41 protein-coding genes, 3 riboswitches and 1 other annotated feature (1 of these 45 only partly in view) are annotated in these 57,671 nt (G+C 40.1%); of the genes, 30 read left to right on the top strand and 11 right to left on the bottom strand.

The features are described from left to right. Nucleotides 1-657, bottom strand: the 5' portion of a protein-coding gene (locus tag PTI45_RS22840; RefSeq protein ID WP_069329893.1) for a response regulator transcription factor. The gene continues 39 nt to the left of window position 1, outside the view; only the first 657 of its 696 coding nucleotides appear in the window; it begins with the start codon at nucleotides 655-657; its stop codon lies beyond the left edge, outside the window. A 359-nt stretch (nucleotides 658-1,016) separates the two neighbouring features. Here PTI45_RS22840 and PTI45_RS22835 point away from each other — a divergent pair, with 359 nt between their 5' ends. The 9 genes from PTI45_RS22835 to PTI45_RS22795 all read left to right on the top strand — a co-directional run bounded on the left by PTI45_RS22835 (nucleotide 1,017) and on the right by PTI45_RS22795 (nucleotide 13,649). After that, a complete protein-coding gene (locus PTI45_RS22835) occupies nucleotides 1,017-2,399 on the top strand; it encodes a sugar phosphate nucleotidyltransferase (RefSeq protein WP_069329892.1) in 1,383 nt (460 codons plus the stop codon). Nucleotides 2,400-2,431: 32 nt separating this feature from the next. Continuing rightward, nucleotides 2,432-5,227 carry a PAS domain-containing sensor histidine kinase gene (locus PTI45_RS22830; RefSeq protein ID WP_069329891.1) on the top strand — a complete coding sequence of 932 codons (2,796 nt, stop codon included), beginning with the start codon at nucleotides 2,432-2,434 and terminating at the stop codon, nucleotides 5,225-5,227. A 126-nt stretch (nucleotides 5,228-5,353) separates the two neighbouring features. Further along, nucleotides 5,354-6,145 carry an SDR family oxidoreductase gene (locus tag PTI45_RS22825; protein ID WP_069329890.1) on the top strand — a complete coding sequence of 264 codons (792 nt, stop codon included), beginning with the start codon at nucleotides 5,354-5,356 and terminating at the stop codon, nucleotides 6,143-6,145. 218 nt (nucleotides 6,146-6,363) lie between these two features. Further along, a riboswitch (glycine riboswitch) is annotated at nucleotides 6,364-6,474 on the top strand. Between the two features lie 3 nt (nucleotides 6,475-6,477). Next, nucleotides 6,478-6,556: riboswitch (glycine riboswitch) on the top strand. 76 nt (nucleotides 6,557-6,632) lie between these two features. Continuing rightward, the gene (sdaAB, locus tag PTI45_RS22820; protein WP_069329889.1) at nucleotides 6,633-7,298 is read left to right on the top strand and encodes an L-serine ammonia-lyase, iron-sulfur-dependent subunit beta; all 666 of its coding nucleotides are present in this window, start codon (nucleotides 6,633-6,635) and stop codon (nucleotides 7,296-7,298) included. A gap of 26 nt (nucleotides 7,299-7,324) precedes the next feature. Beyond that, the gene (sdaAA, locus tag PTI45_RS22815) at nucleotides 7,325-8,218 is read left to right on the top strand and encodes an L-serine ammonia-lyase, iron-sulfur-dependent, subunit alpha (protein ID WP_069329888.1); all 894 of its coding nucleotides are present in this window, start codon (nucleotides 7,325-7,327) and stop codon (nucleotides 8,216-8,218) included. A gap of 324 nt (nucleotides 8,219-8,542) precedes the next feature. After that, nucleotides 8,543-11,368, top strand: coding sequence for an S-layer homology domain-containing protein (locus PTI45_RS22810; protein WP_139129320.1), 2,826 nt, complete (start codon nucleotides 8,543-8,545; stop codon nucleotides 11,366-11,368). 142 nt (nucleotides 11,369-11,510) lie between these two features. Next, entirely contained in the window at nucleotides 11,511-12,284 is a 774-nt protein-coding gene (locus PTI45_RS22805; RefSeq protein ID WP_245703548.1) for an aminoglycoside adenylyltransferase domain-containing protein, read from the top strand. Between the two features lie 57 nt (nucleotides 12,285-12,341). After that, a complete protein-coding gene (locus PTI45_RS22800; RefSeq protein WP_069329887.1) occupies nucleotides 12,342-12,932 on the top strand; it encodes a nucleotidyltransferase family protein in 591 nt (196 codons plus the stop codon). A gap of 144 nt (nucleotides 12,933-13,076) precedes the next feature. After that, nucleotides 13,077-13,649 carry a GNAT family N-acetyltransferase gene (locus tag PTI45_RS22795; RefSeq protein ID WP_069329886.1) on the top strand — a complete coding sequence of 191 codons (573 nt, stop codon included), beginning with the start codon at nucleotides 13,077-13,079 and terminating at the stop codon, nucleotides 13,647-13,649. 105 nt (nucleotides 13,650-13,754) lie between these two features. Here the strand turns inward: PTI45_RS22795 and PTI45_RS22790 are convergent, their stop codons facing one another. The 3 genes from PTI45_RS22790 to PTI45_RS22780 all read right to left on the bottom strand — a co-directional run bounded on the left by PTI45_RS22790 (nucleotide 13,755) and on the right by PTI45_RS22780 (nucleotide 20,313). Further along, nucleotides 13,755-14,729 (bottom strand): ring-cleaving dioxygenase, encoded by a 975-nt coding sequence (locus PTI45_RS22790; protein ID WP_069329885.1) that lies wholly within the window; start codon nucleotides 14,727-14,729, stop codon nucleotides 13,755-13,757. A 235-nt stretch (nucleotides 14,730-14,964) separates the two neighbouring features. Next, complete coding sequence (locus PTI45_RS22785; protein ID WP_069329884.1) at nucleotides 14,965-17,643, bottom strand: right-handed parallel beta-helix repeat-containing protein; 2,679 nt, start codon at nucleotides 17,641-17,643, stop codon at nucleotides 14,965-14,967. Between the two features lie 360 nt (nucleotides 17,644-18,003). Further along, the gene (locus PTI45_RS22780) at nucleotides 18,004-20,313 is read right to left on the bottom strand and encodes a right-handed parallel beta-helix repeat-containing protein (protein WP_069329883.1); all 2,310 of its coding nucleotides are present in this window, start codon (nucleotides 20,311-20,313) and stop codon (nucleotides 18,004-18,006) included. Between the two features lie 260 nt (nucleotides 20,314-20,573). On the opposite strand from PTI45_RS22780, the gene PTI45_RS22775 reads away from it, so the two are divergent. Next, a complete protein-coding gene (locus PTI45_RS22775; protein WP_069329882.1) occupies nucleotides 20,574-20,942 on the top strand; it encodes a winged helix-turn-helix transcriptional regulator in 369 nt (122 codons plus the stop codon). Nucleotides 20,943-21,014: 72 nt separating this feature from the next. Here the strand turns inward: PTI45_RS22775 and PTI45_RS22770 are convergent, their stop codons facing one another. The 6 genes from PTI45_RS22770 to PTI45_RS22745 form a co-directional block, all read right to left on the bottom strand. Further along, a complete protein-coding gene (locus PTI45_RS22770; protein WP_069329881.1) occupies nucleotides 21,015-22,085 on the bottom strand; it encodes an SDR family oxidoreductase in 1,071 nt (356 codons plus the stop codon). 195 nt (nucleotides 22,086-22,280) lie between these two features. Next, the gene (locus PTI45_RS22765) at nucleotides 22,281-23,072 is read right to left on the bottom strand and encodes an SDR family oxidoreductase (protein WP_069329880.1); all 792 of its coding nucleotides are present in this window, start codon (nucleotides 23,070-23,072) and stop codon (nucleotides 22,281-22,283) included. Nucleotides 23,073-23,255: 183 nt separating this feature from the next. Continuing rightward, nucleotides 23,256-25,571, bottom strand: a complete 2,316-nt coding sequence (locus PTI45_RS22760) for a right-handed parallel beta-helix repeat-containing protein (protein WP_069329879.1) — start codon at nucleotides 25,569-25,571, stop codon at nucleotides 23,256-23,258. A 321-nt stretch (nucleotides 25,572-25,892) separates the two neighbouring features. Then, on the bottom strand, nucleotides 25,893-28,346 hold the full coding sequence (locus tag PTI45_RS22755) for a right-handed parallel beta-helix repeat-containing protein (RefSeq protein WP_069329878.1): 2,454 nt from the start codon (nucleotides 28,344-28,346) through the stop codon (nucleotides 25,893-25,895). A 546-nt stretch (nucleotides 28,347-28,892) separates the two neighbouring features. Next, a complete protein-coding gene (locus PTI45_RS22750; protein WP_069329877.1) occupies nucleotides 28,893-31,343 on the bottom strand; it encodes a right-handed parallel beta-helix repeat-containing protein in 2,451 nt (816 codons plus the stop codon). A 308-nt stretch (nucleotides 31,344-31,651) separates the two neighbouring features. Then, the gene (locus tag PTI45_RS22745) at nucleotides 31,652-32,725 is read right to left on the bottom strand and encodes a M42 family metallopeptidase (RefSeq protein WP_069329876.1); all 1,074 of its coding nucleotides are present in this window, start codon (nucleotides 32,723-32,725) and stop codon (nucleotides 31,652-31,654) included. Nucleotides 32,726-32,946: 221 nt separating this feature from the next. Here PTI45_RS22745 and PTI45_RS22740 point away from each other — a divergent pair, with 221 nt between their 5' ends. From PTI45_RS22740 to PTI45_RS22670, 15 genes are all read left to right on the top strand, one after another. Continuing rightward, the gene (locus tag PTI45_RS22740; RefSeq protein ID WP_069329875.1) at nucleotides 32,947-33,903 is read left to right on the top strand and encodes an AAA family ATPase; all 957 of its coding nucleotides are present in this window, start codon (nucleotides 32,947-32,949) and stop codon (nucleotides 33,901-33,903) included. A gap of 2 nt (nucleotides 33,904-33,905) precedes the next feature. After that, a complete protein-coding gene (locus PTI45_RS22735; RefSeq protein WP_069329874.1) occupies nucleotides 33,906-35,171 on the top strand; it encodes a DUF58 domain-containing protein in 1,266 nt (421 codons plus the stop codon). Further along, on the top strand, nucleotides 35,168-37,384 hold the full coding sequence (locus PTI45_RS22730; RefSeq protein WP_069329873.1) for a DUF4129 domain-containing transglutaminase family protein: 2,217 nt from the start codon (nucleotides 35,168-35,170) through the stop codon (nucleotides 37,382-37,384). Before PTI45_RS22735 ends, PTI45_RS22730 begins: the two co-directional genes overlap by 4 nt. A gap of 149 nt (nucleotides 37,385-37,533) precedes the next feature. Continuing rightward, a complete protein-coding gene (locus PTI45_RS22725) occupies nucleotides 37,534-38,061 on the top strand; it encodes a YqeG family HAD IIIA-type phosphatase (RefSeq protein ID WP_069329872.1) in 528 nt (175 codons plus the stop codon). Then, nucleotides 38,058-39,185, top strand: a complete 1,128-nt coding sequence (gene yqeH / locus PTI45_RS22720) for a ribosome biogenesis GTPase YqeH (RefSeq protein ID WP_069329871.1) — start codon at nucleotides 38,058-38,060, stop codon at nucleotides 39,183-39,185. Before PTI45_RS22725 ends, yqeH begins: the two co-directional genes overlap by 4 nt. Nucleotides 39,186-39,221: 36 nt before the next feature. Further along, a complete protein-coding gene (gene aroE / locus PTI45_RS22715) occupies nucleotides 39,222-40,097 on the top strand; it encodes a shikimate dehydrogenase (protein ID WP_069329870.1) in 876 nt (291 codons plus the stop codon). 18 nt (nucleotides 40,098-40,115) lie between these two features. Next, entirely contained in the window at nucleotides 40,116-40,412 is a 297-nt protein-coding gene (gene yhbY, locus PTI45_RS22710) for a ribosome assembly RNA-binding protein YhbY (protein WP_069329869.1), read from the top strand. Nucleotides 40,413-40,455: 43 nt separating this feature from the next. Further along, entirely contained in the window at nucleotides 40,456-41,049 is a 594-nt protein-coding gene (gene nadD / locus PTI45_RS22705; protein ID WP_069329868.1) for a nicotinate-nucleotide adenylyltransferase, read from the top strand. Then, nucleotides 41,030-41,614 carry a bis(5'-nucleosyl)-tetraphosphatase (symmetrical) YqeK gene (yqeK, locus tag PTI45_RS22700; protein ID WP_083243695.1) on the top strand — a complete coding sequence of 195 codons (585 nt, stop codon included), beginning with the start codon at nucleotides 41,030-41,032 and terminating at the stop codon, nucleotides 41,612-41,614. Before nadD ends, yqeK begins: the two co-directional genes overlap by 20 nt. Then, nucleotides 41,614-41,961 (top strand): ribosome silencing factor, encoded by a 348-nt coding sequence (gene rsfS / locus PTI45_RS22695; RefSeq protein WP_069329867.1) that lies wholly within the window; start codon nucleotides 41,614-41,616, stop codon nucleotides 41,959-41,961. The genes yqeK and rsfS overlap by 1 nt, the downstream gene beginning before the upstream one ends. Further along, nucleotides 41,958-42,881 carry a CvfB family protein gene (locus PTI45_RS22690; protein ID WP_069329866.1) on the top strand — a complete coding sequence of 308 codons (924 nt, stop codon included), beginning with the start codon at nucleotides 41,958-41,960 and terminating at the stop codon, nucleotides 42,879-42,881. Before rsfS ends, PTI45_RS22690 begins: the two co-directional genes overlap by 4 nt. Before the next feature lie 47 nt (nucleotides 42,882-42,928). After that, the gene (locus tag PTI45_RS22685; RefSeq protein WP_069329865.1) at nucleotides 42,929-43,723 is read left to right on the top strand and encodes a class I SAM-dependent DNA methyltransferase; all 795 of its coding nucleotides are present in this window, start codon (nucleotides 42,929-42,931) and stop codon (nucleotides 43,721-43,723) included. A 106-nt stretch (nucleotides 43,724-43,829) separates the two neighbouring features. Continuing rightward, a complete protein-coding gene (locus PTI45_RS22680) occupies nucleotides 43,830-44,927 on the top strand; it encodes a GGDEF domain-containing protein (RefSeq protein WP_175425256.1) in 1,098 nt (365 codons plus the stop codon). A 71-nt stretch (nucleotides 44,928-44,998) separates the two neighbouring features. Beyond that, nucleotides 44,999-46,435 (top strand): glycoside hydrolase family 1 protein, encoded by a 1,437-nt coding sequence (locus PTI45_RS22675; protein WP_069329864.1) that lies wholly within the window; start codon nucleotides 44,999-45,001, stop codon nucleotides 46,433-46,435. Nucleotides 46,436-46,585: 150 nt separating this feature from the next. Then, a complete protein-coding gene (locus PTI45_RS22670) occupies nucleotides 46,586-47,563 on the top strand; it encodes a LacI family DNA-binding transcriptional regulator (protein WP_069329863.1) in 978 nt (325 codons plus the stop codon). Nucleotides 47,564-47,597: 34 nt separating this feature from the next. Here the strand turns inward: PTI45_RS22670 and PTI45_RS22665 are convergent, their stop codons facing one another. Continuing rightward, nucleotides 47,598-49,649, bottom strand: coding sequence for a molybdopterin oxidoreductase family protein (locus PTI45_RS22665; RefSeq protein ID WP_069329862.1), 2,052 nt, complete (start codon nucleotides 49,647-49,649; stop codon nucleotides 47,598-47,600). Between the two features lie 222 nt (nucleotides 49,650-49,871). Continuing rightward, nucleotides 49,872-49,963: riboswitch (SAM riboswitch) on the top strand. Between the two features lie 244 nt (nucleotides 49,964-50,207). Here PTI45_RS22665 and PTI45_RS22660 point away from each other — a divergent pair. The 5 genes from PTI45_RS22660 to PTI45_RS24515 all read left to right on the top strand — a co-directional run bounded on the left by PTI45_RS22660 (nucleotide 50,208) and on the right by PTI45_RS24515 (nucleotide 57,653). Further along, nucleotides 50,208-51,236, top strand: a complete 1,029-nt coding sequence (locus tag PTI45_RS22660) for a 2-hydroxyacid dehydrogenase (protein WP_069329861.1) — start codon at nucleotides 50,208-50,210, stop codon at nucleotides 51,234-51,236. Further along, on the top strand, nucleotides 51,205-52,680 hold the full coding sequence (locus PTI45_RS22655; protein WP_139129318.1) for an FGGY-family carbohydrate kinase: 1,476 nt from the start codon (nucleotides 51,205-51,207) through the stop codon (nucleotides 52,678-52,680). The genes PTI45_RS22660 and PTI45_RS22655 overlap by 32 nt, the downstream gene beginning before the upstream one ends. A gap of 70 nt (nucleotides 52,681-52,750) precedes the next feature. Further along, a complete protein-coding gene (locus PTI45_RS22650) occupies nucleotides 52,751-54,004 on the top strand; it encodes an MFS transporter (RefSeq protein ID WP_069329906.1) in 1,254 nt (417 codons plus the stop codon). Nucleotides 54,005-54,061: 57 nt separating this feature from the next. Further along, nucleotides 54,062-54,343, top strand: a binding site (T-box leader). 115 nt (nucleotides 54,344-54,458) lie between these two features. Then, entirely contained in the window at nucleotides 54,459-56,900 is a 2,442-nt protein-coding gene (gene leuS, locus PTI45_RS22645) for a leucine--tRNA ligase (RefSeq protein ID WP_069329859.1), read from the top strand. Between the two features lie 69 nt (nucleotides 56,901-56,969). Further along, nucleotides 56,970-57,653, top strand: a complete 684-nt coding sequence (locus PTI45_RS24515) for a ComEA family DNA-binding protein (RefSeq protein ID WP_245703547.1) — start codon at nucleotides 56,970-56,972, stop codon at nucleotides 57,651-57,653. Nucleotides 57,654-57,671 lie beyond the last annotated feature (18 nt).

Genomic DNA, 57,671 nt, shown 5'->3' with positions numbered 1-57,671 from the left:
GATATGCTGAGGGTTTTTGGGATCGCGTTCTATCTTTTTGCGTAAGCTGGAAATATGTACATCAATGGTACGATCCAGATAAGCGCGATCTCCTCCTTTAATACGATCCATCAATTCATTGCGGGTAAATACTTTACCTGGATAATTATAAAGTTCTTTCATAATCGCAAATTCAATATGTGTCACTTCAACTTCTTGTTCTTCTACAAACAGACTGTGACGATAATCATTCACAGAAATACGACCTTTTTTGTCTTTCGAAACATTGACTTTAGGTTCATTAATAATGGTCGGGCCACTTCGACGTAATAAGGCTTTGATCCGAGCATCCAGCTCTTTGAGACTGAATGGTTTACACAAAAAGTCATCTGCACCATTATCCAGTGCTTTGATCCGTTCATTCAGCATCGTATTGGCAGATATCATCAATACAGGTACGGTAGATTGTTTGCGGATTTGACTGACTAATTCACTTCCATCCATATCAGGAAGCATAAGATCGGTTACGATAATATCGGGTTTGAAATGAAACAACTTTTGAATAGCGTCTTTGGAATCATGAATCATTTCGGTAAGGTAACCTTCTTCTTGAAGAAAAAATGCAATCATATCTGCCAGACTTTTCTCATCTTCAATAAGAAGAACTTTAATAGACATCGCTGTCACTCTCCTGTATGAAAAATAATAGGCTTGTTGAATATCTCCCTTTTCCTATTCTATAACATGTTTAATAGGACAATATTTAAATACCATGTATAGAATAATCAAGAACAGAATTTCAATAAAATAGTACTATTTCATTTTTGAATATAATGAAAGTAATCCAAATGTTAAAAAAATGCGAATCAATTAGCATGAAATTTTATACAGAAAAGAGAACTTTCTTAAAATATACATGAGAAAATGGAATAGGACTATAGTATCATTCGACTCTTTACATTTATTTTCGGCATAATCAGTTAAAATGAACAGTTTTTTAAGATTTACTACAATTTTTTTGGAAGAAGGTTTCATATATGCGCATGATATTGTTGTCCGGTGGGTCAGGTAAACGTCTGTGGCCTTTATCGAACGTTAATCGTCCCAAACAATTTCTTCCCGTTCTTCGCCATCAAGGTCAGCCTGAAAGTATGCTTCAGCGCATATGGCGACAATTACAAGATGCAGGGCTATCCGAGCAAGCTTATTTTTCGGCTAGCGGGCATCAAGCTGACTTGATTCGAGGACAAATTGGTATAAATGCTACCATTATCGAAGAACCTGCGCAAAGGGATACTTTTCCAGCAATCGCTTTAGCAGCTTCATATTTATATCATCATGCCGGTGCAAAACGTGATGAAATGATAGGAGTTATGCCAGTAGACGGTTATGCCGGTGATGAATTTTTTGAGCATTTGCGTAAGCTTCCATCTATCTTAGAGAATTCTGGTGATGACTTAGTTCTTATGGGTGCTTCTCCTACCGAGCCTTCAGACAAATACGGATATATTGTACCATTGTTGTCTGATATGGTGGATAAGGAATATTTTGGTGTTTGTTCATTTATAGAAAAACCAGATGTTATCACTGCCCAATCCTTAATACATAAAGGGGCATTGTGGAATTGCGGTGTATTCGCATTTCGCTTAGGATTTCTGCTAGATCATATGGATCATCAAGGATGGAACTCCAATTATAATGATTTACTAAGCAATTATTTGTCGTTACCAAAAACAAGCTTTGACGTAGCTGTTGTAGAAAAAACAAGTCATATATCAGTATTACCGTTTAATGGAGAATGGCGCGATCTGGGAACATGGGACTCTTTAATTCGTGAAATGGATTTTGATGTCACGGGTTCAGGATACATTTCTCCGTTATCTCATAAGACGCGAATTATCAACGAATTAGATATACCCGTGAGTGTATGGAATGTGCCAGGTATTATCGTGGTTGCCGGACCTGATGGCATATTAGTTACCGATCGGGAAGATGCAACAGGCATTAAAGATATGGTCGGGCAAGTAGAAATTGCCCCACGTTTTGAAGAACGATTCTGGGGAAAACAAACAATCCTTTCTCATCGTAAAGATGAAGGTGGACTTGAAACAGTGACTAAACGTGTAGTCATCACGTCAGGTAGATCGATTAGTTATCATGAACATAAGTTACGTAAAGAAGTATGGACTATTGTATCAGGTATAGGCAAGATTTGCCTTGATGGAGTCCTAACTATAGTATCTCCAGGTGATGTCATTGTCGTAGAGCCTGGGATAAGACATTATATTAGCGCTTCAGAAGGCGAACTGGAATTTATTGAGTCACAGATAGGGAAAGCTGTATCGGAGACTGACATTTTTAGATACGAATATCCTGGAGTGAATCCAGATCTTTTGTTATCAGAAGGTCTTTCGGGTTAACCTGCTGTCCGTGGTAGAAAGGACCGTTAGTCATGAAATACAGAATACTTCTTTGGTTCCGATCGCCTTGGATTGGAACAATCATCTTAACGATCTTGGGCATAGCAGGTAATTATTTTAAATGGGATTTATCTTTAAATTTACGATTTGCACTGGGCAGCGCAGCACTTTTGATTATTTTTCGTCTCTACGGATTACGATTTGCTGTGCCTGCTTTACTCGCTATAAATATACCTTTTGGATTTGGCGGGTCTTATCTTTTCATGACCGGCTTGTTTGGCTTGGAAATTTTGTTTTTATACTTTTATTTTAAGTGGTTTAATAAAGGTATTTTGTTTAAAGGCGATCTTTTATTCTGGGGATGTATCGGACTCCCTTTAGTATTCTTAATGTACCAGTACCGTCTTGATGAAATGGGAATCAAGATGATGACACTGGTTATTCTGGAACAAAGTTTTAACAGTATTATCAATTTATTGATCGCTTCGATTTTGTTAGAAAGTATTATAAGTCGTATCAAAATAGATATTAAGCCTACGTATACAATTTCGTTGGGGCGAATTATTTTTAAGTATTTAATTGCCTTTGTTATCTTTACGTCGTTGCTATTATTGACCGTTAGCAGTCATCAGCAATTTCAAGACATTCGAGGATTGTATTCTTCGTATTTGGAACGTTCTTCTTATATTTATAAGCAAGATATTGAAGGTAGTTTTTCGGATATGCGTACAGTCAAACCGTTAATGAATAAATATAAAAAAAATTTCTATATTGATTCTGTTCTGGTTAGTCCGTTAGGTTCGTCCATGTACAGCACACTAGATAATAAGACAACAAAACAACTCGTTCAAGATGGAAGTTATGAATCGTTGATGATTAAAGAAACAGCAGACGGAGCAAGAATTTTTCATCATTTTCCGTTAAATCGGTTAACCCTGATCGAGAGATGGCAGGAGTCGTACTTTGTTATGGATATTCCACTAAATCATAATTATCGATTACTTTTAAAATTGACAGCGGCGTTTTATTTAGAACGTATTTATATATTTTATATTCAGAGTATTATTACGATTCTGATCGTTATTGGTATTGCGATTTTGTTAGCACGACCGATTAGTCGCAAAATTACCAAACCTTTACTGGAATTAGCCAAAGCGTCTAACAATATTCCACGTAAATTGGTTAAAGATACGCCTATTGATTGGCCTAACAGCAATATTTCCGAATTTCATGCGTTGATCGAGAACTTCAAATTGGTATCGCTTGTGTTGGAGAATCAGTTTTTGCAAATTCAACGGGATAAAGAAAATCTAGAAATTCGTGTAGTCGAACGTACTTTTGATCTGGCTGAAAGTGAATCACAGAAAAGGGCTATTCTCAAATATGCGATTAACGGTATTATTTCAACTGATCATCAGATGAAAATTACAGAATTTAACCCTGCGGCAGAGCAGATGTTCAAGTACAGTCGTGAACAGGTCATTGGCAGGCCTTTATCAGATCTATTGGTTATCGACACAAGTCAGCAGGAAGACTCCAATCATTCTATTACAGCGATACGCTCGGATGATACGCCTTTTCAGGTGGAACTGACACGGAGTGAAATTTTGGCAGAAGAATCTTCTTTTCAGACTTTCTTTGTACATGATTTAACCCAGCAGGAAAAAGAACGTGCACAGCGCAATGAGCATGAACGTCAATTAGAAGCACTTAATGATCGCTTGCGAGAAGAGCAGGGTGTAGCTGAAAAGCAGAAAAGTATTACAGGGAATCTACTTGAATCGGTACAAGAAGGTATTGTGATGTGTGATTCGAAAGGAATCATTTCTTTTATCAATCCTACGATGTTATCGCTATTCAAAATCAAAGATTATACCGGCTACTCGGTACAGCAATTGTTACATCATATTGAAGATCAACTGATTGAAGGCACATCATCATGGATTGAAAAGTTAGAACAATTCTTAAATGGTGAACCTCATTGGAATCAAGGCGAGCTTGTATTGCTGAAAAATGAAAAGATTTTATCGCTTTATGTCACTCCAGTGACCGATACCGTCCAACAGATTGAACATGGTGTTATTCTTGTTTTTCGGGATCGTACAGAAGAAGAACAGGTCAAACAAATGCAAAATGAGTTAATTAGTGTCGTTTCTCATGAGTTGCGTACTCCTTTGTCAGCGATGATGGGATATATCGAAATGTTAATGATCTATCAGGATATGTCGATTGAGAAAAGACATACTTTTATAGAAACGATTCATCAAGAAGGGCAACGATTGTCTCATTTGTTAGATGATTTCCTCGATATTCAGCGTATCGAAGCAGATCATGCCGAATATCATATGACGTATATTCCTCTGTATGAACTGTTACAAGGAATCTGTCATCAATGGAATCCAGATTCGAGAGATCGTATTATTCTTCATCATGAAGGGGTTGATGAAGTCTTTATTACCGGTGATCATCATCGTTTAATTCAAGTTTTTCAGAATCTAATCAGCAATGCGCTTAAATATTCATCTGCTGAATCGCTTGTTCATATTGTGATCGAAGAATTACCTCATCAGATTCGTGTATCTATAGAAGATTCAGGAATAGGTATTCCTGTTGAAGATCAAGCTCGTATTTTCCAAAAATTTTTCCGAGCAAGTTCTGCGTCTGAACATCAAATCAAAGGAACGGGGCTTGGATTATATATTACGCAACGAATTGTTAACGATCATAAGGGTGAATTAAGTTTTGTATCGAGACCGAATGAAGGTTCTGTCTTTTCTGTTCTTTTACCGAAGCCCAAAAAGAATGATTCTGCACATTCTATCGAATAATACGTTATCATCTGTTTCATTGTTCTGTCTGCTAGGGTACTTACAATAGGAAAACAGATAACGTTGTGAGTATCAAAAAACAGTTATCTAGTACAAACACATTCTGAAATATGGAGGCTTATCCACATGGCAGAAACAAAATTAGTAGGTAAAGTAGCAGCAGTAACAGGTGGCGGATCAGGAATAGGTAAAGCATCAGCGATACGATTTGCAGCAGAAGGTGCTGTTGTATATATGTTAGATCGTACGCCTGAAAATGCAGAAGAAACCAAAGCCGAAATTGAAAAAGCTGGCGGAAAAGCATATGTGATTGAGTGCGATATTTCCAAACCAGAAATGATTGAAAGTGCTATGAAACAAGTAGTGGCTGAAGCAGGTCAATTGGATATTGTATTTGCGAATGCAGGAATCAATGGTAGCAAAGCCCCTATCGAAACATTAGAAATAGATGATTGGAATCAAACGGTAGAGATTAATTTACGAGGCACATTTGCAACTGTAAAATACGCTATCCCTCATTTGAAAGAAAAGGGCGGTAGTATTATTATTACAAGTTCAATCAATGGTAATCGTGTATTCTCTAATGTAGGATTCTCTGCATATGCTTCAACCAAAGCAGCGCAAGTAGCATTTATGAAAATGGCGGCGCTAGAACTTGCACGCTATAAAATCAGAGTTAATGCGGTCTGTCCGGGAGCGATCGATACCGAAATCGACGACAATACGTATCCAAGTGACGATCTAAAAGAAGTCGAAATTCCAATGGAATTCCCTGAAGGAGATCATCCGCTTAAAGGCGAACCTGGTAAAATCGAAGAAGTGGCTAATCTAGTGCTATTCTTGGCCTCTAGTGAAGCTTCACATGTAACCGGTACAGAGATATTTGTAGATGGCGCAGAATCGTTATTACGAGGATAGTTGTATCTACAAGTATAGATAGATAAATGATACTATGATAGTCCAATCAAAGTCCTTTTTCGAGCATATCGGGAAAGGACTTTGTTGTCTTTATGCACAAAAGTATCCTTTTTCAAATCAATCAATTGACAGTGTCAGGTGTGCTGAATTAAGCTAAAGGTATCGAACGTATTCACGTGATTTAACTAATAACGAACCATTCAAATAAATAACTGCACATGAAGATAGAGGGAGAGTCTGTGGATGTATGTGATCCACCACCGAAGGAGCAAGTTAATCATTTGGCGATGATTGATTAATCTCTCAGGTACCCGAACCGCTATCGGATGCAACTCTGGAGAGAGCATACCAGCCACCCAAGGAGTACAACCGATACGATTCGGTCCAAACTCTCAGGTAACGAGGACAGAGGAATAGGCCACGCGCGGGCTATTCCCTGTCTTTTTTTGTGCGCGCATATTTTGGTGATAAGGGAGAAGAGGAATTTATGCGTTTTAAAAATGTATTCAATATTATAGGGCCGGCGATGGTAGGACCGTCTAGTTCACATACAGCAGGAGCAGCTCGTCTAGGAAGAGCGGCTCGTCATTTTTTAGGAGTATGCCCTGAGCATGTAAAGATTGTTTTGTATGGTTCGTTTGCAGAAACGTACTGGGGACATGGTACAGATCTAGCACTTGTCGGTGGTCTGCTTGATTATGATACCGATGATGATCGCTTACCAGATGCAGCAGAAGAAGCCGATCGTCAAGGGATAACGATTTCTTTTGATAAAGGCACAGGCAATTATCCGCATCCTAACTTTGTGCGAATTATTGTACAGCATGGAACAGAAACAGCTGAAGTAGCAGGTGCTTCGATCGGTGGCGGAAATATTGAGATTCATGAATTAAATGGATTCGATGTACGAGGCTCTGGTCAGTATCCGATGCTTGCTGTAGAACACACGGATAGTAAAGGTGTACTGGCGGATATTACACGCACACTTAGTGATGCGGAACTCAATATTGGATTTATGGATGTGGATCGCAAAGCTCGTAGCGGTGAAGCGATGACTGTTATCGAATTGGATACTGCGCCTGATCCGCATGTGTTGAATCGTATTTTACAATTGCCTTATGTAACTCGTGCGGCTGTTATAGACTTGAAGTAAATGAAAGACAAAGGAGAGTATAGAATATGCAATTTCGCACGTTAAAAGATATTGTTCGGTTATGTGAAGAACGTTCACTCACGATTGCGGAACTGATGATTGAAGAACAAGTAAAAGAAACAGGGGTTAGTGAACCTGAAGTGATCCAGCAGATGGCAGATTATTATCAAGTGATGAAAGAAGCAGTACATCGCGGAATTACAGAAGACACCGTTTCACGAAGCGGTCTAACGGGCGGAGATGCACGCCGTGTGCATGATTATATGTTGAGTGGAGAAACTTCTTCAGGCAGTGATGCTACTCGTGCGATGGCGTATGCGCTAGCTGTATCTGAAGTCAATGCTTCGATGGGTCGTATTATTGCTACACCAACCGCAGGCTCATGTGGCATTATTCCTGGCGTATTTGTCAGTTCGCAAGAACGTTTTGGATGGGATGATGATCATATGGTTCTAGGACTATTTGCAGCAGGAGCGATCGGTTATGTGATTGCCAACAATTCTTCGATCTCAGGCGCAGAAGGTGGATGTCAGGCAGAAGTCGGTTCAGCAATTGGGATGGCAGCAGGAGCGATGGTCGAGATGCGTAACGGTACACCCGAGCAAGCTATGCATGCTGTAGGATTGGCTCTCAAAAATACATTGGGATTAATCTGTGATCCAGTAGCTGGACTTGTCGAAATTCCTTGTATTGTTCGTAATGGATTAGGTGCAGTGAATGCGTTAGCAGCGGCAGATATGGGACTTGCTGGAGTGCGTAGCGCTATTCCATCAGATGAGGTGGTCGATGTGATGTTACAAGTCGGACGTTCTATGCCAAGTGAACATCGTGAGACGGCCCGCGGAGGATTAGCACAGACACCAACCGGGCGCAAAATCACCGAAGAATTAAGACGCAGAAGACAAGAAAATAAAAATTAACTTCCTCGCATGAACTATTTGAAGTGAAATGAAGAAAGTCGTTTATAATAAAACGACTTTTTTCGATTTTTCTTCAAACCTTTCCTTAATATTCCGATAAATTGTTGTATAATTCGATATATACGTAAATAAATTAGTAGTATAGTTGCTCAACTTTTACCCTAGATTAGATGTATTTACTTAATTAGATGGGTCTAAAGTATGAATTTAATTTCAAATTATAGGTTCATAAGATGTGTTTGGAGGTGAATACAACGTTATAGCTTGTTTGAAGTAGAACAGGTTATAACTAATTATATGATATCCAAAGCGGGGTCAACACATATGAAGCAATATATAGCTTGTTTGTTGATTGTATTGCTGTTCTGTACGAATGCCACCGATATATCAGCGATGAGCAAAGAAGCCTTTATAGATATTAGACAATCTTATGCTGTTGATGCTATTACGTCATTGTCAGCACAAGGAGTCATTACAGGCTATCAGGATGGCAGCTTTCAGCCGAGACGCTCTATTTCTAGACAAGAATGGGCAAGTGTATTTGTTAAAAGCTTAAATTGGACATCAGAACCTGGAACGGTACTCCCTTTTACCGATGTATCACCTTGGGCAGTTCCTTATGTTAGTGCTTTATATCAGTATGATATTACCAAAGGAATCAGTGCTACCGAATTTGGTGTAAAGCAACCGATTAGTCGTCAAGATGTCGCTGTCTGGTATGCTCGTTATCTTGGCTTGACTGATCAGCAACAGGTGACGAATGTATCGACATTTGAAGATCAAGCCGATATTTCAGGTTATGCGAAATCTAGTGTGTGGTTAATGGAGCAATTAGGACTGATGCAAGGCAATGAGCAACATCATTTTGCGCCCAAGCAACCTGTACAACGTCAAGCGGCTATTTTGGTAGCCTATCGGGTACTGCAATCAGGGGATAACTTACAGGAGCGTGCACAGCAATTGTTAGCCAGCCGCTCTACAGAGGCAACTCCACCTGTACTGACTCCCGAGCGTCCACCTGTAATAATAGAAAAAGATCATTCTGAACCAACGTCTGGATCAAATTCTGTAGATAGTACGCCTGAACTGACAGGGAGCCGGGCAAATCCTAAAGACAAAGACCATGATCGCAACAACCCTAGGCCTGATCCAGAAGTGCCTGTGCCGCCCGTCGCACCTCCTGTGTTGCCTCCAGCGGAACCTTCATTTGTATTTGATCGGGTGAATATAGAAGCGCCTGTACTGTGGAATGATCCTGCAACATATAGTGCATATCGACTGTCGTTTTATTTCTGGTATCAGGGTCAGAAGATTGCTTTACCTGAACGGGTCTCATCCGATCTGACATACCAATTTGAAGATCCATTAAATATATTTGATACACAGGGCAAAATTATTCATCCTGAACATATTCCAGCCACAGGCGGATTAATTCCTGTTCAACTTCATATTGTCTCACCACAAGCGAAGCTTGATCTTAAGATCGAGACCATGATAATGGTGACAATCAAAGCACCACCAGTGACTCCACCTGTTGAAGAACCGGAATACAAGCCAGATTATGTGATTCGTTCTGTCTATCTGGACACATATACGTTAGATCAATCGGTATCGATTAAGCCAGATTCATGGCGTATACGGTATGTCCTCCAAGATGTATATGGTCAACCGATTGCTTCTGAACATTTACCAGCCGATCTTCATATTCGATTTGAAAATAATACGGGTATTATTGATGAGCAAGGACGGATTATCAATGTGCATAATATCCCACCGGTAGGTAGCACAATTCCTGTCCAAATCAGTGTGACATCACCTTCGACTAGCGTATATCTCCATAAAGAATTTGAGTTGAACGTAGTGGCTGGTGAGCGTAGAAAACAATATTTTGCAGTATCCGTGATGTTAGAAGGTGGATCAGGTTCATCAACTACCCTAGCTGAAATGCAGCAGATGCGGAGTATGCTTGCTCAGATTGATCCGAATGTACATCTGACATGGGCAATTGATAACAATTTTGTTTTTCAAGAAAGCAATCGTCCTCAATTGCATCAAGTCTTACAGTATGTTGATCTGTATGGAGATGAAGTCGGTATTTTGTCTGGTTATCCGAACAATCACTATACGTTAGCACAGTGGGGCAATGAGATGAATGAGTGGTTGTATATGTATCGCTATAATGCTATGAATACATTGCATGAATCAGGTACAGTCGGACAACCATCGGTATTTGAAAGTATTCCAGCGGCATATCGTCCAACTTCATTATCTAGCTTTGCTGTCAATCCCGAGCAAGTGACATGGCTCAAAGATCATTTTGAGATTACATCCTATATGGGCTGGGCAGCGACGCAATATAATGTAAATCAATTATTTGGAGAAGGTTCGCCATTGATGCCTTACTGGTCGAATGAGCATAATCCATTGGTGCCTGCACAAGGAAGTCTAGATAATAGTGGAGCCGTCTTTATGAATCCAGTAACAATCGATCCTATCGGTTCACGTTATGTAGAAAAGTCTTCCCGGTGGACGATTCATCCGGGTGATCCCTATGTCAAAGACTCTAATGCTGAACCGCAATTGTATACTGCGCAGCAATATGTCGATAATCCTTATCAAATGATGAACACGGTTAACTATCTATCTATTGTGATTGATACAAACTGGGTGTTACGTCATGATAATTTGCTAAATGGATGGAAAGACTTTGTTGATCATTTTCCAGCAGGACGTAATGTTCATATTGTAGGGATCAATGAACTTGGGCAAACGTATCGAACGAAGTCGGGTTCTACCAATGATCAAGCTCAATTTACATTGATGTTCAGAGGTTCCGGTTATACGACGGCACTAGATGGTAATAACTCTCCAGCTGATACTCGTTATCTATGGACAGAGAATCAATATCAGCGTCTAATTTTGCGCAAGCACGATGGAGATCAAGCATGGTCGGTGATTGATTTTACTGATTATACAAAAACGCCTGTTCCGCAGACCCCATATGCTTTTGACAGTCATACCGAAGTTAGTTATGTGACTGGACGTAATTATAAGATTGCGCCTAACGCACCGTTAACATCAGCTGAAATTCAGCGGATTCAAGAACGATTGCAACAGATTCATTTCACCGAAGATGTAGATTATCAGTAAAGTAGTATAGCAAAAAGCATTCCTAGATCATTAGGGATGCTTTTTTTGATAGATCCTTGTCTATGGTTGACGATACCATCTAAAAGGAAGAAGATAGAAGGATATTTTGGTGAAATAGGGTATTGAAAAGGAGCCGATCATATTGAATATTCAGCCTCATATCTCAGATCATGCCTATAAACTTAAAGGTATTACAGAGTTATTTCAAACAGTATTAGAAGATAATCTAGTCGGTATTTATCTACATGGTTCTTTGGCGATGGGTGGGTTCAATCCTGAACAGAGTGATATTGATTTGTTAATTGTGGTACAAGATGCAATCAGTCAGCAATTGAAATTAGATATCGCTCAAAAACTTCTAATAGTAGAAGAAGATTTAATATACGGCAACGGGCTCGAGTTGAGTATATTATTGCAAAAAGATATAAATCCTTTTGTATACACGACTCCATTTGAATTCCATTATTCAGCCCATCACCGCGAAAAGTATCGTACAGATACGCATTATATTTGCGGAGGGGATACAGATACCGATATAGCAGCTCATATTTTTGTTACATATCAGCGAGGTCTAACCTTATATGGTAAACAGATCTCCGCAGTATTTGCGCCAATCGACCCTCATTTGTATATTCAATCACTTTTGTTAGATATAGAACATGTATCTACAGATATAATAGATTCACCTGTATATTACACACTTAACCTGTGTCGGATCTTGCTGTTTCTTCAAGAACATACCGTCTCATCGAAAAAAGAAGGAGGGGAATGGGGAATCTCTGCATTGCCTTCTACCTACTCTGAGCTTATTCGTGCTTGCCTTGATATGTACAGTGGCAGTATAGATGATCCAAGATTGGAACCTGTACAGTTACAAGCATTTGCCGAATATATGGTAAATGAAATCCAACAATAGCTCAGTATTCAACCGTATAAATAGAAGCACAATTCAGAGTATAGAGGAGCTACAGACATGTCTACATATGATAGTGACAAAGAGCAAAGCAGGCAGCAGACGATTGTTCAATGGATTGAAGATGATGGTTGGATGATGGATATTTTGCGCAGTGTACGACATCTGAATCTGCCGGATAGCTGGGTATGTGCAGGATTTGTCCGTTCGAAGATCTGGGATATGTTACATCAGATTGACTCTCGCACAGTACTTGCTGATATTGATGTAGTCTATTACGATCCCAACCAGCTGGATGAAAATAATGAAAAAGAGTGGGAACGCCAATTATCCTGTATGCAACCAGCAGTGCCGTGGTCAGTCAAAAATGAAGCAAGAATGCATATCGCCAATCGTATTGAGCCTTACACCTCTACAGTAGATGCTATCTCATGCTTTCCCGAAACTGCGACAGCATTAGGAGTACGGTTAGATGAAGATGATCAAGTGATTCTTGTCGCTCCTTGTGGACTTGAAGATGTATTTGAAATGAAGATACGTGTCAATCCACGCTTTCTTCAGACACGCGGAGACGTTCATATTTATCAGCAACGTGTTCAACAAAAAAATTGGCAACACACATGGAATCGTCTAACGATTGTCGATAAGTAGATCATATAAAATAAGGATTCATATCATCCATCGTTACTTATAGAAAATTACTTATAGAAAAATTCAATTAGAAAAGTGGTATAATCAATGTTAGATTATATTTAATAATCTGATGAACATAGTCGGAATAAAGAGGTGACAGAATTGAGTGACATTTATCGTTTGGCAACCGTAGAAGATGCAGAGCGTGTACTTCATATCACATATGAAGCATATGTGACTATTCGTGAATTAGGATTAACGTGGCCAGCAGCTCATGCTGATCTAGCATTAATTGAAGATAATATTACGCACAATAAATGCTATGTACTAGAGCAAGATGGCTTGATCGTAGCGACAGTGACTTTAGCTGATCCTGAACGGGTCAAAGAGTTAACTGCTGAGACGGGCTTACCGTTTATTATGTGGTTCGCAGTGGATCCGAATGTACAAGGAACAGGTGCAGGTAGCAAATTACTCAATTGGGTAGAAGAACATATTATCCGTGATGAAGTAGGCGCGCCTGCGGTTACACTGGGTACTGCGGAGAAACATCCATGGTTACTGCCAATGTATGAGCGTAGAGGATATGAAAGTATCCGTTCTAGAGATGCAGGTAAAGGAGAAGGACCGATGCATTTGATGCGTAAAGTGGTTCATCCTGAGCGATTTGAAGCCTATCTTGAAGAGCGAAAGAAAGCAGAGCAACTTGAGCAGACGTCTTCTCAAGGGAAGTAAGAGACAAAGCTACAAACATATGTTTAAATCATAAAAGAGCAACTCTGCTAAGAGTTGCTCTTTGTGTTATAAACCTATGATAACGATACTATTTCATCTAATAGATTAAGCTTCATCAAGTACAAGCGGACGAAGATTAGCTTCGATCTGTGCACGATTACCTTCAAGGAAAGGAGGTAAAGACAATGTCTCACCTAATGAATCCATAGATTCGTCGATATCGAATCCCGGTGTATCTGTAGAAAGTTCGAATAAGATTCCATTGGGTTCACGGAAGTAAAGAGCACGGAAATAGTGACGATCTACTTTACCCGAATTAGGAATGCCTAATTTGGATAATTTGTCTGCCCAACGTTCGTACTCGGATTCATCAGGTACACGGAAAGCTACGTGATGCACACCACCACGACCCAAGCGAGCATTCGGAAGATCAGGGCGTGTCTCGATATGGACTTCTGCACCTGCTCCGCCTTGACCGGTAGAGTAGACTTCAATATCTGCAAAGTCACCTGCAAGCGAAGGATACGAGCCTGTGTGACGGAATCCCATCACTTCAGTCAAAATCATAATTGTAGAAGCTGGTTTGGCAAGTGTCAATGTGGTAGGTCCAAGTCCAAGAATACCGTATTCAACAGGAACTTCAGTCTGATCCCAAGCTTTGCCGGGAGCAACACCTTGTTCGCCATTATCGGCTACAAGAATAAGACGTGTACCTTCAAAGTCTTGGAACGCTAAAGTATCCCGTCCAGCCCGTTGTTTGATTTCTTCATGAGTAACATTCAATTGATCAAATCGATCAGACCAGTATTGCAACGCTTCTGTATTGGCTACACGTAATGAAGTGGCTGAAATACTAGATACTCCTTGATAGCTAGGTCCGATACCTGGTAGATCAAAGAAAGTTAGTTCGGTACCGGGAGAAGCAACAGCATCCCCATAAAATAAATGATAAGACGTCGTATCGTCTTGATTGACTCCTTTTTTCACCATACGCATACCCATTGTTTTGGTATAAAAATCGTAATTTTTTTCCGCTTTACCTGTCATAATTGAGACGTGATGAATACCTAATAATTCCATAATCGTCAACCTCCTAATATATATATGAATGAATCATAATCGGCTTATATTTAAAATCTTAATATTAAGATAATTATAACATGGACAAAAATAATTACAAGTCATTTCCATGAAAAAAATATAGTAACTATGTAAAAAAGAAATGTATAGACAAAAAAAGAACCTTTGAATCGTAGGCAAACAGCCTGTTGATTCAAAGGTTCTACTTGGTCAAAGCATAGAAGAGCTGGTTAGATTAGTGATTGGTTAATCCGCCTGATTCGGCACGAGTCACGACTTTGGTACGGTATTCATCTTGACTCAATCCAATTTTAGGCATGACTTCATTCAGATTCGGAAATTTCGCTAAAATAGTCTTATTGTCGGTACGTAAGTCCATTTTGCTGTAATCGTAGAATCCTGCACCTGTGACCGTAGAGATAAATTGATTACCTTCAACTTTCACATCACCTAATTTGGGAACCACAATATTCGGGGTATTGACCATTACATTGTTATTCATTTTTGTACCATTAGGATATTCAGGATGCCAGTTCGGATCAAGAATACTACTCCATAACGGATGATCGTAACCATACGTTTTCTGTAATGTTGCTCCGTATTCTTTCCAGACACCACTGGTTGGATTCATTTCTCGAAGTTGATCTGCATAGATACTATTCACACCATGAGAATTACTATCGCCCCGTTGATCGACTTGAATCATATTGGAATCGACCACTAGATTGTTATTTGCGATATTGTCATGTCCATTGAGTAAAATACCTTTCGTGGAACCTTGTACAATATTGTAACGATAATTATCACCGCTATCTGCACCATCTGAATAAAATCCATTAGAACGTTTGTTATGGTGAACAAAATTATATTGCAGCACATTACCATACGAAGCCCAATCTTGAGCGGTATAGAATGCTCCGGTATCGCCTTCGATCAACGAAGTGTTGTGTACTTCATTGTACTCAAATGTTAAATTGTTGCTGTACACATAACGGACAGCATCTTTGGGTACATCATGCAGTAAATTATGATCGAATTTGACTCCCACTGAATTACGCACCAGTATCGCTTCGAGGTGAGTAAGATCACCCACATTATGAATATGGTTATTGGTAACGCGGCTATTCGCTGCTGTTAATTTTTTACGGTCGCCAGCATCGTTAATACTGATCCCGAATCCGCCTGTTTCATAAATATCGTTACTCTGGAAAAGATTATTCGTACCATCTACATCCAGAATCCCACCATTACCTAGATTACGAAGCGTGTTGCCTGCAATCGTAATATGATCGGTATTTTTCAATTCAATTCCGTTCCCCATACCGCCTTCAACAGTGAACCCTAACATTTCCAAGTTGGAAGCACCGTTGATAGAGACAACCGGGTTTTCTTGATCGGCAATAATAATCGTTTGGCTTTTTAGATTGCCTTTCGGATAATAATAAATTTGCCCATCTTTGAAGTCGAGTGACCATTCACCCGGTACATCGATTTCATCCAGGTAATTAATCAATTTCCACTCTTCCGAACCGGAACCGATTCGATAAGGCGCTTTAATTTTGGATGAATACGATGAAGGTGCGAAATACGTACTGGCTGTCGCTGTTTTGTAGACATCATTTTTTACAGATGAAGAAACGTTGGCTGATTCGGAGTCAGCGGTATGTTCTGTCACAGTAGCATCGGTACCTGTATGTTCCGTTACGCCTGAAGGTAACGATAAGCTGTTCTCCGAGTCCGTCGCTTCGGTCGTTAATTGAGAATCGTCTGTCACATTTTCTTTCAAACTTACTGATCCTGATTCGCCCTGTTCGTTAAACAGCTTATACGATTGAGGCGTAGAATCAGTATCATGCAAAGCATCATCTGCCGCAGGCGCACTTGTCGCAGAAGTAGATGGAGCCACACTAGCTGACTTGGCATCGTCTCCATACGTATTCGCTGTAGCGGATGTAGCAGATGCATAATCAGATACGGTAGCACTCCATTTGGAACCCATACCGCCATCTGGAATATCTTTAAGTGTAATTACATTGTGCTTGGTATCGACAGATTGTACAGAACTGGTCAGTGGACTCCAGACCGTTCTCCAAAATCCTTTGAGATAAAGAGCATGACCTTCTGACAAAGACTTCTGCCAGCGTGCTGCACGATTGCTACCATCCAAATCCAATGTGTCCGTTGTATCTCCATTTTCAGGAATACCGCCTTCACCATAATAAAAAGATTTGGCATCCGCTGAACCGTTAGCAGTTGTCCATCCTTTACGATGTCCATCTACCGATTCGGTGATATTCGGCCATTGTGAGATCGGTTGACGAATACCGTTAGAGATCAGATCAATGATTCCCCATTTTTCGGTAAATGAAGTACCACCTTCAAAATGTCTAATATGCTTCAAGCCCAGCGATTTTACATCTAACTGGTACAGAGCATTGGCATCTACATCAGGATGAACACGAGCTTTGGCAGCTGCGCTAAGAGGCTTCCAATCTGACGCATTGATACGAATACCATTGGTTAACGTTACTTGTTCTCCCGCATAGGTACGATAGACAATCGGTTTATCAGGCGTACCTGAATCTGCATCTGTAAATTCCAAGTTGGAAAATTCATATTCTCCACCTTTGACCCAGACCGTTACTCCATAATCGGGTAGGGCGCCTTTGAGGCTACGAATCGCATCACGTGCTCTTTCGAGGGTGGCGTATGGTTTCTCTTTTGTGCCATTCCCATCGGTATCGCTTCCGGCAGTATCTACATATAGATTCCAACCGGTTTTTGTCACAGCACCGCTATCAAGATTAATCACTTCTTGATTTCCAACTTTGTCAGCAGATGCATATGGAACTGCTATACCACTACTCAAAGCAAGAATAGCTGCGAGCGATATCATTTTCTGGAACTTCTTCATAAATATAAATTCCCTCCGTTTCTAGATACACTGATGTCGTTGGGATGATGGTTTATCCCTGCTATGGTGTAGATCATTGTTTTAATTAGTTAATCACCCCCTAAAATACATATAATTTGGTAATTTCTTTAGATGCTTTTATATAATAAAATACAGATACATATTTAGCAAAGACTATTTTCATACTTTCTTAATAAAATTTCAATTTATTCATAAATTAGTTTCTTTTTTGTAACCATTTGAGCATACTGGTAGATTGCTTGTCAAGTGTGTCGGACGAAATCTTAATCTATAAAAAGATAACTGATCAATTGCACCGAAGCACAACTGATCAGTCAGTAATATCAAGAAAAGTTTGATTTAAGAAGTTGATTGATGATCGGAAAGACCGTCTGAATCTGCACGATTAAAAGGCTGAGTGCGATAATCATCTTTGTACAATCCAATCGTTGGGAAAATGGTATTCAAGTCTGGGAATTTCTCTAGAATCTTCGCATTTTTGGTACGTAGATCCAGTGTAGCTAGGTTATAAAATCCAGCTTTGGATGTGCTACTCACAGTGGTATTCCCTACGGCTGTCACATCACCTTTTTTCGGTAATTTCACTTGTCCATCTGCACCTACAATAACGTTATGATTGAGCTTGCTGCCGTTTGGATATTGCGGATTCCATTTCTTGCTTAATACGCTACTCCATAGATTGCCTTGCAGTCCGTATTTTTCAGCAAGTTGTTCACCGTATTTTTTCCAAGTTCCGGTTAAAGGTTGTAGCTCACGTAGACGATTTGCATTGTCGCTATTTAGTCCATAATCGAGTTGATTGGAACGGTCATTAATTTCAAGCGATTGGACATCAATTAATAGATTGTTCGTCGCTACATTATGATGACCATTTTCAAATAGGAAAGCACGGGAAGTATCTTGAATAATATTATACTGATACGTATTCCCACTGCTACCGCTGTCTGCATAGAATCCATTGGAGCGCTTGTTATTGTGAATAAAGTTATATCGTAATACATTGCCGTACGAAGACCAATCTTGAGCGGTATAGAAAGCTCCTGTATCGCCTTCGATCAGAGATGTATTATGAACTTCATTGTATTCTAGCAACAGCTTATTGCTAAATACATAACGAACAGCATCTTTGGGAACATCATGTAGTAAATTATGATCTACCCGCACACCGACTGAATCTCGAATAATAATCGCTTCCAGATGAATCAGCTTGCCGATATGATGAATATGATTATTGGTAATGCGAGTATTTGCAGACGATAAGGTAGCCCGATCACCTGCACTATTCAGACTGATTCCGAAGCTAGCTGTATCATAAATATCATTACTGCGGAATGTATTATGATGACCATCTACGTCTAAGATACCGCCATTCACATCATGAATTTTGTTGCCTGCTATCGTTATATGATGACTTCGTTTCATTTCAAAACCATTGCCCATATTATTCTGTATCGTAAATCCTTTAAATTGCACATAAGATGTACCATCCATACTGACAATCGGTGAATCTTGATCGCCAATCACAGTCTGCAATTTATGAATATCAGAAGGCGGATAGTAGTAAATTTTGCCGTCTTTAAAATCAAGCGCCCATTCTCCGGGCGTATCAATTTCTTCTAATAGATTAAGTGCACGGAACTCTTCAGAGCCATCACCGACACGATAAGTAGAAGGTGTACTACTGTTATCATTTTGCTCATTCGTTGTTCTCGATAGAGCAGAAGGAGACACGAGAGCACTGAATTTAGAACCCATACCGCCTTGAGGGGTATCGAGAAGCTTGATCGTTTTTTGAGCAGGATCAATTTGACTGATCTGGATACTGGCTGGACTCCATAGTGTACGCCAGAAACCTTGTAAGTAGATTGCATGTCCTTGTTGAATCGCATTTTGCCAGCGCTTGGAACGATTAGTACCATCTTCATCCAGAATATTTACACTCGATGAACCGGGCTTTTGATAATAAAAAGATTGAGCATTATAGACACTTTGAGCAATCGCCCAACCTGCACGTTGTCCACTAGCAACTTCTGTAGTATTCGGCCAGCGGGAAATAGGTTGCATTTGATTATTTGCAAATAAGTTCAGGATACCCCATTTTTCTGTAAACGAAGTACCGCCTTCAAATCCATTAATATGCTTAAATCCTAATTTGCGTACATCCAATTCTACTAACTGCTTGGGATCAATCTTCGGATGAACTCTAGCTTGAGCTTCTTGACTGAGTGGTTGCCAGTCCGTTACTGTTTTGCCTGTAGATAACGTTACTTGTTCTCCGGTATACGTGCGATATGTAATTGGAGAACTGGCTGTTCCTGAATCTTTTTGATCCAGTTGTAAGCTAGAATCCATCAGATAATTCCCTTGCTTCACCCAGACCGTTATGCCTCCTTGAGGAAGCTTGCCCTGATAGGCACGAATCTTTTTCTGAGCTTGTTTTAAAGTCGCATAAGGACTGTTCTTGCTACCATTTCCAGTCTGATCATTCCCTGTTTTGGCGACATAGATATTCATTCCAGACTCCTTCACAGCACCGCTACTTAACGGATACGAATCGTTTTTCGTATGAAAACTGTAGTATAGTACTCCTAGTAACAAAGCGAATAAAGCGAGCCCCAAAAGGATCATTCGCGAGTTTGATGCTTTCAAGCGACCACCTCCTTATATTATATGCTTGGGTATAGATTGAGTTGGCATTAGTATAGGTAGAACAAAGGACTACTGTCAAACAGCACTTGGTTTGAGCAATACATTCATGGTAATAAAAAAGTGATGTTTACCAAACCAAATAGCTTACCTTTCTTATCCATAGGCTATGTTACAGTAGAAAGAACTATACCATACGCTCGTGTTATACCTTAGATGTAAGTATACTAAATAATTAACTACCTTAGAAAGGTGGAACAATAATGGAAGAAAAAGAGAAAGTATATCATACTGCTGTTGAAGTCACATTGGAAGTGATCGGTGGTAAATGGAAACCTGTGATCTTATTCCATCTTACATTTGGTAAAAAACGCACCAGTGAACTTAAAAAGTTAATTCCAGCGATTACGCAAAAAATGCTAACCCAGCAATTACGTGAATTAGAAGAAGCAGGCACCGTATTGCGAACTTCTTATCATGTTGTGCCACCCAAAGTTGAATATGAATTAACCCCATACGGAACGACTCTAACAGAGTTACTTCATATGATGTGCAAATGGGGAGAAGTGCATGTGAATAAACACTATGGCGATCAAGCGCGTATTTTATCGTCTCCTCCTCAAGTGATGTAAATCAATAAAAGCCGAACCTTTGTCTTACCTAAGGTCGGCTTTTATTGATTTATCGATACAAACGACAGAAGATCAGGCGATAATCTTACGCTTGCGGAAATCCTCAAAAATAGTGATAAACATTTCTTCGGTATCGACATACTCATGAAAGCCAAGACGACGTGCTTTACTACCGTCTGCAAAAAAATCATAATCCCACGAAAATACAAAATCACCAAAAGCCCATGAAGACACCTCTGCATAAGTATATGCTGTTAATCCATACCTACTAACGATCGAATCCCACAGAGCTTCTTTATCTTTCATCGTATCGTTTAAGTTCATCGACAAAGGAGGAGCCGTTTCCATATCAAAATAATGAGCAATCTTAGGCCATAAGGATTCCCAGCGAAATACATCTCCGTTATTGATATTCAGCGCCTGATTAGCACATGCAGGCGTTGTTGCTGCCCATACGGTTGCTTTGGCGAGTAAACCTGCATCAGTCATTTCTAAAATGCTATGGTAAGCTCCTCGCTTGCCAGGGAAGCGTAAAGGGATTTGCAGTTCTTTAGAAATCGTCGCATAGATCGCAACCACCATAGCTAGATTCATCGGATTACCTACTGAAAATCCGCATACCACAGAAGGTCGAAGAGCAGACCATGTCCAATCTTTACCTTGTTGTTGCTGCACTAGATAATCCTGTTGTGCCATATTGAATTCAGGTGGCATCGGCTTCGCATCTGTTTCACGGGCAGGGGTTGGAAATGCACCCAGATGGGCACCGTATACTTTGTAGCCTTGCATCAGACTGATATGTTCAAGTTGAGGAGAAGTGGCTTCTACACTTTCTACAATATGAATCAGCATATTCAGATTAGGTTCTACTAATTCTGCCCATGTTGGACGATCTTGATAAGCCGCATAAAAAATATGTGTGATCGTGGAAAATGATGCTAAAACATGTTCAACTTCGCTTCGCTGTAAAAGGTCTACCGATACATAAGTCACACGATCTGTTGAAATACCGCCTCTACGGGATAACCCTATAATATCCCAATCAGGGAGTGTAATTAAGTGGTCAATCAGGTTACTACCTATAACTCCGTTGGCTCCAACAACCAGAGCGACTTTACGAGAATGATTGATCGATGTATTCATCTTGAGCTCTCCTTTAATCATGATGGGTTACATGATTAGCTTGCAGCATAATAGAAGAGATGAGAAGTACGCACTTTGAAGTGCGATAGGTACTTCAAAGTGCTCTAGCAGTATAAAAGCACACAGAGAAGGCAGTCAAAATGCCCATTCTGTGTGCTTTGGATACATGATAGTAGTGAGTAGAAAAGAAAAGATTTATACTGTTTCTTCCCATATTTTTGCTTGATATTCTTTTACTTGTTCTTCAGATGGTTTTGGATACACATTACGGAAAGGATGGTGCTTCGCGTCAATGACTTCCACCATTTTGTCGATCATATCTTGAGGATCGAACTGTTGAGCTAGCATTTTTTCACCTTTTAACAAATCAGCACGTTTGGTGAAGTTGGTTTTCTCGTCATACCATTTTTCTTTTTGTTCAAACATATTATCGTTAAATCCTGTTTTGTAAGGACCAGGATTGATTGTAGCGACTTGAATTCCGAACTCTTTCAGTTCTTCTTTAAGCGCTTGAGCCATCGCTTCTACAGCATGTTTGGAAGCGCAATATGCACCAAGATAAGGAGTCACACTTAGTCCAGCGATAGAACTGACAAAAATGATTTTACCTTTCTTTTTAGCGACAAATTGGCGAGCGACAATCTGTACCATTTCTAATGAGTTAAAAACGTTGGTATCGAAAATTTGACGGATATTATCGACTGGAATCTCAGCAAGTGGGCCACCTTCACCAATACCTGCATTCGCTACATATACGTCAAAATCATATTTTTCCAATTGAATACGATCAAGTGGTTTATTTACATCTAATTTGAGTACTTCAATATCGAGTCCTTGAGCTTTGGCTTCTTCTCGAAGCTCTGTCACTTGAGGAATAATTTCTACGGAAGCAATCACTTTATGTCCTTTTTTGGCAAGACCTAATGCAGCACCTTTACCAAGTCCACTACCTGCACCTGTAATAAAAATTGTTTTTTTACCTAACATGATGAATTCCTCCTGTATGTTCTGTATCGTCTTCGTGTCGTTCGGATTCATAGTGCATTTACCCGTTCGCTTGGATAACTAATCAAATGGGTTCATGTCATGCACAAGTATAGCTAGAGCTAAACACAACAAAAAACCGAACTTCTTTACAAAAGAAGTTCGGCTGTATGCTAGCCATTTAACTTAGTGATTGGTGAATCCGCCTGTCTCTGCACGAGTTACCACACGGATACGATACATATCTTGTTGCAATCCAATTTGAGGGAAAATACTATTCAAATTCGGGAATTTCTCAAGAATTTGTCTGTTGTTAGTACGCAAGTCCATTTGACCGTAATTGAAGAAGCTTGCATCTGCTACTTTAGACAGAATGTTATTTTTTTCAACAGTGATATTTCCAAGTTTGGGTTTGATAATACTATTGACTTGAACGAATGCATTATCTACTAATTTGGAACCATTAGAGTACTCTGGATGCCAGTTAGCATTCAGGATATCTGTCCACAAATTATCCGTGTATCCGTAACGTGTTTTGAGCTCACTTGCAAAGCCTGCCCAGACACCGGATGAAGGATTTTTAGCACGCAATCCATCTGCAAAGCTACTGCCGACTCCATAACTTTTCGTCATAATCGCATTTGCTACCACATCAGTTGTGAGTACATCACTACGATTTTCGATCTGTACTTTGGAAGAAGCAACCACGACATTGTTACGACCAATATTATGATGACCGTTAAATTGGAATGCACGATCAGAGCCTTGAATAATATTGTTGTAGAAGTTATCGCCTGCATCGCCGCCATCCACATAGAATCCGTTGGCACGTACATTGTTATGAATAAAGTTGTAACGAAGATCATTTCCGTATGAAGTCCAGTCTTGAGCTGTATAGAAAGCTCCTGTATCACTTTCAACTAGAGCAGCATTATGAATTTCATTAAATTCAAAGGTTAGATTTGTACTGCTTACATAACGAATACCATCTTTGGGAACATCATGGATCAAGTTATGATCGACCCATACATTATTGGAATCCCGTACGATAATACCTGCAAGGTGAGAAAGTAGACCAGTATGATGAATATGATTATTGGTTACACGTGTATTGGATTTGGTAAATGTCGTTGTGCGATCACCTGCATAACCAAGACTTATTCCGAATTCACCTGTATCGTAAATATCATTACTTTTGATCAAATTGTAACTGCCATAGTAATCGACAATACCGCCACCACTTACGTTTAAGATCGTATTACCTGCAATTGTAATATGGTGCGTTTTTTGCATTTCAATCCCGTTACTCATGCTATCTTCTAATTGGAAGCCTAGCAATTGAAGGTAGGACGTCGCATACATTTTGATGATAGGTGTAGCATTATCAGCGATTTCTACATCTTTTGTTTTGATATCGCCATCAGGGTAGTAGTATACTTTGCCATCTTTGAAATCAAGTGCCCATTCGCCAGGAACATCAATCTCATCTAGATAGTTCACTGCACGCCATTCTTCTGTTCCATCACCTGTACGGTAAACAGGGTTAGAGTTAGCAATATCTTTACTCCATTTGGAACCCATACCGCCTGTAGGGGTGTCTAACAAAGAAATACTGCCTTCTGCATTATCAATACTTTGTACTTTGCTTGTCACAGGGCTCCAGACCGTTCTCCAGAAGCCTTGAAGGTAGAGAGCATGTCCTGCATTCACAGAAGCAGCCCAACGCTCGGAACGATTGGTTCCATCTGCATTTAATTCATCATCAGTCTTACCATCTGTCGGGATTCCATTTTCACCGTAGTAAAAAGATTTAGCATCCGCGGAACCGTTAGCTGTTGTCCAACCAGCCCGTTTGGAACCAGCCATTTCGCCGGGATTCGGCCATTGTGAGATCGGTTGACGTTCATGATCGACAATCAGATCAATAATGCCCCATTTATCGGAGAATGAATTGCCTCCAGGAAAGCTGTTAATATTGGTAAGCCCTAAAGCTTTTACATCCAGTTCAACTAGCTTGCTTGCACTGACTTTTGGATTAACTCTGGATTGTGCTTCACTATTTAAAGGTTTCCAAAGGGTAGGATCAACAGATGTACCGTTAGAAAGAATAACTTTCTCTCCAGGATAGGTACGATAAACGATTGATTTACCAGGTGCTCCAGAATCAGAAGCATTCATATCCATTGTAGAAGTGAATTTGTATGTGCCGCCCTTGACCCATACTGTAATTCCTCCAACAGGTAAAACTCCTTTTTTAGCACGAATCGCATTTCTAGCTTCGATCAGTGTTTTGAAGGGAGCATCTTTTGTCCCTGTTCCAGCAGTTGCTACAGAACCATCTACATAGATATTGAGACCTGTATTGGTCGTTGCTCCACTACTTAGGGTAACAACAGTTCCATTTACGGTACGATCTGCAAAAGCGGAACTTGGTGATAACAAAGTACTTACAACTAGTGTAGTTATCACCATTAACATGGCTAACGGTGTCTTTCTGAACATTATAAAACATCCTTTCATACTGTAATATGGTTTACCTATAGTTGTATTAGAATTGGATATTTGGTTTTATAATTATCGAATTAGGCTCACTAGTTACTTTGTCGGATACTTTTGCCCATTTTGTAATGGTTATAGATAAATTTGGTTAATTTAAGTGAAAAATCGACTTTTTTTGATAAAAGAGGGGATAATTAAGATATTTAGTTACTAATTATCCCCGGAATAAAAGTTATTTTTATGAATCATTAGTAGGAGGAGTGGAAAGGGTAGACCTACTGTATTCATAAAAAGTTCACAATAATATGGAAATTCCTATTCATTTTAATGATTACTCATTCCGCCTGATGCTGATCTAGAAACGACTTGCACTCTATACTCATCTTGAGATAATCCGATCTGTGGGAAAATCGTATTTAAATCTGTAAATTTGCTCAGAATACTTGCATTATTGGTACGATAATCCATTGTGTTAGCATTATAAAATTGAGCATCCGCGATCGTATTTAGAATCACATTGTTCGCTACAGTAAAAGATCCTTTTTTAGGTGTAGTGACTGCGCCTGTTTGTACAAATACATTATTGGAAATCGAAGAACCGTTTGGATATTCAGGATGCCATTCAGGGTTAAGAATATCTGCCCATAGATTAGTAGTGTAGCCATAAGTTGCTTTCAAATCTTTACCGTACTGTAGCCATGCGCCAGAAGTCGGATTTTTGCTAATCAAATTCTGAGCATACGTGCTTGTAGCCGTATATCCACGTGTAATACCACGATCATCAATTTGTCCTGCTGCTCTAGAAGCGATAATCAGGTTATTTTGCGCTAGATTATCGTGTCCACCGCCCATGATAAAAGCGATTTGAGATTGTTGAATAATATTTTTGCTGACAATATCACCGCTATCTCCATCATCAAAATAGAATCCATGAGACCGTTTGTTATGATGAATAAAGTTATAACGGAGTACATTTCCATAAGAAGTCCAGTCTTGTGGTGTGTAAAAAGCACCGGAATCACTTTCAACTAAAGACGTATTATGAATTTCATTATACTCAAACAACAGGTTGTTATCTGAAGTATACTTAACTGCCGCTTTGGGTGTATCATGAATAAGATTATGATCGACTTTAATCCCTACAGATTCGCGAATCACGATACCTTCAAGACTAATCAATGTGCCGATATTTGAAATATGATTGTTATTGATTCTAGAATTGGATGCTGTCAAAGTAGTACGATCTCCTGAGTACCCCATAGAGATACCGGCAGCTCCAATTTCAAATACATCATTACTTTGGATCAGATTGTTATTGCCGTAGTAATCAACAATACCTGTGCCTGTTACATAACAGACTGTATTTCCAGCAAGCTTCATATGATGAGAACGTTGCATCTCGATGCCGTTACCCATACCACCTTCAACCGTAAATCCAAGCCATTGAATATAAGAAGCGTCACTCATTTTGATAATAGATGCTTTGTTATCCGATAAGGTAATCATCTGTTTAGTAAGATCACCTGTAGGATAGTAATAAATTTTTCCGTCTTTAAAATCAAGTGCCCATTCCCCAGGAACATCGATTTCATCTAAATAATTAATAGCTTTCCATTCTTCTTTCCCTGTGCCAACTCTATAGCTCACACTTGTATCTGGAATAAAAGGTTCATCGTTAGCCAATCCATAGACACTAGCAGTCACATTGAAGAGGTTCACATTAGCACTTGGAACAGAAAATGCTGGAGTATACACATCTTTTTGTACTGAAGCAGAAGACATTAGATTAGGACGATAAACATCTATACTGACCGTTGAACTTTTGAGTGTGTTGGTTGTAACAACCGTTTTGCTAAATTTATCTCCCATACCGCCACTTGGAATATCATATAGAGAAATAATATGATCGTTAGGGTAGATAGCGCCTACTTTACTCGTTACAGGGCTCCATGCTGTTCTCCAGAATCCTTTGAGATACAGATCATGCCCTTTAGCCATGGAAGCTTTCCAGCGCTGAATACGATTGGTACCGTCTTGATTGACTTCATCGTCTGTAATTCCGTTCTCTGGAATACCGCCTTCACCATAATAAAAGGATTTGGAGTCTGCGGATCCATTCATAGTGACCCAACCTGCACGATTTGATGCGATGTTTTGATTTTCATTCGGCCATTGAGAGATCGGTTGTCTAATACCATCTACGATCAGATCAACAATACCCCATTGTTCTGTAAATGTTGTACCTCCTGCAAAGCCAGCAATATTCTGTATATTGAGCGAAGCTACATCTAGCTCGCGTAGTTTACTTGGTTGAATAGAAGGATTAACACGTGCCGCTGCATCTGCACTTAAAGGTTGCCATGATGTAGGATCAATGCCTTTACCTGTTGTTAAGGTAACCGTCTCTCCCGGGTACGTGCGATAAATAACAGGTTTATCGGGTGTTCCTGAATCTTGAGCATTGAGATCGAATGTTGTAGCTAGATTATATGTTCCGCCTTTGACCCAGACGGTAACACCACCTGCTGGTAAATTGCCTTTGTAAGCACGAATCGTTGATCTAGCTTTGAATAATGATTTGAAAGGTGCTAATTTAGTGCCTGTCCCTGTTGTATCATTTCCTGTTGGATCGACGTATAGATTAACGTTAGTTGCAACTGTGTTACCACTACTAAGCATTTGATTTGTTGCAGCATAACTGGTTTGCCCTGTTGGTAGAAGAGTAATCATAAGACTCAGTGAAAGTATCCATGCTACCCATTTCGTAGTTGTTACCATTATATTTTCCTCCTAAATATCCTGAATGCTATTGTTATCAAATAAATGATGAACGAATAGATGTACTCTAAGATGGCTAACTGTAGCTGTTTTCTTATAATTGAGTAGGGTTATTAGGTCAGATATAGTATTGGATTAATCCGTGATCTCAACTTTCGGTATACTCGTATTAGAAAGAAGATCAAGGAAAGCAAAATGTAATGAAGTAGGGATAACGTAAACAAGTAGGTTAAGTAGTAGAATAAAGAGTGGGAAGAAGTAGAAGAGATAGATAGAAGAATAAATTGAAAGTGTTGGTGTTTCTTTAGCCACCCTCAGTATAGTATATGTTCCAACAACTGATAACCGCCTTAATGTCTCATTCTTGAAGGTATCTATTGCGATAGAAAATCAAATTATATTAGTATGTCCTTCCTATTCAGTCAGCAAGCAATAGCCCCGATAGCTATATAGGACATAAGAAAATAGCCAAAAGTCTCAGATCAATGTCTGAAACTTTTGGCTATTTGGATTGAGAAGGTATTTTTTTAACCTAAATAGGATCTATCAATCAGAAGAGGAGGTAGAGATAACCTCTCCTTTTTGCAATCCAATCTGTGGATAAATGGTATTGATATTTGGAAAGATAGCCAAAATCGTAGGATTTTGAGTGTAGAATCCATTTGTTGTATTCGGATTCAGTCCAGCCGATTGAGTATTTGTGATTCTTGGGTTGTTTTGGATAATAACAGCCCCTTTTTTAGGGATAACCAGTGTACCGGATTGAACAATAGCATTATCTTTGAAATGAGTCCCATTCGGGTATTCAGGATGCCATTTTGGATTCAACATGTTTTTCCATAGATTCGTATCATATCCATACGTATCTGCCAGCACACGACCATACTCTTTCCAAGGCCCGGTAGAAGGGTTCTTAGCAATTAATTGTTCTGCATGAGTACTGTCTGCTGTATATTTGCGTGCAATACCGCGATCATCAATCTGAATACCAGATGTGGCATTAATAATCAGATTGCCTGTAGCTCGATTATGATGACCTCCGCCAAACAGAAATGCTTTGGATACTCCTGAGACAATATTGTTGGTAAATGTATCTCCGCTATCCCCGTCATCTGCATAGAATCCATTTGCCCGCGGGCTATCATGTACATAGTTATAACGTAATACATTACCGTATGAAGTCCAGTCTTGAGCGGTATAGAAAGCTCCTGCATCTCCATCTTCAAGCGAGATATGATGAAGCTCATTATATTCGAAAAGCAGATCATTATTATACACATAGCGTATACCATGCTTAGGCACATCATGGATTAGATTATGATTGATCGTCATTCCGATCGACTGCGTAATAATTAATCCTTCCAAAGCAATCAGTGTACCTGTGTTATGGATATGATTGTTGGTGATCCATGAATGAGCAGGCGTCAATGTATCTCGATTCCCTGCATATCCAATACTGATCCCAAAACTTCCTGTTTCATAGATGGTATTATTTTGTATCCGATTGTCATGACCATAATAATCGAGAATTCCACCACCACCGATATTACGAATCGTATTGTTATCCAGTGAAATATGATGAGAACTTTGCATCTCGATACCGTTATTTAAACCACCTTCAATCGTCAGACCGACAAAGTTCAGATACGAAGCATTATTTAATTTGATAATAGGGCCTGTACGATCAGCAATAATAATATTCTGTTTGTTGATATCGCCATCAGGATAATAATAGATTTTCTGATCCTTAAAATCCAAAGCCCATTCTCCCGGCGTATCAATCTCATCCAACAGGTTCAGTGCTTGCCATTCTTCGGTTCCTGTCCCCACCCGATACACTTGATATGTAACAGAAGTAGCAGTTAGCAATGGCTCAGGAAACAGGGGCGCATGATAAACGTCATCGGTTACATAGACATCTTGTGTAACATACGTATCCCCGTGAATAGTTACAGGAGACTGAGCTGGCAGGGGAGTAGAGAGAGTTGTAGATGTAGTTGTCCCTGTCCCTGTAGAATCAGCTACAGGAGCATCTTTACTCCATTTGGAACCCATTCCGCCTTCTGGGATATCAACTAAACGAATCGTATGACGTGTATTATCAATACTTTCTACTTTGCTAGTAACAGGGTCAAAATCAGTACGCCAGAATCCTTTGAGATACAGATCATGACCTTGTTCGATAGATCGTTGCCAGCGTGCAGTACGATCGGTCTGATCGGCATTCACTTCATCTGTGGTTATTCCATCTTTTGGTTGTCCACCTTCACCGTAATAAAAAGATTGAGGATCAGCCGAACCATTCATCGTTACCCAGCCCACCCGATTTTTGCCTATTTTTTGCTGAGGATTAGGCCATTGAGAGATCGGTTCTCGTACGCCATCTACAATCAGATCGACAATACCCCATTCTTTTGTAAACGAAGTCCCTCCCGGGAACCCAGACGTATTTTTGAGTTCTAACGATTGTACATCCAATTCGACTAATTGATCAGCATAGACCGCCGGATGAACACGAGCTGCCGCTTCAGAATTAAGCGGTTTCCAACGTGTGGGATCAATTGTTTTGGCAGTCGTAATCACTGCTTGTTCATTAGGATAGTTGCGATATGTCACTGGTCTGTCAGCTGTACCTGAATCCAGTTCATTTAATTCTAATGTAGAAGACAATTCATATTCGCCTTCTCGCAACCAGATTGTTGTTCCGCCAGCCGGTCGTTCAGCATACGTATCCCGCAAAACAGAGCGAACTTTGGGAAGGGTACGATAAGGAGCCTGTAGAGTCCCTGATCCTAAGAAGTCACTACCTTTAGGAGACACATATACATTTTGAGTCACTGTAGACAGATTGGACAGAGTCGATTCGCTGTTAGATGCAGAACTTTCTTCCGCAGTGACAGGTACCGAGTAGATAAACGAACTTAGAGGCATCAAAAATACAGTCAATAACATCAGATTTTTAGACCATTTTTGGTACAGTACAGTCTTTAAATTCATTAGTTCTCTCCTTTTATCTATCTATTTTGTTGCTTATTATAAATGGTATATCACTAGATTACATGTGCCGATAGGGTTAAACCGTTCGTTTGCAAAGTCTCATTTATGCACTGAAAATGGCGAGTGATGTAGATTAAGCGAAGAAAAAGTCGGGACGAATTGGTAGTTATTTAGTATATAAATCACTTTGAAAAGAAAGAAATGTATAAAAAAATCCGGTTACTTTTCTCCTATTAAGAGATCTGGCAACCGGATATTTACGTATCATTAAAGTAAAAACATAGGAATAATCATGATCATTCGATAGATTAAGCTCGATCCAAAATGGTACGATAGGTAGAATGATTCATCCCTTTTACCAATTTAATGAGCAATTCTTTGGCAGCATCATAATCATCGGTATGAATAATAGAAGATGAAGTATGGATATACCGTCCGCAAATACCGATAATAGCTGAAGGTACACCTGTTCCGCTGACATGAACTTGACCTGCATCTGTACCACCAGCAGAAATGAAATACTGTACTGGAATCTGGTGTGTACTTGCAGTATCTTGAATATATTCAACTATACCCCGGTGGGTAAACATAGTTGGATCATAAATACGTAATAATGCACCTTTACCCAAATGACCGAATGCATTGCGATCGCCTGTCATATCGTTAGCCGCACTACAGTCAAGTCCGAAAAATAGATCTGGTTGAATCAATTGTGCAGCAGTACGTGCACCACGTAATCCCAATTCTTCTTGCACAGTTGCGCCAGAATACAAAGTCCCACCAAGCTTTTCTCCATGAAGAGCTTGTAATAATTCAATCGCTAGACCGACTCCATAGCGATTATCCCAAGCTTTTGCCATAATTTTTTTGGGATTAGCCATTGGTGTAAATTCACAGATCGGTACAATTTGCAGTCCTGGACGTAACCCCATTTGTTCTGCTTCTGCACGATCATCAGCACCAATATCAATATACATGGATTTGATATCTACAGGTTTGTTACGTTGTTCCGGGCTAAGTAAGTGAGTAGGGGTAGAACCAACAACTCCCACGATAGGGCCTTGATCAGTAATAATATGTAGACGTTGAGCAAGCACGACTTGACTGAACCATCCGCCTAACGGTTGAAAACGGATAAGACCTTGATCAGTGATGCCTGTTGTCATAAATCCAACTTCATCAAAATGACCAGCGACCATCATTTTAGGACCATTTTCATCACCACGCATAACACCAAATAGACTACCTAATCGATCTTGTACAAATTCGTCGGTATACGGTTCCATTTTTTCTTTTACAAATTGACGAAGTTCTCTTTCAAACCCTGATACTGCGGGGAATTCGGTTAATTGTTTAAACATCTGAAGCGTCTGCTTATCCATTGACGTAGGTCACTCCTTAACAGTGTTATTCTTTGATACAGTATGAACTTCATGTCGAAAAATGTCCAATCATTCGCGCTGACTTCAAATTGTAATCAGCTATTGAAGTGACTCTGACTTATCGTTCATGTACAATATAACTATATACACATTTTCAACAAAGTTAGAGTCATTACATCATTATATAAGAATATGAACCAGAAGTAGGAGGTTTTATATATATGTCGGCACGCAAAGAATCTATGGAAGTCATTGCAGCTGTAAGATCCAATCTAGAATCCTGTATATTAGGCAAATCATTTGAAATCGAATTGTTGCTTACCGCTTTGCTTGCTGGAGGACATGTACTCATAGAAGATGTCCCGGGAACAGGTAAAACACAAATGATCAAAGCGCTTGCTAAATCAATGAGTGGTCAATATCGTCGTATTCAATGTAATCCCGATATTTTGCCAAGTGATATCACAGGTGTTTCTATTTTTCATCCTCGGGATGAGCAGTTTTATTTCCGTCCAGGTCCAGTAATGACGAACATTCTACTTGCAGATGAAATTAATCGTGCAACGACCAAGACACAATCCGCTTTATTAGAAGTTATGGAAGAGCGCAGTGTCACTGTAGATGGAGAGACTCATCCATTGCCTCATCCTTTTATGTTATGTGCTACACAGAATCCGATTGATTTCGAAGGAACATACATGTTGCCTGAAGCTCAATTGGATCGTTTTATGATGAAAATTACACTAGGGTATCCAGATGAGCAGACTGAACGCAATTTGCTTCGTCATGGTGCTGCCGGACAACCGGTGGATCGCTTAGAACCTGTTACGGATATGCAACATATCGCTGATATTCAACAAGAGATTCGTAAGATTCATTTGGATGAATCGGTAAGTGATTATTTAGTAAGTGTAGTTCGCCATACACGTGAACATGGATCGGTATTACTTGGAGCCAGTCCACGTGCAACATTATCCTTTATGATGGCTGTCAAAGCCTATGCATTTATACAGAATCGTGATTATGTACTCCCTGATGATGTGAAGAAGTTAGCTCCTTATGTTATTCCACATCGTATACTTCCACGTCCAGAAGCACGGATGGAGCGCATGAGTTCTGAACGAATTGTAGCGCAGATTTTGGAGCAAATTCATGCTCCTGTATCTATGGGACAATAAGTATGAGAGCCTTATTTTCATACTTGCGTCTGAATTTGCAGTGGAAACGCCAACCTTCTAAATTATGGTTGGTGTTTATGGTATGGATTGGATGTTTATTTTATGTTCTTTTTCAAGGTGGTAAAACATCGGTCATGCTATTTGTGATGGTTTCTTTGCTGTCGCTATATTTAATTGGCGGTGGCTTTCGTGGTGTTGGACGCGCTCATGGTCAGCGCCATTTATCGACAGCAGGGGAACAAGGAGAAATGATTCTGGCAGGTGATCAAGTACAGGTACGTCTGGATGTGACGATTCCTGGATTTCTGCCATTACCATATGTGATTATTCGTGAAACGCTTAAGCGTCACAATGGTGAATCGTGGTCTTTTGAAGAAAGTCTGATTCCAAGTATGCGGGGCAAAGGTGAACTACTATTTCAGACCCCTCCATTAGAGCGAGGACGTTACCGCTTTTATGGCACCGAATGTATCAGCGAAGATATTTTTGGATTAATCGAAAATAAAGGGCGGTTTACAGCGTCAGGTGAGTTTTTGGTACTACCACGAATCGCTTTTATTCCGAACTGGCAAATGGGATCACGGTATTCTAGACTTGGAGGTCAACAGACCTCGCAATTGATGTCCCGTCCGGAAACGAATCAGATTAATGGTGTACGTGATTATGTATATGGTGACCGAATTTCAAGAATTCACTGGTCTGCTACCGCTCGTACAGGCAATTGGAAGTCAAAAGAATTTGAACATGAATCATTACCCAAAACTGTACTGGTACTTGATGCGATCGCTGATCATTATGAATCAGATGAAGCTTTTGAATTAGCGGTATCCACGACGGCATCAATGCTTGATTATGGGGTACGAAAACGGATGGGAATGGGTTTATTTACAACCGGTCAGAATAGCGGAGTATTCTTGCCATCCGATCATGTAGGGGAACGTCAAAGAATGCGTCTACACCTTGTCGATGTGATGGCAGATGGCAAAGGACGTTTATTAGATAAACTTGAAGATCATGCGCGTATGTTTCCAGCAGGTACTTTATTTATTTTGATTACGCCTTTAATGAATGAAAAAGTATGGGAGATTTTTCAATTTGCTCGTATTCGTCAAATGACTCCTCTTCAATTTTTAATTAACCCTACGATGCAAAAAAATAAAGAAGCTGTAATCAACTGGTCACAATCTGCTCATGCACGCGGAGTATCGTGTTATCCAATCTCTTCATTAGAGCAATTGCCAGCTGTGTTAGGAGGTGGAGCGATTTGAAAAAATGGTGGGATGGAATAAGTCGCTCTTGGTATTATTCGTTATCTTTAATATGGGTTTTTATTATTGCGCTGCAATGGATTAATTATGCCAATGGAGTCTGGTATCAAGAAACGACACCGCTGGTTCTGGCGACGATGGCTGTAGTGGCTATTATTGATATTTTGATACCACTCAAAATGATCTATCGTCTAGTGATCAAATTATTTGCTGTACTGGGTGCAGTCTATTATGTACTCAGTCATTATGGATTTTATAGCTGGCAAGAAGGCTCACTCACCGATAATGTAGAAACATTTACTCAGACTGTCTCGCCTTACTTGTGGTTTGTGTTATCGGCATGGGTGTTGATCGAAGTCTCTGCTCGAATCGGTTCTTCACGTAGAGCCATTATTATGTTTGTCGGTACGAATATTGCGGCATTGTCGATTTTGGATTCTTTTACAACCTCGATGATGTGGGAAGAAGTCGCATGGGTTGTTTTTGCAGGAATGGGTTGGCTGGTAAGTAATCATTTTCGTTATTTTCAGCAACGATTCCCCAAAGGATGGAAACATTTACGTAGATATCCGCTCAAAATTATTTTTAATATTGCTGTTATTTTCTCCATCATTTTACTGGTAGGTGTCAATGTACCGGAAGTTCAACCTACACTTAAAGATCCATATACAGCATGGAAAAATTGGCGTGGTGAAGCTGTTATTACGATCAATGGTTCTAATCCTTTAAATGGACAAGGTGCTTCTTCTGGATATAGTCGTGAAGATTCCAATCTAGGTGGTGGTTTTAATTTTGACTATACACCGGTGATGACAGTCAGCACTACCAGTCGTAGTTACTGGCGGGGCGAGACACGATTAGTCTATTCAGGCGAAGGTTGGATCGATCGCTCTAGTAATGGTTGGAGTGAACTGCAATCGGTCGAAGCAGGTACCGAGCTTCCACTGGATGAATCGTCAGATGTAGAAAAGAAAACCGTTAAGCAACAAGTAAAAATGCTGTCTGAAGATAATGTGACATATCCTGTATTATTTGGTGCTTATACGATAGGGAGAGTAACCGATGTCGATGGTGGGTCAGATACGTCACAACTGGATTGGCGTAGTAACCCGGGCGAAGTGCACTGGAGCCCTACCCGTCAGAATCGTAAATTTCCAGAATCGTATTCACTGGTTTCCAGAGTGCCGATCGTACCTGTCAAAGAATTGGAAAAGAAAACATTTAATCAACTCTATGCCGATAAATCGTTAGATCGGTATCTACAAGTCCCTTCAGAGTTACCTGATCGTGTGCGTAATCTAGCCAAAGAAGTAACCGCATCAGGAGATACGCCTTACGAGAAAGTAGAGTTATTACAACAATATTTGCAAAACAATTTTGCGTATACCAACAATCCTGATTTGTCGAAGAAAAAAAGCCGTGATTTTGTAGATAGCTTTTTATTTGAAGTCAAAGAAGGGTATTGTGATTATTATTCTACAGCGATGGTGATGATGGCACGTTCATTAGATATCCCTGCACGCTGGGTTAAAGGGTATGCACCCGGGCAAGCGTCCGGTTATGTAACCAGTGATTATTTCCCGGATGGTGCTACAGAATATACAGTAACTAATGCAGATGCACATTCATGGGCAGAGATTTATTTTGCTGATTATGGATGGGTTCCGATTGAAGCCACACCAGGATTTGATATGCCGATGATTACAGAGGCTGTTCAGACACCAGCAGATGATACACCAACACCTGAGCCAGAGGAAGAAGAACAGACACCAGAGGAAGAAGAAACGCAAGCACCGGTACAAAACAATGAGCCTGCTGTACCTGCTGCTGTGATCTGGATAGCAAGTGGTGTGATTGCTGCTTGGGCAATCGTGATGTTGATTCGCTACCGTCGTGAATTGAGCTTTATGATTATGCGTATGCGTCAAGGAGAAGCTTTGACACCGCAACAAAAAATGATGGCTGAATCCAAACGCTGGTTCGCCTGGATGAAACGCCATGGAATGGATCGTCGTCCTCATGAAACATTGCGTGAATCGGTGACCCGATGGGAAGAGGTACGTCCAGATTTGGCGATACATTTAACCCCATTACTTGAATTGTTTGAAAAAGCCAAATACAGTCCGAATCAGATTACAGAGGAAGAGTGGACAACAATGCAACATCATCTACAAAACTTGCGAAAAAGATGGCGCAAAACGTCCACAAAGTAGTATAATAATGGATGGCTGAACGATTGTTCAAAACGTTGGACAAACTATTTATAAATCCTACAAAAAACGCCGCTTATGCGGCGTTTCTTTTTGTCAGATAGGTTACACTTATGATATAGTTTGTCGTATGAAACCGAGGTGAATAAAGCTTGTTTGAGATGCTCGTACCCAAGTTGCGCGTGAATACTGTATTTGATATTGATCTAGAAGCAATGTATGCCAAAGGTTATCGTGGAATCATTACAGATTTAGACAACACACTCGTTGGTGCTAAAGCGCCAAATGCGACACCGGAATTGATCGAATGGTTTGCTAAAGTAAAAAAATACGGCTTCGAGCTGATTATTGTCTCGAATAACAATATGAGCAGGGTATCCTTATTTGCTACACCACTGGATATCAAATTTGTGCATGCGGCACGCAAGCCGTCCAATGCACCATTTCGCAAAGCAATGACGCTGATGAAATGGAGCGAAGAACAGACTATTGTTATCGGTGACCAATTGTTAACAGATGTATATGGTGGGAACAGACTGGGTTTATTTACAATTCTAGTCTTACCTATCGCTGCTGCTGATGAAGGTTGGAGAACCAAAGTTAACCGTCAGGTCGAACGGTTTGCAAGAAAACGACTGCGTAGAAAAGGACTATGGTCCGAGGAGGAAAAGAATAAATGACAGAACAAAGCGGTCTTACCGCGGGTGCGAAATGTAGTGGATGCGGTATTGCTCTACAGATGGACGCGCCTGAATTACCAGGATATTTGCCAGCACAGGCACTAGAAAGAACACCTCTAGTCTGCCAGCGCTGTTTCCGTATCCGCAATTATAATGAATCGTCGACAGTAACGGTAGATCAGAGCGAATTCTTGCGATTGCTCAGTGAAGTGGGCACAAAGGATGCACTGGTTATCCATATTGTCGACTTGTTCGATTTTCAGGGTAGCGTGATCTCAGGATTGCAACGTTTTGTAGGAAATAATCCTGTAATTCTAGCTGTAAACAAAATCGATTTGTTGCCTAAAGTAACCAACTGGAACAAATTGCGTAATTGGGTACAAAAAGAAGCGAAAGAAATCGGACTCAAAACCGAGGAAATTATTCTTTGTAGTGCCAAACAAAATACAGGGTTTGAACGTATTTTGGAAGTGGTTGGCGAGATGCGTGGTAACCGTGATGTGTACGTGGTCGGTGCAACGAATGTAGGTAAATCTACATTGATCAATCGTCTGATCTCAGATTATAGTGATCTGGAAGAAGAATTAACCACTTCGCGCTATCCGGGAACAACATTGGATACCGTCAATATTCCATTAGATGATGGACATTTTATTATTGATACACCAGGAATTGTATACGAATCTCGTTATACAGAATTGGTGACCAAGCAAGATTTGGCTGCGATTATGCCGGACAAACCACTCAAACCGATGGTATACCAATTAAATGAAGGTCAGACGCTATTTTTCGGAGCGATGGCACGATTTGATTACCTTGAAGGTGGTCGTCAATCATTTACTTGCTTCATTAATAATGGTCTCAAAATCCATCGTACCAAGTTGGAACGTGCAGATGACTTATTTGCAGATCATGCAGGAGTTATGCTTGCGCCACCAACCAAAGAACATTTAGCTGATTTGCCAGAATGGACACGTCATGAATTCCGTGTTCCACGCGGTTCACAATATGATCTATTTATTTCAGGCTTAGGTTGGATCAAAGTTAACGGTGACACAGGCGCATTAGCTGCTATTCATTTGCCTAAAGGTGTCAAAGTAATGATGCGTCCATCATTGATCTAATCGAAGACCCATCTTATTCACAGGAGGATGTACATCATGACAGACCGGAAAAATGATCTATCACATCATACGCTTTTATTAGGGGTTATGGGAGATCCAATCGGACACTCGAAGTCACCAGCTATGCATAATATTGCGTTAGAAGCATCAGGAATTCCGGGGATGTATGTTCCTTTACATGTGAAACCAGAACAACTTGCAGAAGCTGTAGCAGGCACCAAAGCGCTAGGCTTCAGCGGATTCAATGTAACGATTCCTCATAAAGTAGAAATGCTGAAGTTGATGGATGAGCTTGATGAATCTGCGGTATGTTGTGGTGCTGTGAATACAGTGGTTATTCAAGATGGTAAATTAAAAGGATATAATACCGATGGTATCGGTTATGTCCGTTCATTAAAAGAAGAATTGAATAGTGAGTTATCCGGTAAGCACATTACGATTCTAGGTGCAGGTGGTGCTGCACGTGGAGTGGTCTATGCTTTGTTGCGAGAACAACCTGCAAGTGTAACGGTTATTAATCGTACAGTAGACAAGGCTGAACAGCTAGCAACAGAGTTCAGTCATGACACTTTACAAGTACAAAGTGGCAGTTATGATACACTCGATAAAGTTCTTGCACAGACCGATATACTTATTAATACCACTTCGATCGGCATGTCACCGAATAGTGACGAGACTCCACTAGAGCAGTCACGCATTCCAGAAGGAATTATTGTCAGTGATCTGATCTACAATCCGTTAGAAACACGTTTTCTACGCGAAGCTAAAAGTCGTGGTTGTACGGTAGTTGGCGGACTCGGTATGTTTGTATATCAAGGAGCATATGCCTATGAATATTGGACAGGGCAACCTGCACCTGTATCTGTCATGCGTAGTGCTTTACTTGAAGCAATGAATCATCAAAAAGAATAGGTATTGAAGGAGAAATATATGTTAACAGGAAAACAAAAACGCTTTTTGCGTTCACAAGCACATCATTTAGATGCGATTTTTCAAATCGGTAAAGGTGGTATGAATGACGGGATCGTTCGTCATGTACTGGATGCGATTGAAACGCGCGAATTGATGAAAATCTCAGTATTGAACAACTGTCTAGAAGAGCCAAAAGATTTGGCTGAAGAATTAGCAAAAAGTACAAAATCCGAGTTGGTACAAGTGATTGGACGTACGATTATTTTGTACAAAGAATCCAAAGACCACAAACAAATTGAATTACCAAAAGCTTAATTGATCTTATTTCTATTATAAAATCGTATTCGGTGGTGTATTCATGAAAGTCGGTATTATGGGTGGAACATTCGATCCTGTGCATATCGGTCATATGTTAGCAGCAGAAGCAGCACTTCAAGGTTGTCATTTAGATGAAGTCTGGTTTATGCCGTCACATATTCCACCGCATAAGCACGAAGCAGGAGCCGGAGGAGATGAACGTCTTCAGATGGTGGAGCTTGCAGTAGGAACGAATCCTGCTTTTCGTACATTGGATATAGAGCTTGTACGCGGAGGTGTATCTTATACAATTGATACGATCCGCGAATTAAAAGCACGCTATACAGAACATGATTTCTTTTTTATTATCGGTGCAGATATGGTAAATTCGTTAACACAATGGCATGGAATTGAAGAGCTAGCACAGGTGCTTACTTTTATCGGTGTTGGTCGTCCAGGTTCTGTGATTCGCAAAGAAGATTTACCTCATTATTTGCAGGAAAAAGTTGTTCTGGTTAAGATGCCACAAGTAGACATTTCGTCGACTGATATCCGTGAACGTCTAGCAACAGGGCAATCTGTTCGTTATATGGTACATGATCAAGTGAATGAATATATAAAAAGGAGCGGAATCTATGAACCTGACACGAGATGAGTTGATGGAATCAGTATCCGCTCAAATGCCACAAAAGCGCTGGAAGCATACCGAAGGTGTGATGCAATCAGCGATTATACTTGCCAAACGTTATGGTGCTGATCCCGTCAAAGCCGAGATCGCTGCAATCTTGCATGATGTCGCTAAATATTGGACCAGTGATCGCCAGGAGCAAGTGTTACGTGAACATGCTTTGAATGATGAATTATTATTGTATGATAAGCCGTTATGGCATGCTGAAGTGGGAGCATATACGGCACAGGTAGAATATGGTGTAGACGATGAAGAGATATTGAATGCGATTCGTTATCATACTTCTGGACGTGTCGGTATGACTGTTTTGGAAAAAGTGATTTGTTTGGCTGATTATATAGAGCCTGGACGTGATTTTCCAGGAGTTGATCATATTCGTAGTCTAGCTGAGCACAGTCTTGAAGCGGGGTTAGTCGCTGGATTTGACTCAACGATTCAGTTATTGGTTGCCAAACGCCAGATCATTTTTCCTTTGACCGTATTATCTCGCAACGATTTAGTCAAACAGCTACAACTCGAGGGGGAACTTTAATGAAATTGAATCCTGAACAATTATTGCAACTTGCTGTAGAAGCAGCTGAAAGTAAAAAAGCAAGCAATTTGGTAGCACTAGATCTACGTGGTGTCTCTATGATTGCTGATTATTTTGTGATTTGTCACGGTAACTCGGATACACAAGTACAAGCGATTGCTAGCGAAATTCGTAAAGTAATGCATGATGCTAAAGCTGAGATTCGTGGTATGGAAGGTGTAAATGCAGCTCGTTGGGTATTGATGGATTTGGGCGATGTTGTCGTGCATATTTTCCATCGTGATGAGCGTGAATACTATAATATCGAGCGTCTGTGGTCAGATGCTAAAGTGATGGAGAACGTATGAGTTTTGAATCAGGTACAGTATTAACGCTTGAATTAGTGCGTGAAGTGTCGCCGTATGGTTTTTTTCTGTCTGATGGAGAAAACGATGTGTTGCTTCATTACAGTGAAATCACTAAAAAAATCAAGATAGGCGATCATCTGGAAGTGTTTATTTTCCATGATACGGAAGATCGTCTAGCAGCAACGATGAAAAAGCCATTTTTAACGTTAGGTGGAATGGCGAAATTAACAGTGGCTGACCTTCATCCTCGTCTGGGTGCATTTCTTGAAATGGGACTGGGTCGCCAGTTGTTATTACCTCTAAGCGAAATGCCTGAACTTAAAGAACTTCGTCCGCAAATAGGCGATGAAGTCTATGTGATGATGGAGCATGATCGTCAAGGTCGTCTTCGTGCCAAATTAGCAGGTGAACTTGAATTTATGGAGCATACTTTTCACGCTCCTGAATCTTGGGTCAACCTCTGGTTAGATGCACAAGTCTATCGTCCGTTACAAATGGGAACATTTGTGATTGTAGAAGGTGGCGTACTTGGATTCGGTGCATTGGGTATGATTCACCAAAGCGAACGCAGTCGTATGCTTCGTCTAGGTGAAAAAGTCAATGTACGTGTGACTCAAGTTCGTGAAGATGGACGTGTCAATCTATCCATGATTCAGCGTAAAGAAGTCGGTCGCGATCTAGATGCAGAGCGTTTACTTGCATTCTTAAACGAGCGTCCTGACGGAGCGATGCCTTACTCGGATACAACGACACCTGATATTATCAAGCAACGTTTTGGCATCAGTAAATCTGCGTTCAAACGTGCACTTGGTAAATTGATGCGTGAAGGCATTGTCGAGCAGAAAGAAAACTGGACGATGTTAGTCAAGCCAGCCGATGCTGCTGAAGCTTCTGCGCCTGACGAAGAACAACAGTCTTAATAGATAACTTGTATTATGAATTGATCATTCTGTAATCAATATTGCAGATGTACGGAAGGACGGTTAGCGTATTGTCGTACCGGAAGTTTGCTTATGTATATGATGAATTAATGGCAGACATGCCCTATCCAGATTGGTTACGTTTTGTACGTGAAGTCTGGGATAAATATGGTATGCCTCGTACCGTCGCTGAGCTTGGCTGTGGAACAGGGAGCATTACCATTCCACTGGTCAATGCAGGCTTTCAAGTGACAGGAATCGATTTATCTTCGGATATGTTATCTGTTGCTAAAGACAAGCTAGAATCGACTCCGCAAGGACACCGTCTTTTCCAAAACGGGAGTGTCAATTGGGTGTGTCAAAATATGACGCATTGGATGCTGCCAGAGCCTGTGGATAGTGTAATTTCATTTTGCGATTGTCTTAATTATTTAACAGAACCTGAATATATCGTAGATACATTCCAATCTACGTATAAAGGGCTCAAATCAGGTGGTACGTTTGTGTTTGATGTTCATCATCCGCAGACCCTACGCCGTTACGATGAAGAGCAACCTTTTATGTTAGATGAGCGTTCTGTTTCATATTTATGGACATGTGAATATGATCAAGTTCGTACTGAGATCGAGCATCATTTGACGATTTTTGCCCGTGCAGGTGAAGAGCGTAATGCTTTATATGAACGATTTGAAGAAACGCATGTTCAGCGTTCATATGATCCAGAATGGCTGAAAACAGAATTAATCAAAGCAGGTTTTCGAGATGTACATTGTTACGCTGACTTTGAATGGGTTGAAGCTGGTAATGATGCGTCTAGATTGTTCTTTGTAGCGATTAAATAATATGATATGCTTTATAAGAAGCTCCCAGTATAGGGAGCTTTTTTGATCTATCTATTTGATTGATCTACACGTAATGCTTTTCAAATTCATAGATGAGGATTTTGAGATGATAACTATTATTCAATCCCTGCTGAACAATCTTACGTTTCTAACCACAACTCTTTTCTTTGGTAATTTAATATTAAAATGGCTTAGTAAACGAATCGATATCCATTCATTGTATGTCAAATTAGTATCCGGTATATTTGCTGGTGTGATTGGTATTATGCTTACCAAATACTTTTCATTTCGTTTATCAGATATGATCGTGCTGGATCTTCGCCAAGTGGCTATTATCCTTTCCTTTTATTTTGGCGGGGCATTAAGTAGTTTGGTGACTGCTGTTATTATTGGCGTATATCGACTCTTTTTGATTGATCCGATTAATTTTAGTTCATTTATTGGCTTTTTTAATGCGATCTTTACCTTTATTGTGACTGGATTTTTTATCAAAAAAGGCAAAGAATTAGTCTTATCACAATGGGTTCGTATGATGTTTGGTATTTTACTTGTATATGGTTTATCTGTTTTTTCTGTATTGGGTGAGAAAGCCTTTTTTACGATTATTATTTTTTCCCTTTTTTATATTCCTGCGGTCTTATTCGTCTACTATTTGCTTCGTTATATGAAACGTACGGATGATGCATTACTACTGATGCGTGAAGCGGTCAATCTCGATTTCTTAACAGGGCTTCATAATCCAAGGGCGTTTGAGAAAATGTTTGAGCAAAAAACAATGAATATAGCGTATCAAGCACAGCCTTTTAGTTTGCTTATGTTTGATCTTGATCATTTTAAACAAGTTAATGATACGTACGGGCATCTGAATGGTGATGTTATTTTGATCCAAGTGGCTCAGTTATTAAAGATGACTATGCGATCGAATGATTATTGTGCTCGTAAAGGCGGAGAAGAATTCGCTGCTATTTTGAATGATTGCACTATAGAAAAGACGCTAAAGATAGCAGAGTCTATTCGTAAAAAGGTCGAAGTTCATCCATTTGAATTAGAAGATGGACAGATTATTCAGGTCACCATCTCAATAGGAATTAGTTGTTATCCGCAAGATCAGCCTGAAAATATGTTTGAACAAGCAGATCGAGCATTGTATGTGGCGAAGTCTTCGGGACGTAATCAGGTGAAGTTAGCTGAACCACTGAAATAAACAGTGCTTGATCTGAAATGCATTTCATACTTTATCATAAAAGCATGATCAGCTTGAAGGAGGAGTATAATATGCATCATGAACAGAAAAAAGCGTTTCCGACAGATTTTCTATGGGGTTCTGCTTCAGCAGCCTATCAGGTAGAAGGAGCTTGGGATGAAGATGGTAAAGGGCCTTCGATGTGGGATTCTTTTACCAAAATTCCAGGGAAAACGTTTAAAGGAACCAACGGAGATGTAGCGGTAGATCATTATCATCGTTATAAAGAAGATATTGCTTTGATGGCAAAGCAAGGGCTTAAAGCATATCGCTTTTCGATTAGTTGGCCTCGTATTTATCCGCAAGGTAAAGGGGAAGTCAATGAAGCAGGTTTAGTATTCTATGATCAATTGATTGATGAATTGATTGCGAATCAGATCGAACCTGTATTAACGCTATATCACTGGGATGCGCCTCAAGCGCTTGCCGATGAGTATGGAGCATGGGAATCCAGAGAAATGATTGAAGATTTCAACCAGTATTGCATCACATTGTATAAGCGTTATGGAGATCGTGTGAAGTATTGGGTATCTTTAAATGAGCAAAATTATAACTCGAATCATGCTTTTATTACAGCGATGCATCCACCGGGTGTACATGATCGCAAACGATTTTACGAAGCGAACCATATTGCTTTTCTTGCGAATGCCAAAGCGATCGAATCATTCCGTCAATATGTACCAAACGGTAAAATAGGACCTAGCTTTGCGTATTCTCCTTCGTATCCAGCGAGTAGCCAACCTCGTGATATGTTAGCGTATGAGAATGCAGAAGAGTTTCAAAATAATTGGTGGCTGGATACGTATTGTCTCGGTCATTATCCACAGGTAGCACTTCGTTATCTGCAAGAACATGATCTAGCACCAACGTTTGAAGAAGGTGATATTGAACTACTGACCAAAGGTATTCCTGACTTTGTTGGTGTTAATTATTATCAGACGATCACTTATGAATTCAATCCAATTGATGGTGTCGCTGAAGGTAAAATGAATACGACTGGTCAAAAAGGAAGCAATGAAGATACAGGGCGACCAGGGCTATACAAAACAACACCTAATGGACATTTAGAAACGTCGAACTGGGATTGGGCGATTGATCCGATCGGGCTTCGTATAGGATTACGCCGTATTACAAGTCGTTATGGATTGCCTGTCTTTATTACTGAAAATGGATTAGGTGAATTCGATAAGTTAGAAGCCGATGGAAGTATTCAAGATGATTATCGTATTGATTATTTACGTTCACATCTCGAACAATGCCGTGAAGCTATAGCTGATGGTGTTGATCTGATTGGTTATTGTAGCTGGTCATTTACAGATTTGTTAAGCTGGTTGAATGGCTATCAGAAACGGTATGGATTTGTCTATATTAACCGTGATGAAGACAGTGAAAAAGATATGCGTCGTATTCCGAAAAAGAGCTATTACTGGTATCAACAAGTAATTGAAAGTAACGGCGAACAATTGTAATAAGATCCCTTTATATCTAAATAAACCGTTTATTCTTCGTTAGATGACTAAGAAGAATAAACGGTTTTTATCGTTTTTATCATTTATAAGCTATGATAGAAATAATACACAAAGTTTATTGAAATGGTATAAACAGAAAGGAGTGGCCTTATGGTCAATATCAAACAAATTGCCAAACAAGCAGGCGTATCCGTCACTACAGTCTCCAGAGTGCTCAACCATCATCCGTATGTCAGTGAAGATAAGCGATTGCGCGTTCAGCAAGTGATCGAACAGAATAGCTATACGCCTAATTCACAAGCGATCAGTCTGATCCGTGGCAAAACACGTACAGTCGGCTTGATTTTGCCTTTTAGTCATCATCCGTATTATCATGCCATTATTGCAGGAGTGATGGAAGAAGCTTATCAATATGGATATCATGTATTGTTATGTCAGACTTCATATAATCCAGATCAAGAACGGGAATATCTACATATGCTCAGTACAAGACAAGTGGATGGCGTTATTTCATGTTCACGTGTATTGCCGTGGGCAGAATTTCAGTCCTACAGTGAATCAGGGCCTATAGTCGTCTGTGAGTATACAGAAGAGTCTAATCTATCAGCAGTCTATACTGATCATTATGATGCTTTTTGTAGTGGAATTCAGTATTTATTAGATCGTGGTTATACCCGAATCGGTTATTGTGTTGGTCGCAAAACAAGTGCCAGCAGTCAAGCGCGATTCCGTGCATATCAAAATACACTCCATGCCGCAGGGCTTGAAGTGTATTCAGAGTGGATTTTTCCAGATTGTATTCATATGAGTGATGGCGAACAAATTGCGAAACAGATTGCTGAAATGGATAAACCACCTTCTGCATTGATCGTTACAGGGGATGAAGCTGCCGCAGGTGTGATGTTAGGCGCTCGCCAATATGGTCTACGTATTCCAGATCAATTAGCGATTATCGGTTATGATAATCAGCCGATCTCCGCAGGCTTGCAACTCACGACGATTGATCAAAATTTGCAAGAAATCGGCAGACAAGCTTTTTCTTTATTTTATGAACGTAGCCTTGATCCTACATTAACTTCAGCCAAACGGCTTATTCCCTATACATTAATCGAACGCAGTAGTGTCTAACATCTATGGTCGTTGATGGATAAATATTTGAATATTAACTGGACTTCTTCATCACATCGACTCGACCGGAAAAGAATGTCGCACCGCCACCCATATCGGCTAAGCGATCAGGTGTTAGAGCATTGACTAGATGTGTCGCTTGATTGTTATCTGTATCTGCCCACAGTCCTTGACTGACGACAACACCCGGTAATACATGTTCACCTACCGTAGCAAGCAATTCACAAGAACCCCGCTCGTTCCAGACGGTGACCCAGTCTCCATCTTCGATACCTGCATTCTGTGCATCAGTAGTATTCATAAATAGCTTCGGTGTTTTTTCAAGACCGATATGCTTGGCATTATTAGAGAATGTTGAATTCAAAAAGTTATGATTAGGACCCGGCACAAAAATATAAGGATGAGTACCTTGTTCTTGAAGTGGTGTATAGGTTGGCAATGGAGGTAATCCATCACGTTCCATATCTTCAGAATACAATTCGATCTTACCGCTAGGTGTAGGTAAGCGATCTGGGAAAATATATTGTCGATCTGCTTTGACATATTGATGTTCCATTAGTGAATCATAGGTGATATTTTTCAGTGCAGGATTCGCAGGGTGATCGAGCGCTTGACGAATTAACTGTTCATCGCTGTCTTGTAATGCTTGTTCTTCATACCCCATAGCTGTAGCAAGTAAGCGAAAGACTTCAGTATTCGATTTACTTTCACCATAGCGAGCAATAACAGGTTGTTGAATCTGCATATAATGATGCCAGTAAGACGCATAGAAATCTGTATTTTCAAAAGCAGATGTAGCTGGTAAAACGATATCTGCATACTTAGCGGTTTCGGTTAAAAAGAGATCATGAACAACAGTGAACAAATCTTCTCGTGCTAATCCTTTACGCACTTTACTAGATTCAGGAGTGACAACAGCAGGATTCGAATTATACACATACAGAGACTGTACAGGTTCAGATTCTTCTAATAATACACGACCCAATTGGTTCATATTGAAAGAGCGTGTATTGCGATTGATGAGCAAGTCTGGACGCTGTAATGCTTCTTCGTTAAAGCTAAGCTGGAATGTATTGGATTTGATTGCACCACCGCCACGTACTAACCATTGCCCTGTAATCGCAGGCAGACACGTAATGGTACGTACATTCATACCACCATTGTCATGATGTTGTAATCCATTTCCGATGCGAATTAGAGCAGGGCTGGCATCTCCATACATACGTGTTAACCGATATAGATCATCGACAGGTACGCCTGTAATCGCAGATACTGTGGCTGGATCGTATTGTTTCACATGCTCACGAAGTTGTTCATGACCTACGGTATATTGCTCCATAAAAGCTTGGTCTACTTTATGTTCGGCAAATAAAATATGCATCATGCCTAGAGCAAGTGCACTATCCGTCCCCGGCAAAATAGGGATAAACCAATCTGCTGATCGACCTGTTTGATTTTTGTGAACATCGATTACGATGACTTTAGCGCCTTTTTTGCGAGCTTGTTGAGCTAAAGTGACTTGATGCATATTAGTACTTACGGCATTGATTCCCCAGAAAATAAAAAGCTGTGTATCTACAGTATCTTCAGGATCGGCACCGATACTGCCACCCATTGTATATTTATATCCTGCTGAACCGGCAGCCGTACAAATCGTACGTTCTAGTAGACTGGCACCCATATGATGGAAAAAGCGACGATCCATACCTTCTGCTGACAGATTGCCCATATTTCCGTAGAAACTGTAAGGAAGAATACTTTCAGGACCTGATGTAGCAATCATTTGTTTCCAATTCGATGTAATGGTAGAGATAGCGTCTTCCCACGAAATAGGCTCAAATGATCCTTCTCCTTTAGCACCAACACGTTTAAGCGGAGTCGTCAGACGCTTCGTATCATAGATACGTTCAGCCATATTGCGAACTTTATTGCAGATATTGCCTTTAGTAACAGGATGATTAGGGTCGCCTGCAATTTTGACGATTTTACCCTTTTCTTTATGAACAAGCAGTCCGCATTGATCGGGACAATCGAGTGAGCAGACAGAAGGAAATACCCCATCTTGTTGATCAATATAAGTAGACATATACCAAGCTCCTTTCAAAATACATCAAACAATTTAAATTATACATACGATGTGTACATGTTGTATTTATCATAAATCAAATTTTAGATTTAATGTTGACTTTTTTACTGGGTTTAATTAGAATTAAGAAAATTATTTCGAATTCGACAAAATTAGATGTTTTATACCTTATCGTGTCTGATCCTGATTTGCAAGTTTTTTCGACAACTGCATACATTAGATTTTCTATCCAGAGAGGTGGAGGGACTGGCCCTACGAAACCTCGGCAAAAACGTGCCAATTCCAGCAAGCTTGAATCGCTTGGGAGATAGGAAAGCAGGATGAATTATTGCATTAGCTGTTTGTAAATATACAACAGTATAGTGAATATTTAGATAACCTCTTTCCTTGATTTGGGAAAGAGGTTTTTTATATTTTATCCTTTTACTCATCATATCTATATCTCATATGATCCTTCCATTTGGATCAAAAGGAGAACATGCTATAAGTTCATACTTTCTTACTTTAAAGCTTCACTTAAATAACACTGCACCTAAGTGTACCAAAGGAGATTCAATAATGAAAATATTAATTACTGCCCCTTATAACGAGCAAGGTCGTCAGCAACTCGCTGATACTTTTGGAGAAGTTATCTATCGTTGTTGGAAAGATCATGGACAAGCCTATCAAGAAGACGAATTAATTTCTTTATTACAAGAAACACAAGCAGATGGACTGATTGCAGAACTTGATCTGGTAACTGAAAAAGTTATTCAATCGGTGCCCAATCTACAATTTATCGGTGTCTGCCGTGGAACACCTTCCAATGTAGATGTTCCTGTTGCCACCCATCGCCGTATTCCAGTCTTTTATACGCCTGCACGTAATGCACAGGCTGTAGCAGAAATGGTTGTAGGCAGTCTGATTACTTTTCTACGTCGTATTATTCCATCCAGCCAATGGTTGGAAGACAAGCAATGGCAAAGTGGCAGTTTAACCGCTTATCTCAAATTCAAAGGTAATGAACTAGCAGGGAAAACAGTAGGTATGGTCGGTTTTGGAGCTGTAGCTCAGCGTACCGCAGGTATTCTACGTAGCTTTCCTTGTGATATTCGTTATTACGATCCTTATGTGACAAGCCCGGATCCACGTGATCAGAAAGTATCGTTAGAGGAGTTATTTTCAACCAGCGATATCATATCAATTCATTTACCAGTCACTGAAGATACCAAAGGATTGATCGATAAAACATTATTACAATCGATGAAAAGCGACGTTATTTTTGTAAATACGGCTCGTTCGATTGTGGTAGATCATGATGTACTGGTTGAACGGTTACAACAGAATCAGATTCGTGGAGCGATTATTGATGTATTTGATCAAGAACCACCACTTCCCAAAGATTATGAATTGATTTCATTGCCGAATGTATTAGCCATTCCGCATCTAGCAGGTGCTACTTATGAAGTAGAAGATCATCATGTAGAGATTATGAATACCGCGTTAATTGATTGGTTTGAACATCAGCAGACTGATGTGAAAGTGCTCTACAATAAAGCGATCTTGGAGGATATGAATAATGACACAACAAGCTTATCTAGTCTTTGATATTGGTACAGGTAATGCCCGTGTAGCCGTTGTTGATATCCATGGGAACGTATTATCGATCGAACGTGCTGATATTGTCTATCACAATGATGAACAGTATCCAGATGCACGTCACTTTGTACCTGAAGTATTGTGGGAACAGATTGCCGGGTTGACGAAGGTAGCATTATCTAGAGTACCTGATATTCATATCACAGCGATTACTTCGACCAGTCAACGTCAAGGGATTGTATTGATCGACGAAGCAGGAGAATCGTATTTAGGATTACCGAATATTGATAACCGTGGACGAGAGTGGGAAGAACAGTATACAGATCTATCATCTATTTATCATAGAACAGGAAGAACACCATCTGCTTTATTTTCAGCGATGAAATTAGTCGGGTTACGCGAACGTCGTTCAGAGCAGTATCAACGGTTACATCGTTTGACAAGTATTAGTGATTGGGTGACATATACGCTCAGTGGATCGTTAAGTTATGAACCTTCTCAAGCATGTGAGACTCTTTTATACGATGTAGAGCAAGGAAACTGGTCAGACGAGATGTGTAGTGTACTTGGAATCTCACCTACTGTACTGCCAGAGTTGGTGTCTTCAGGCAGTGTACTTGGGACAGTCATACCCGCTATAGCAGCAGAGTTAAATCTACCTATAGATACACCTGTGATCGTAGGTGGTGGAGATACACAGCTGGCTATTCATAGTACAGGCGCAGAGGCTGAAGATATTGTTATCGTATCAGGAACTACGACACCTATCGCTAAAATTACAAGTATATTTACTACCGATGATTCAGCGCAAGCATGGATTAATGCGTATACGGCACCTCATCAATTTTTGATCGAAACCAATCCAGGCATTACAGGCTTGAATTATCAGAAATTGCAATCTATTTTCTATCCTAATGAAGGATATGACGTGATGGAGCAAGAGATGGATGCGCTTGGCGAAAGTCAATGTATTGCAGCCTTAGGTTCTTATCTATCTTCTGCCAAAAATGCACGTGTACGTGGAGGATTTTTATTTGATGCTCCATTATCAGATCAATTAAGTCGTGCTCATTTTGTCAGATCCGCCTTACATGAGATTGCATTTTCAATCAAAGTGAACTTCGATCAACTGGCACAAGTGATATCACTAGATCGTTCGTATATCTGGGCATGTGGCGGTGGATTACAAAGCCGTACTCTGATCCAAAGTATTGCGGATCTGTTGGGCAAAGAAATTCGGATTCGTGCTGGGTTCGAACATGCATCTATTGTCGGTGCCGCTTATATCTGTAATCAAGCTTTGAGTATAGATTCAACGCAAGAAGAACAGATAGAATCTTTTTATCCTCAATCTTCAGATCAATTGCAAAAAGATTATCAACAATGGCATGCGGCACAGCTCTTTTTTGCACAATTACAATTAGCAGAATCAGCAACAACCCCTTCTGGATAAAAAATAATTATTTTTGATGTTACACATCAATATCCATAGTCAAAAAAGAAAAGGAGTGTGGAGTATGAATATATTGGATCGAGTCGGTATCCCCAAAACACTAGTCTGGGGCTATCTCGGAGTATTGATTTTTATGATGGGAGATGGGTTAGAAGCAGGTTGGTTAAGTCCTTATTTGGTTGAACGAGGACTTAGTGTACAACAAGCCAGTCTACTATTTACTGTATACGGAGTCACTCTTGCAATAGCTTCATGGTTCTCAGGCGTATTTTTAGAAGCATTTGGAGCGAAAAAGTCGATGTTGATCGGGTTTATCGCTTATGTAATCGGTACGTCTGCTTTTATTGCTTTCGGCATCACTGATTTGAACTATCCAATAATGTTGTTAACGTATGCTGTCAAAGGATTCGGATATCCATTATTTGCGTATTCCTTTTTAACATGGGTCACTTATCGTAGTCCTGAAAATAAATTAAGTACTGCGATTGGTTGGTTCTGGGTCGCTTATTCCGGAGGTATGTTTGTATTGGGAGCTTATTATTCCAGTTATGCAATCAAACATCTAGGGTATATGCAGACATTATGGAGTGCTGTAGTACTTGCAGGAATCGGAGCTATTTTTGCTTTGTTAATCAATCGTGATCGCTTACCGAAAAAAGCAGGCAATGCCCGTGAAACATTACGTGAACTCGGCAAAGGCTTAACCATTGTCAAAACGCATCCCAAAGTCGGATTGAGTGGGATCGTGCGGGTTATCAATAGTGTAGGTTCTTACGGATTCCCTGTATTTTTACCATTACATATGGCACAGTACGGTATACAAACCGGTACATGGCTCAATATTTGGGGAACGATTTTTTTAGGTAATATCGTATTCAATCTACTATTCGGGATTATCGGTGACAAGTTTGGTTGGAGACAGACGGTGATGTGGTTTGGTGGAGTGGGATGTGGAATTTTCACATTATTACTATTCTATGTCCCTGAATGGACGAACGGTAATTTGTGGATTACAACGATTGTTGGATTTATCTGGGGTGGATTATTAGCCGGTTATGTTCCAATCGCTGCACTTGCTCCATCGGTTGCAGGTGGAAATAAAGGGCCTGCCATGTCGATCGTGAATCTAGGTGCGGGGTTATCTGCATTTATTGCGCCTGCAATTGCTTTTGCTTTTATTGGTACGATCGGTGCAGAAGGGGTCGTATGGATATTTGCTATCCTTTATTTTATCAGCGCAATTATTACCAAATTTATTACAACACCTGAAGAAGATGCCGCTAAATTAGCAGGCAAACGCAAAGTGCAAGAGAATATTGCGTAATCATTGACTTTCACAGGTGAATTTTTTAAAATAGAACTATTGTTATATTTTATAATACAATGCTCAGTGAAAAGGAATAGTAATATCAGTAAGCATGTAATGATAGAGAGTCGACGGGTGGTGCAAGTCGATATGATACTGGTATGAACTCACCTTGGAGATATGTTGCAAGAATATGTGGCACGCTGTGATCGTTAGCGATACATAGTCAGCGTTGTTATAATAGTTCTGAACGACATCGGCTTCCTACCGTTATCAGGCAACTAAGTGAGTGAATAGCAAAGTATGCTTGTTCACTAACTAGGGTGGTACCGCGAGACACAACCTCTCGTCCCTAGCGATATTATGCGCTATGGATGAGAGGTTTTTTTGTCGCATATGCGCAGTAAAATAGAACGAAATTAATCTACACCACAGACACAAACGGTCTTTAAGACCGAAGGAGGACACATTGATGACAGATTCAAAAACAGCTCAACCCGGTTATCATCCACAGCAGATCGAACCAAAGTGGCAAGGATATTGGGATCAGCACAAAACATTTAAAACACAAGAAGAACCAGGTAAGCCGAAATTCTATGCTTTGGATATGTTCCCTTACCCATCTGGAGCAGGACTACATGTAGGGCATCCTGAAGGGTATACAGCAACAGATATCGTGTCTCGTTACAAACGGATGCGCGGTTTTAATGTTCTTCACCCAATGGGCTGGGATGCTTTTGGTCTACCGGCAGAACAATATGCGATGGATACAGGTGAACATCCTCGTGATATTACATTCAAAAATATTGATAATTTCCGTCGTCAAATTAAATCACTAGGTTTCTCTTATGATTGGGATCGTGAGATCAGTACAACCGATCCACAGTATTACAAATGGACACAATGGATCTTTATCCAACTGTATAATAAAGGTCTTGCTTATGTAGACGAAGTAGCTGTGAACTGGTGTGAAGCATTAGGAACAGTACTTGCGAATGAAGAAGTTATTGATGGCAAAAGTGAACGTGGAGGACATCCGGTTGTCCGCAAACCGATGCGTCAATGGGTGTTACGCATCACTGAATACGCAGAGCGTCTGTTAGATGATTTGGAAGAATTGGATTGGACAGAAAGTATCAAAGATATGCAGCGTAACTGGATCGGCAAATCTGTCGGTGCAGAAGTTCATTTTGATATCGAAGGTACAGATAAGAATCTAACGGTATTTACAACTCGTGCAGATACATTATTCGGTGCAACATACTGCGTATTAGCTCCTGAACACGAATTAGTAGACCTAATTACAACACCTGAACAAAAAGCGGCTGTTAAAGCTTACCAAGACCAAGCAACGCATAAGAGTGATCTGGAGCGTACTGATTTGGCAAAAGATAAAACAGGCGTATTTACAGGTGCTTATGCGATTAATCCAGCAGGCGGAGAAAAATTACCAATCTGGATCGCTGATTATGTTCTTGCAGGTTATGGTACAGGCGCTATTATGGCTGTTCCTGCCCATGATGCTCGTGACTGGGAATTTGCGAAAAAATTCAATTTGGAAATTAAAGAAGTGGTAGCTGGTGGTAGTGTACAAGAAGAAGTGTACACAGGCGAAGGCGAACATGTAAATTCTGATTTCTTAAATGGATTAAATACAACCGATGCGATTGCTAAAATGATTGCATGGCTTGAAGAAAGTGGCAAAGGACAAGGTAAAGTCACTTATCGTCTACGTGATTGGTTGTTCAGCCGTCAACGCTACTGGGGAGAGCCTATTCCTATTTTGCATTTAGAAGATGGGACGATGAAGACTGTTCCTGAATCTGAATTGCCTTTATTGCTTCCTGATATTGATCAAATCAAACCTTCAGGTACAGGCGAATCACCACTCGCTAATATCACGGACTGGGTAGAAACGATTGATTCTGAAACAGGAATGAAAGCACGCCGTGAAACAAATACAATGCCACAGTGGGCAGGTAGTTGCTGGTATTACTTGCGTTATATCGATCCACACAATGATGATGCTTTGTGTTCACCACAAAAGCAAAAAGAATGGTTACCTGTTGATCTATATATCGGTGGTGTAGAGCACGCTGTTCTTCACTTGTTGTACGCTCGTTTCTGGCATAAAGTACTATACGATATCGGTGTAGTCGATACGAAAGAGCCTTTCCAAAAACTTGTGAATCAGGGCATGATTTTAGGTAATAATAACGAGAAAATGAGTAAATCTCGTGGTAACGTGATTAATCCAGATGATATCGTCAATGAATATGGCGCAGATACATTACGTCTATATGAAATGTTTATGGGACCACTGGAAGCAACGAAGCCTTGGAATGAAAATGGTGTAGAAGGCATGTACCGCTTCTTATCTCGTGTATGGCGTCTATTTATCAATGATGAAGGACAATTGAATCCGAAGATCACTGACAGTGAAGGTGATGAAGCTTTCAAACGTACCGCTCACAAAACGATCAAAAAAGTAACCGAAGACTTAGACGGACTTCGTTTCAATACAGCGATTAGTCAGTTGATGATCTTTGTAAATGATGCTTACAAAACCGAAGTATTGCCACGCGATTTAATGGAGAAGTTTGTACAATTGTTATCTCCACTTGCTCCGCATATCGCTGAAGAATTGTGGACTCGTTTGGGTCATGAAGGCAGTATTACGTATGTGGAATGGCCTACATTTGATGAGCAATGGACAACGGAATCTGAAGTGGAAATTGTGATTCAAGTGAACGGCAAAATTGTACAACGTAACAAAATTGCAAAAGACTTGGATGCCAAAGCCATGGAAGAATCGGCATTGTCTTTAGAAACGGTGCAACAAGCCATCGAAGGTAAAACAGTTCGTAAAGTCATTGCTGTACCCGGGAAATTAGTAAATATTGTAGCTAACTAATCACGAACCAGTGAATAGATTAACTACGGTAGGATGAATTGATTTAACAGTAAAATCGTTTAATCTCCTATGCGATGGGAGTCTATTACCGGGATTCCGGTAATGTACTGGAGTCCCGACGGCAGAGGTGTAATTATGAGACGGGATATCATATGGACAGCGATAGTGTCCGCTGTACTTGGTGTAGGATTGATTGGGTTCGGCACTTTACAATCCAGTGATCAAGAAACGAAATGGACAGCTTTAAATGAACAAGCACAAGCTTCACTGACAGAAGATCAGGCAGTTGCTCCCAAAACGAAAGATTCTACTTCACAAGAATCAATAGCTACACCAACCAACTTAGGAGATCGTTCCAGAGATGAACCGACTTCTGCAACAGCTTCTCTCAAAGAGAGTGCGGTTGAGGTAGCTGCTGAGGGTATCACAACTGAACCTGCTTCTACCCGTGAGAAACGATCGACCACAACTTCAATGAACTCAGCAACGTCTACAGATTCAAGCTCATCGCAGACTGAACCTGTACCAACGACGGTTGAGTCATCTGCTAGTGTGCAAGATGGTCGGATTAGCATTAATCGTGCCAGTTTGTCGGAACTGACTGAATTGCCTGGCATCGGGGAAAAGAAAGCACAGGCGATTATCGATTATCGGAATACACATGGAGCTTTTGGCAGTGTCAATGAATTGGATAATGTCAAAGGAATCGGTAGCAAAATGTTAGCGAAGATGTTGCCTTATGTACAGCTTTAGGGGATATAAGGGGGAGTA

The sequence above is a fragment of the Paenibacillus nuruki genome (assembly GCF_001721045.1).
In the GTDB taxonomy this organism is placed as follows: domain Bacteria; phylum Bacillota; class Bacilli; order Paenibacillales; family Paenibacillaceae; genus Saccharibacillus; species Saccharibacillus nuruki.
Note: the sequence above shows the minus strand (reverse complement) of the source record. Positions and strands in the feature narration are given on the sequence as shown.

Bases quoted from the DNA above. Each gene is read 5' to 3' on its own strand.
- PTI45_RS22835 (WP_069329892.1), top strand. From the start codon at position 1,017: ATGCGCATGATATTGTTGTCCGGTGGGTCAGGTAAACGTCTGTGGCCT.
- PTI45_RS22830 (WP_069329891.1), top strand. From the start codon at position 2,432: ATGAAATACAGAATACTTCTTTGGTTCCGATCGCCTTGGATTGGAACA.
- PTI45_RS22825 (WP_069329890.1), top strand. From the start codon at position 5,354: ATGGCAGAAACAAAATTAGTAGGTAAAGTAGCAGCAGTAACAGGTGGC.
- sdaAB (WP_069329889.1), top strand. From the start codon at position 6,633: ATGCGTTTTAAAAATGTATTCAATATTATAGGGCCGGCGATGGTAGGA.
- sdaAA (WP_069329888.1), top strand. From the start codon at position 7,325: ATGCAATTTCGCACGTTAAAAGATATTGTTCGGTTATGTGAAGAACGT.
- PTI45_RS22810 (WP_139129320.1), top strand. From the start codon at position 8,543: ATGAAGCAATATATAGCTTGTTTGTTGATTGTATTGCTGTTCTGTACG.
- PTI45_RS22800 (WP_069329887.1), top strand. From the start codon at position 12,342: ATGTCTACATATGATAGTGACAAAGAGCAAAGCAGGCAGCAGACGATT.
- PTI45_RS22790 (WP_069329885.1), bottom strand. From the start codon at position 14,729: ATGGAATTATTAGGTATTCATCACGTCTCAATTATGACAGGTAAAGCG.
- PTI45_RS22785 (WP_069329884.1), bottom strand. From the start codon at position 17,643: ATGAAGAAGTTCCAGAAAATGATATCGCTCGCAGCTATTCTTGCTTTG.
- PTI45_RS22775 (WP_069329882.1), top strand. From the start codon at position 20,574: ATGGAAGAAAAAGAGAAAGTATATCATACTGCTGTTGAAGTCACATTG.
- PTI45_RS22770 (WP_069329881.1), bottom strand. From the start codon at position 22,085: ATGAATACATCGATCAATCATTCTCGTAAAGTCGCTCTGGTTGTTGGA.
- PTI45_RS22765 (WP_069329880.1), bottom strand. From the start codon at position 23,072: ATGTTAGGTAAAAAAACAATTTTTATTACAGGTGCAGGTAGTGGACTT.
- PTI45_RS22760 (WP_069329879.1), bottom strand. From the start codon at position 25,571: ATGTTCAGAAAGACACCGTTAGCCATGTTAATGGTGATAACTACACTA.
- PTI45_RS22755 (WP_069329878.1), bottom strand. From the start codon at position 28,346: ATGGTAACAACTACGAAATGGGTAGCATGGATACTTTCACTGAGTCTT.
- PTI45_RS22750 (WP_069329877.1), bottom strand. From the start codon at position 31,343: ATGAATTTAAAGACTGTACTGTACCAAAAATGGTCTAAAAATCTGATG.
- PTI45_RS22745 (WP_069329876.1), bottom strand. From the start codon at position 32,725: ATGGATAAGCAGACGCTTCAGATGTTTAAACAATTAACCGAATTCCCC.
- PTI45_RS22740 (WP_069329875.1), top strand. From the start codon at position 32,947: ATGTCGGCACGCAAAGAATCTATGGAAGTCATTGCAGCTGTAAGATCC.
- PTI45_RS22735 (WP_069329874.1), top strand. From the start codon at position 33,906: ATGAGAGCCTTATTTTCATACTTGCGTCTGAATTTGCAGTGGAAACGC.
- yqeH (WP_069329871.1), top strand. From the start codon at position 38,058: ATGACAGAACAAAGCGGTCTTACCGCGGGTGCGAAATGTAGTGGATGC.
- aroE (WP_069329870.1), top strand. From the start codon at position 39,222: ATGACAGACCGGAAAAATGATCTATCACATCATACGCTTTTATTAGGG.
- yhbY (WP_069329869.1), top strand. From the start codon at position 40,116: ATGTTAACAGGAAAACAAAAACGCTTTTTGCGTTCACAAGCACATCAT.
- nadD (WP_069329868.1), top strand. From the start codon at position 40,456: ATGAAAGTCGGTATTATGGGTGGAACATTCGATCCTGTGCATATCGGT.
- yqeK (WP_083243695.1), top strand. From the start codon at position 41,030: ATGAACCTGACACGAGATGAGTTGATGGAATCAGTATCCGCTCAAATG.
- rsfS (WP_069329867.1), top strand. From the start codon at position 41,614: ATGAAATTGAATCCTGAACAATTATTGCAACTTGCTGTAGAAGCAGCT.
- PTI45_RS22690 (WP_069329866.1), top strand. From the start codon at position 41,958: ATGAGTTTTGAATCAGGTACAGTATTAACGCTTGAATTAGTGCGTGAA.
- PTI45_RS22685 (WP_069329865.1), top strand. From the start codon at position 42,929: ATGTACGGAAGGACGGTTAGCGTATTGTCGTACCGGAAGTTTGCTTAT.
- PTI45_RS22680 (WP_175425256.1), top strand. From the start codon at position 43,830: ATGATAACTATTATTCAATCCCTGCTGAACAATCTTACGTTTCTAACC.
- PTI45_RS22675 (WP_069329864.1), top strand. From the start codon at position 44,999: ATGCATCATGAACAGAAAAAAGCGTTTCCGACAGATTTTCTATGGGGT.
- PTI45_RS22670 (WP_069329863.1), top strand. From the start codon at position 46,586: ATGGTCAATATCAAACAAATTGCCAAACAAGCAGGCGTATCCGTCACT.
- PTI45_RS22665 (WP_069329862.1), bottom strand. From the start codon at position 49,649: ATGTCTACTTATATTGATCAACAAGATGGGGTATTTCCTTCTGTCTGC.
- PTI45_RS22660 (WP_069329861.1), top strand. From the start codon at position 50,208: ATGAAAATATTAATTACTGCCCCTTATAACGAGCAAGGTCGTCAGCAA.
- leuS (WP_069329859.1), top strand. From the start codon at position 54,459: ATGACAGATTCAAAAACAGCTCAACCCGGTTATCATCCACAGCAGATC.
- PTI45_RS24515 (WP_245703547.1), top strand. From the start codon at position 56,970: ATGCGATGGGAGTCTATTACCGGGATTCCGGTAATGTACTGGAGTCCC.